38 protein-coding genes and 1 tRNA gene are annotated in these 45,326 nt (G+C 69.9%); 23 read left to right on the top strand and 16 right to left on the bottom strand.

Annotated elements, in window-relative coordinates:
- Positions 1-527 precede the first annotated feature (527 nt).
- Both ACIBH4_RS34275 and ACIBH4_RS34270 read right to left on the bottom strand, forming a co-directional pair.
- Complete coding sequence (locus ACIBH4_RS34275) at positions 528-1,514, bottom strand: hypothetical protein (RefSeq protein WP_362769229.1); 987 nt, start codon at positions 1,512-1,514, stop codon at positions 528-530.
- A 207-nt stretch (positions 1,515-1,721) separates the two neighbouring features.
- The gene (locus ACIBH4_RS34270; protein WP_362769232.1) at positions 1,722-2,564 is read right to left on the bottom strand and encodes a GntR family transcriptional regulator; all 843 of its coding nucleotides are present in this window, start codon (positions 2,562-2,564) and stop codon (positions 1,722-1,724) included.
- Positions 2,565-2,689: 125 nt separating this feature from the next.
- On the opposite strand from ACIBH4_RS34270, the gene ACIBH4_RS34265 reads away from it, so the two are divergent.
- Genes ACIBH4_RS34265 through xerC form a run of 3 tightly spaced genes read left to right on the top strand, consistent with a single transcriptional unit; the run spans position 2,690 to position 5,534 of the window.
- Complete coding sequence (locus ACIBH4_RS34265) at positions 2,690-4,171, top strand: replication initiator (RefSeq protein ID WP_362769235.1); 1,482 nt, start codon at positions 2,690-2,692, stop codon at positions 4,169-4,171.
- A complete protein-coding gene (locus tag ACIBH4_RS34260; RefSeq protein WP_030926264.1) occupies positions 4,168-4,374 on the top strand; it encodes a helix-turn-helix domain-containing protein in 207 nt (68 codons plus the stop codon). Before ACIBH4_RS34265 ends, ACIBH4_RS34260 begins: the two co-directional genes overlap by 4 nt.
- Positions 4,371-5,534 (top strand): site-specific integrase, encoded by a 1,164-nt coding sequence (xerC, locus tag ACIBH4_RS34255; RefSeq protein ID WP_362769239.1) that lies wholly within the window; start codon positions 4,371-4,373, stop codon positions 5,532-5,534. Before ACIBH4_RS34260 ends, xerC begins: the two co-directional genes overlap by 4 nt.
- 56 nt (positions 5,535-5,590) lie before the next feature.
- Here xerC and ACIBH4_RS34250 read toward each other — a convergent pair.
- The 6 genes from ACIBH4_RS34250 to ACIBH4_RS34225 all read right to left on the bottom strand — a co-directional run bounded on the left by ACIBH4_RS34250 (position 5,591) and on the right by ACIBH4_RS34225 (position 8,827).
- Positions 5,591-5,665 (bottom strand) — tRNA-Val (locus ACIBH4_RS34250).
- A gap of 32 nt (positions 5,666-5,697) precedes the next feature.
- Positions 5,698-6,774 (bottom strand): ROK family protein, encoded by a 1,077-nt coding sequence (locus tag ACIBH4_RS34245; RefSeq protein ID WP_362516519.1) that lies wholly within the window; start codon positions 6,772-6,774, stop codon positions 5,698-5,700.
- 170 nt (positions 6,775-6,944) lie between these two features.
- Positions 6,945-7,295: a hypothetical protein gene (locus ACIBH4_RS34240; protein WP_362516521.1), complete on the bottom strand. Its 351-nt coding sequence runs from the start codon at positions 7,293-7,295 to the stop codon at positions 6,945-6,947.
- Positions 7,296-7,325: 30 nt separating this feature from the next.
- A complete protein-coding gene (locus ACIBH4_RS34235; RefSeq protein ID WP_362769242.1) occupies positions 7,326-7,784 on the bottom strand; it encodes a peroxiredoxin in 459 nt (152 codons plus the stop codon).
- A gap of 83 nt (positions 7,785-7,867) precedes the next feature.
- Positions 7,868-8,296: a DUF3052 domain-containing protein gene (locus ACIBH4_RS34230; protein ID WP_329084203.1), complete on the bottom strand. Its 429-nt coding sequence runs from the start codon at positions 8,294-8,296 to the stop codon at positions 7,868-7,870.
- A 123-nt stretch (positions 8,297-8,419) separates the two neighbouring features.
- On the bottom strand, positions 8,420-8,827 hold the full coding sequence (locus tag ACIBH4_RS34225; RefSeq protein ID WP_350945987.1) for a secondary thiamine-phosphate synthase enzyme YjbQ: 408 nt from the start codon (positions 8,825-8,827) through the stop codon (positions 8,420-8,422).
- Between the two features lie 852 nt (positions 8,828-9,679).
- Between ACIBH4_RS34225 and aceE the strand changes: the two genes are divergently transcribed.
- Both aceE and ACIBH4_RS34215 read left to right on the top strand, forming a co-directional pair.
- A complete protein-coding gene (gene aceE / locus ACIBH4_RS34220; protein ID WP_362516530.1) occupies positions 9,680-12,427 on the top strand; it encodes a pyruvate dehydrogenase (acetyl-transferring), homodimeric type in 2,748 nt (915 codons plus the stop codon).
- A 94-nt stretch (positions 12,428-12,521) separates the two neighbouring features.
- The gene (locus ACIBH4_RS34215; protein WP_362769244.1) at positions 12,522-14,093 is read left to right on the top strand and encodes an alpha/beta hydrolase; all 1,572 of its coding nucleotides are present in this window, start codon (positions 12,522-12,524) and stop codon (positions 14,091-14,093) included.
- A gap of 164 nt (positions 14,094-14,257) precedes the next feature.
- On the opposite strand, the gene ACIBH4_RS34210 is transcribed toward ACIBH4_RS34215, so the two are convergent.
- The gene (locus ACIBH4_RS34210; RefSeq protein ID WP_362516537.1) at positions 14,258-16,078 is read right to left on the bottom strand and encodes a serine/threonine-protein kinase; all 1,821 of its coding nucleotides are present in this window, start codon (positions 16,076-16,078) and stop codon (positions 14,258-14,260) included.
- 318 nt (positions 16,079-16,396) lie between these two features.
- On the opposite strand from ACIBH4_RS34210, the gene ACIBH4_RS34205 reads away from it, so the two are divergent.
- From ACIBH4_RS34205 to ACIBH4_RS34165, 9 genes are all read left to right on the top strand, one after another.
- Complete coding sequence (locus ACIBH4_RS34205) at positions 16,397-16,702, top strand: hypothetical protein (protein ID WP_362516539.1); 306 nt, start codon at positions 16,397-16,399, stop codon at positions 16,700-16,702.
- Between the two features lie 55 nt (positions 16,703-16,757).
- A complete protein-coding gene (locus ACIBH4_RS34200) occupies positions 16,758-17,918 on the top strand; it encodes a glutathionylspermidine synthase family protein (RefSeq protein ID WP_362769247.1) in 1,161 nt (386 codons plus the stop codon).
- 22 nt (positions 17,919-17,940) lie between these two features.
- Complete coding sequence (locus tag ACIBH4_RS34195) at positions 17,941-18,423, top strand: DUF350 domain-containing protein (RefSeq protein ID WP_362769250.1); 483 nt, start codon at positions 17,941-17,943, stop codon at positions 18,421-18,423.
- A 302-nt stretch (positions 18,424-18,725) separates the two neighbouring features.
- Positions 18,726-19,835 carry a helix-turn-helix domain-containing protein gene (locus ACIBH4_RS34190; RefSeq protein ID WP_362516594.1) on the top strand — a complete coding sequence of 370 codons (1,110 nt, stop codon included), beginning with the start codon at positions 18,726-18,728 and terminating at the stop codon, positions 19,833-19,835.
- A 117-nt stretch (positions 19,836-19,952) separates the two neighbouring features.
- Entirely contained in the window at positions 19,953-20,864 is a 912-nt protein-coding gene (locus ACIBH4_RS34185; protein WP_362516548.1) for an ACP S-malonyltransferase, read from the top strand.
- Positions 20,865-20,871: 7 nt separating this feature from the next.
- Complete coding sequence (locus ACIBH4_RS34180; RefSeq protein ID WP_362516550.1) at positions 20,872-21,828, top strand: beta-ketoacyl-ACP synthase III; 957 nt, start codon at positions 20,872-20,874, stop codon at positions 21,826-21,828.
- Between the two features lie 65 nt (positions 21,829-21,893).
- Complete coding sequence (locus ACIBH4_RS34175) at positions 21,894-22,133, top strand: acyl carrier protein (protein WP_362516552.1); 240 nt, start codon at positions 21,894-21,896, stop codon at positions 22,131-22,133.
- 57 nt (positions 22,134-22,190) lie between these two features.
- Positions 22,191-23,423: a beta-ketoacyl-ACP synthase II gene (gene fabF / locus ACIBH4_RS34170; protein ID WP_362516555.1), complete on the top strand. Its 1,233-nt coding sequence runs from the start codon at positions 22,191-22,193 to the stop codon at positions 23,421-23,423.
- Between the two features lie 12 nt (positions 23,424-23,435).
- On the top strand, positions 23,436-24,866 hold the full coding sequence (locus ACIBH4_RS34165; protein ID WP_362516557.1) for a carboxyl transferase domain-containing protein: 1,431 nt from the start codon (positions 23,436-23,438) through the stop codon (positions 24,864-24,866).
- A gap of 163 nt (positions 24,867-25,029) precedes the next feature.
- Here ACIBH4_RS34165 and ACIBH4_RS34160 read toward each other — a convergent pair whose 3' ends face one another.
- Positions 25,030-25,524: a DUF3145 domain-containing protein gene (locus ACIBH4_RS34160; RefSeq protein ID WP_344918407.1), complete on the bottom strand. Its 495-nt coding sequence runs from the start codon at positions 25,522-25,524 to the stop codon at positions 25,030-25,032.
- A gap of 205 nt (positions 25,525-25,729) precedes the next feature.
- On the opposite strand from ACIBH4_RS34160, the gene ACIBH4_RS34155 reads away from it, so the two are divergent.
- From ACIBH4_RS34155 to ACIBH4_RS34140, 4 genes are read left to right on the top strand one after another with little or no spacing between them, the layout of a single operon-like run.
- Complete coding sequence (locus ACIBH4_RS34155) at positions 25,730-26,797, top strand: S8/S53 family peptidase (protein WP_362516560.1); 1,068 nt, start codon at positions 25,730-25,732, stop codon at positions 26,795-26,797.
- Between the two features lie 60 nt (positions 26,798-26,857).
- Positions 26,858-27,424: a sigma-70 family RNA polymerase sigma factor gene (locus ACIBH4_RS34150; RefSeq protein ID WP_362516562.1), complete on the top strand. Its 567-nt coding sequence runs from the start codon at positions 26,858-26,860 to the stop codon at positions 27,422-27,424.
- A complete protein-coding gene (locus tag ACIBH4_RS34145; RefSeq protein WP_362516565.1) occupies positions 27,421-27,885 on the top strand; it encodes a hypothetical protein in 465 nt (154 codons plus the stop codon). The genes ACIBH4_RS34150 and ACIBH4_RS34145 overlap by 4 nt, the downstream gene beginning before the upstream one ends.
- Complete coding sequence (locus ACIBH4_RS34140; protein WP_362516567.1) at positions 27,886-30,492, top strand: CHAT domain-containing protein; 2,607 nt, start codon at positions 27,886-27,888, stop codon at positions 30,490-30,492.
- Positions 30,493-30,495: 3 nt separating this feature from the next.
- Here the strand turns inward: ACIBH4_RS34140 and ACIBH4_RS34135 are convergent, their stop codons facing one another.
- From ACIBH4_RS34135 to ACIBH4_RS34125, 3 genes are read right to left on the bottom strand one after another with little or no spacing between them, the layout of a single operon-like run.
- Positions 30,496-31,332, bottom strand: a complete 837-nt coding sequence (locus ACIBH4_RS34135; protein ID WP_362516569.1) for a sulfurtransferase — start codon at positions 31,330-31,332, stop codon at positions 30,496-30,498.
- 49 nt (positions 31,333-31,381) lie between these two features.
- Positions 31,382-32,497 (bottom strand): nucleotide pyrophosphatase/phosphodiesterase family protein, encoded by a 1,116-nt coding sequence (locus tag ACIBH4_RS34130; RefSeq protein ID WP_362516571.1) that lies wholly within the window; start codon positions 32,495-32,497, stop codon positions 31,382-31,384.
- Complete coding sequence (locus tag ACIBH4_RS34125; RefSeq protein ID WP_350945965.1) at positions 32,494-33,084, bottom strand: DUF5998 family protein; 591 nt, start codon at positions 33,082-33,084, stop codon at positions 32,494-32,496. The genes ACIBH4_RS34130 and ACIBH4_RS34125 overlap by 4 nt, the downstream gene beginning before the upstream one ends.
- 504 nt (positions 33,085-33,588) lie before the next feature.
- Between ACIBH4_RS34125 and ACIBH4_RS34120 the strand changes: the two genes are divergently transcribed.
- A complete protein-coding gene (locus tag ACIBH4_RS34120) occupies positions 33,589-34,116 on the top strand; it encodes a hypothetical protein (RefSeq protein ID WP_362516574.1) in 528 nt (175 codons plus the stop codon).
- Between the two features lie 87 nt (positions 34,117-34,203).
- Here the strand turns inward: ACIBH4_RS34120 and ACIBH4_RS34115 are convergent, their stop codons facing one another.
- Positions 34,204-36,822 (bottom strand): bifunctional GNAT family N-acetyltransferase/acetate--CoA ligase family protein, encoded by a 2,619-nt coding sequence (locus ACIBH4_RS34115; RefSeq protein WP_362516576.1) that lies wholly within the window; start codon positions 36,820-36,822, stop codon positions 34,204-34,206.
- Between the two features lie 211 nt (positions 36,823-37,033).
- Between ACIBH4_RS34115 and ACIBH4_RS34110 the strand changes: the two genes are divergently transcribed.
- Both ACIBH4_RS34110 and ACIBH4_RS34105 read left to right on the top strand, forming a co-directional pair.
- Positions 37,034-37,927 (top strand): sugar kinase, encoded by an 894-nt coding sequence (locus ACIBH4_RS34110; RefSeq protein ID WP_362516578.1) that lies wholly within the window; start codon positions 37,034-37,036, stop codon positions 37,925-37,927.
- Positions 37,928-38,195: 268 nt separating this feature from the next.
- A complete protein-coding gene (locus tag ACIBH4_RS34105) occupies positions 38,196-39,026 on the top strand; it encodes a formate/nitrite transporter family protein (protein ID WP_362516580.1) in 831 nt (276 codons plus the stop codon).
- A gap of 39 nt (positions 39,027-39,065) precedes the next feature.
- On the opposite strand, the gene ACIBH4_RS34100 is transcribed toward ACIBH4_RS34105, so the two are convergent.
- Positions 39,066-41,135, bottom strand: coding sequence for a RecQ family ATP-dependent DNA helicase (locus ACIBH4_RS34100; RefSeq protein WP_362516596.1), 2,070 nt, complete (start codon positions 41,133-41,135; stop codon positions 39,066-39,068).
- Between the two features lie 135 nt (positions 41,136-41,270).
- On the opposite strand from ACIBH4_RS34100, the gene ACIBH4_RS34095 reads away from it, so the two are divergent.
- Both ACIBH4_RS34095 and ACIBH4_RS34090 read left to right on the top strand, forming a co-directional pair.
- A complete protein-coding gene (locus ACIBH4_RS34095) occupies positions 41,271-41,915 on the top strand; it encodes a GNAT family N-acetyltransferase (protein ID WP_362516582.1) in 645 nt (214 codons plus the stop codon).
- Positions 41,916-42,130: 215 nt separating this feature from the next.
- Positions 42,131-44,623, top strand: coding sequence for a DNA topoisomerase IV subunit A (locus tag ACIBH4_RS34090; RefSeq protein ID WP_362516584.1), 2,493 nt, complete (start codon positions 42,131-42,133; stop codon positions 44,621-44,623).
- A 159-nt stretch (positions 44,624-44,782) separates the two neighbouring features.
- On the opposite strand, the gene ACIBH4_RS34085 is transcribed toward ACIBH4_RS34090, so the two are convergent.
- Positions 44,783-45,148 (bottom strand): VOC family protein, encoded by a 366-nt coding sequence (locus ACIBH4_RS34085; RefSeq protein WP_362516586.1) that lies wholly within the window; start codon positions 45,146-45,148, stop codon positions 44,783-44,785.
- Positions 45,149-45,326: the final 178 nt, after the last annotated feature.

Genomic DNA, 45,326 nt, shown 5'->3' with positions numbered 1-45,326 from the left:
ACCTCTGTCTGGCGGGGCTGGTGGGGGGGGGGGGGGGGGGTGGCGGGGGGGGTGGGGGGGGGGGGGGGGGGGGGGCGGGCGCCCCCCCCCCCCCCCCCACGCCTCACGAAAGCGGCAAAGCGGCCAGAAAAGTCAAAGCCGAAATATTCAAAAGGGAAATCGAAAATCGTTATAACTATCCACTTTTCAGGCGGACCGGCCACCTCAGCGCTAATGGGCAGGGGCGAGGTCAACGGCAGTGCCCGGCTCCCGTTATGTACTTCATGGAGAGCACCATTGTCGTCAACTCTCGCGCGACCTCAACCATGGCCATCCGGTGGCAAAGCCTGACGAAGGAGGGCTGCGGCAGCCAATCATCCTAATCCCTGAGCGAGCACCGAAGTCAACGATCGTTACGACCTTACGCAAGGCGACCACTTAAGCTCACTCGACACCATGTCGAGCTTCGCCCTTTGGGGGAAATTTAACTGTCGGCGTACATTGGAGCAAACATCGACAACACAAGCTGCCCAATACTCAGCTTCGCATTAAAAGGACCACGATATAATTTCCTCAATTCCCATAACTGTCGGGAATCGGGACATCGATTTGTGTAGCTCTACGGACACACGAAGCGGCCTACTCGAACCAGCAACCGGCAGGCTGAGCGTCAGATTCGCCTTGCCGTAATCCTCGATGCCAAAATCTTCGAGAGGGTCAAGTTTCGCTTGCACCCTTAACTGCAACTCTCCTGCGCCAACTAGAAATGCAGCGTCATTATAGTAGAGGACCCCATAGCGAGGCTGGTTACTTCGCTCTTCTTTCGACATCCCGTGATAGTAGGGAGCGACTTCTATGATACGCACTGCACTGCTCTTATCTGAAAGCTCAATCTCTCCACGCATCAAATGCTTAGGGAAGACAGTCGCCCCATCACCCGGACTGTACAAGAAAAGCGAAATTGCAAATCCTATCTCTAACCTTTCGTGCGCAGTGGCTCCCCCCTCAAACCGCCGAACATTCCCGGATGCATGGACGACACTTACTTCAGGTAACCGCATGACCGGCGTAAGCATCCTGATAAGATCACTGCGATTAGCGGAGCGCGTTGCGGTACCTTTTCTAACTGGTACGTCTCGCTCGACGTTACCAGTTAATGCTTTAACCACGTATGGCGCACGGTCAGTCTCAAAAGCGAGAGCCAATACAGACGTACCTTCTCCTACCGGAACAACAAGAGACTGCACCATGTTTGGAGCAATACCTTCATCGAATCGTGCACGAATTTTGTCCCACCAAATCGCAAGGTCAATACCAGGGTCTCGACTAGACACCCGATGCGCCTTTTCATCAAGCCCAATGATCCATATTATTGGTTCACCTTGGGAACTGTTCGCATGTCCGGCTAGCTGACGAGCTTTCTCCTCTCCCGGCCAGTCAGCTTTGCACTCGACAAGAGAGTCCTCTACAGAAGAGCCGCCAAGGACCTTTTCAACCAGCGCTAGGACCCTAGCTTCCAGAGCTTGTGCGCGCATCTCTGCCCTTCATCGAGTTCTCCTTTGGCCAATAACCTAGTCCCCAGAATCCAGCCGCATCAGGAAGTTTCCCAAGAGAGCTAACTGCGCGTGGGCGGCGCTGGCCGCGACCGGCCGGAGAGCCGCAGCGCGGCCAGCGACCGCCCGACGCGCGGCGAGACGCCGCAGGCGGATCGCCTTTAAACCAGTAAAGAAAGTCTGAGCCCACTACACCCTGAGTGAGACCTGTCCGTCTGATCCGGCCTGGTCATGCTCACTGGCTGCTGCGGCTTCGAAGCGGTCGCCGGGGGCTTCGATCTCGGTGAACTCCAGGGGGCGGCCGTCCTTGCTGAGCATCAGCCGGCGGACTAACAACAGGGGTGTGCCGATGGGCTCCATGTTGAGGTCTTCGTAGGTCTCGCCGTAGGGCATCTGGGTGTGGACCGAGGTGATCCAGCGCAGTGGCCCGTGGGTGCGCTCCAGGTGGGCGTAGTAGTCCTCGGGCTCGATCTCAGAGTTGATCTCCATACCTCCACCCTCGCCGGTAATCACAGCGACCTGGTCGGCCAGGAGGTAGGAGCACAGGTGGATGCGGGCGCGGGTCTTGGTGTGCTGCCAGTAGGCGTAGCGGTAGACGCCCATGCGGCCTCGGCGCACCCCCAAGACGTCCGCTTTGCTGCCCTCGATGGTCATGAACAGTGCCGAGTTGGGAGTGACACCGCCCGCGGTGCGTTCGGCCTCGCTGGCGACGGTGACGTGTTCCCATCCCTGCTTGGCGGGGTCGTACGTGGGGCTGAGCAGGTCTTCGCGCTCTGAGCCGCCCATGAGGATGAGGCGGCGGTCAGGGGTGGGGCGAACAAAGGTGCCCCGGCCGTGGGCGACGGTGAGTAGTCCTTCGCCGACGAGCTGGGCGATGGCCTTGCGGATCGTCGGGCGTGAGGTGGCGTACTCGTTGGCGAGGAACGCTTCGCCGGGAAGTGCCTGTCCTGGCTGGTAGTGGTCTTGCACCACATCTGAGCGCAGGAGGTCGGCGATGATTCGCCACCGGGCGGCGCCCTTGTCATCGGTCATGCCGAGTTCTCCTTCTTTCACGTTTGCTCTTTACAAGAGGTAGCACGTGTTGTTTACCATGTCCACATGGGCCAAGAGGTAGCACGTGTTGGAGTACCTGTCGGGAGCGAGCGAAGGAGGACGTCATGAACAGCAAGGGGGAGCCACAGCACAGCACCGCCGACCAGCAGCCGGAATGGTTGGTCGATCTCGCACGGGTGATCAACGATCCGGGCTACGACCGGTGGCGCTCGATGGTCGCCGCGACCGGAGGGTGTGCCCACCCGGTGCACCTGGCGGGCGAGTCGTTGATCGTCAACGCGACCAGCGGTGAGGTGCTGCACAGCTACCGCACGACGGACGAGCCTTCCGGGCATCTACTGGTGGCCTGCGGAAACCGGCGGGCCTCGGTGTGTCCGGCCTGCTCGGAGGTCTACCGGACCGACACCTTCCAGTTGATCCGGGCGGGCCTGTCCGGCGGCAAGGGTGTCCCGCAGGAGGTGAGTGGGCATCCTCGGGCGTTCGTCACGCTCACCGCTCCCTCATTCGGGCCGGTGCACACCCGGCGGGAGAAGAACGGGACGGTACGGGCCTGCCGTCCCCGTAAGCGCGACAAGGTATGTGAGCACGGGCATCCGGTCGGCTGCCATGCTCGCCACGAGCCGGGAGACGAACGGCTCGGGCAACCCATCTGCGGCCGGTGTTACGACTACGTGGGCGCGGTGCTCTGGCAGGCGCACGCGGGCGCTCTCTGGCATCGCTTCACCCTGGAAGTGCGGCGCACCCTCGCCAGCGAGGCGGGGCTGAGCCGTCGTGAGTTCGCCAAGCGGGTCCGGGTGTCGTTCGCCAAGGTCGCCGAGTACCAGCGGCGCGGCCTGGTGCACTTCCACGCCATCGTCAGGCTCGACGGTCCTGGCGGCGGGAGCGAGGTCCCTCCGGACTGGGCTGATCACGGCCTGCTCAGCCGGGCGATCCCTCCGGCGGTCCAGCGGGTCACGGTCGCCTCTCCCCCGAGTGATCTCGGCCGATGGGATCTGGTCTGGGGTGATCAGCTCGACATCCGGCCCATCCTGCTCGACCAGGCAGCGGACGGGCTCAGTGAGCGAGCGGTGGCCGGCTACATCGCCAAGTACGCCACCAAGGGCGCCGAAGCTTCCGGCACCGTCGACCACCGGCTGTCGTGTCCGGCCTGCGGCGGTCGAGGGCGGTTGAGCCTGATGGCGTCCTGCGGTCGCTGCCATGGGACGGGTCTGAAGCCGGGGCTGCACCTGGACACGCTCCCGGTCAGCGAGCATGCCCGGCGGATGATCCGCACCTGCTGGGAGCTGGGTGCACGTCCTGAATACAAGGCTCTCCGGCTGCGGCCTTGGGCGCACATGCTGGGCTTCCGGGGCCACTTCTCCACCAAGTCGCGCCGCTACTCCACCACCCTCGGCGATCTCCGGCAGGTACGCACCACGCACAGGGCCACCGAAGCACGCGAACGGCACGGGCTCCCGGCCCTTGGTGACGCGACGACTCTCGTTCTTGGTCACTGGCGGTTCGCCGGATCGGGCTACTCCCCCGGTGAGGCGATCATGGCCGAGCACATCCGCCAGAAGGTCGCCACCGAACGGGAGAGCGGGTGACAGCACCCGGACCGCCCGGCGAACGGCGGCTCTACCGCATATGCGACGCCATGCACCTGCTCAGCATGAGTCGCAGCGTGATCTACGAGCAGATCAGGGCGGGCCGACTGCGCTCCGTCACCCAGGGTCGTACCCGGCTCATCCCGGCTTCGGCCATCTCCGACTACATCGCTCTACTCGAACGGGAAGCGAGGGCATCATGACCGCACGACGCAGCCGGGGAGACGGCGGCCTGCACTGGGACGAGCAGCGAGAGCGCTGGATCGCCTCGGTGACGGTCGGCTACACCCCCGCCGGGAAGCGCATCGTCAAGAAGGCCAGCGGCAGGAGCAAGACGGAGGCCAAGGACAAGCTCAAAGAGATCATCCGCGACTATGACGACGGCCTGGCCATCGCTCCGGCGAACTACACGGTGGCCGACGCCGTGAAGTACTGGTTGCAGCACGGCCTGGGCGGGCGATCCGCGACCACGGTGAAGATGTACACCACCTACGCCGACAAGCACGTGATCCCCGCGGTGGGAGCGCGCAAGCTACGTGACCTGTCGGTGGAGGACGTCGACCGGTGGCTTGCGAGCAAGACGAGTGAGCTGAGCACCCGTTCTCTCAAGCTGATCCACGGCATTCTCAACCGGTCGGTGAAGGGCGCCATGCGCCGCGACAAGGTGAAGCGGAACGTGGTCGATCTCTGCGAGATCCCGGAGGGACGCGAGGGCCGTACCTCCAAGGCGCTCACGCTCGCGCAAGCCAGTTCCATCATCGCCCTGGCGGAGCAGGCCAACCCGCGCATGCGGGCGTACGTGGTGCTCTCGCTGCTGATCGGTGCCCGTACGGAGGAGTTGCGTGCGCTTCTCTGGTCGCATGTGGTCACCTTCGACGAAAGCCGCAACCTGTGGGCACCTGTCACCGAGACCGGCTGGGAGCACGAGCAGTTCGCGATCTACGTGTGGCGGTCCGTGCGGCAGAAGGGAGACACCAAGACCGTCAAGTCACGTCGTTCCCTCAAGCTCCCTCGGCGGTGCGTGGACGCGCTGCGGACGCTCCGGGAAGAGCAGGAGAAGGCGGGGACAGAAGCGGATCTTGTCTTCTCCACATCGAAGGGCACGGCCATGAGCGCGGGCAACGTGCGCCGCGACGTGCGGAAGATCATTGAGAAGGCGGGGCTCCGTGGCACCGACTGGACTCCTCGCGAGATGCGGCACAGCTTCGTCTCACTGCTCTCGGACTCCGGCGTCCCAATCGAGGACATCTCCAGGCTCGTCGGCCATCGGAACACGGTGGTCACGGAGACCGTATATAGGAAGCAGATCCGGCCGGTGCTCATGCAGGGCGCGGAGGCTATGGACGACATCTTCGGGAGTTAGTCACCCAGTTAGTCACTCACGCCCCGTTCCGAAGATCAGGAACGGGGCGTTTTGGCTGGTGGGCACTACTGGGTTCGAACCAGTGACATCTCGCTTGTAAGGCGAGCGCTCTACCGCTGAGCTAAGCGCCCGGGAAATCCCGTCGGACAGACGGGACAACACTTTACGCCACGTGGGGGGACTTCAGCACATCGAGAGACCACGTGGTTCCCGCGTCGGTGAAGCCGGCGGCGCGCCAGCCGAGGAGGGCCGCGCCGAGCATGCCGGCGGACATGCCCAGGGCGGCATGACGCAGGGGCGGGGCATCGCGGAAGGCGAGGCGTTTGCCGAGCCGTTCGGCCAGGGGGTCGGAGAGGAGGGGGCCCGCTTCCGCGAGACCTCCGCCGAGGACGATGGCGGAGGGGTCGAGGAGAAGCGTGTAGGTGGCCAGGGCTAGAGAGAGTGCCTCGACCGCGTCGTCCCAGATCTCCACGGCGAGAGGGTCACCGGAGGCGACCAGGGCGGCGACTCGCTCGGCGCTGACCGAGACGGGCGGGACGACGGTGGCGGATGAGGTGGACGGCGGAGAGGAGGGAGGAAGGGACGAGGCAGGGGCGGAGGAAGGCTCCAGGGCGGAAGTGGAGGAGGAGGGAGAGGTGGGGGCGGAAGGCGGGGGTGCGGCGGCGCGGGTGGAGTAGCGGCGGGCCACGGCGGAGGCGGAGGCGTAGGTCTCCAGGCAGCCGATCTGACCGCAGGCGCACGGTTCCCCCTCGGGGTGGACCGGTGTGTGGCCGATCTCGCCGGCCCAGCCACCGCTTCCGCCGTACGGCTCGCCACTCAGGATCGTGGCGCCCGCGATGCCGGTGCCGATGGGCAGGAACAGGAAGTCGGAGAGCTCACGGCCGGCTCCGAGCACGCTCTCGGCCAGACCGCCCGTGCGGACGTCGTGCCCGAGCATGACGGGGATGTCCAGCGGGACGAGGTCCCTCGCCGGGACGTCGCGCCAGCCGATGTTGGCGGAGTACAGGGCCGCCTCGGCGGTGACCAGGCCCGGTACGGCGAGTCCGACCCCCTCGGGGGTGCCACCCCCCGCGGCGGCGAGGTCGTCGATGAAGGACCGGATCGTCGCGATGACCGCCGCCGGGCCCCTGTCGCGCGGGGTGGCGCGGCGGTCGGTACGGATGATCTCGCCGGAACGGGTGACGAGGCCGCCCTTCATCGACGTTCCACCGACGTCAAGGGCAACAACGAAGGAGCTCATGCACCCATCCAGCGGGTCGAAGGGGCGGGACCGAGCCCGACCTTAGCGCACGCCGGGCGCGCCGGAATGGAGGGATCTCTCCCATACGGCCGGGCGCGTTGCTCGGAGAAACATCCCTGTGTGATCGGGAAACGCCCGGTCCCATGGCCCCTGGAATGGCCGGGGTGTTCTCAGGGGACCCGGCGCAGGACCCTGGCCAGGGCGGCCTCCACCTCGTCGGCCAGGCCGGGCGCGCAGGCGTGGGAGGCGGTCGGCCTGTTATCGCCCCGCGCGAGCCGTACCGCGCCGCAGGATCGGCACTCCACCTCGCCCAACCGGCAGATGAGCGCGACGGAGCCGCACGAGAGGCACGTGTCGAGGTCGACTTCGTGGGTGCGCCGGCAGTCCGGGCAGATCAGCACCTGCGTCTCGTGGCGCACTCCGCGCGTCCACGGGCTGGAGCCACGGATCGGGTCGGTCTGCCTGGCCCCGCAGGAGAAGCAGGGCATGATCGCCTCCGAGAGGTCGGACCGGCGGGGCACCTTGTGAGCGGGTGACCGCCGGATCGCCGCTTAAGGAAGGTCGGCGAGCGCCTTGCGGTACTCGGCGATGTCGCGGGCCCGCGAGATCGGGTTCACGACGCGCCAGCGAACCACGCCCTCGCCGTCGATGATGAAGGTCCCGCGCTCCGCGCAGCCCTTCTCGTTGTCGAATACACCGTACGCCCGCGCGACCTGCCCATGTGGCCAAAAGTCGGAGAGCAGCGAGAAGGTGTAGCCCTTCTGATCCGCCCACGCGCGGTGGGCGAAGGTCGAGTCAACCGAGACGGTGAGAATTTTAACGTCCTCGGGCATGTCGGCGATGAGCTCGTCGCGGATGGCGTCGAGTTCGTTGCCGCAGACACCGGTGAACGCCAGAGGGTAGAAGATCAGCACGATCTTTTTGCCCCGGTGTCCGGAAAGCTTGACCGGGGTGCCGTGCTGGTCCCTCAACTCGAAGTCGGGAGCCTGGTCACCCACCTCGATCGTCATGATCGGGGTTCCTTTCCTCGGCTGACGGCAGGCGTCATCATCCTGCCGTACGGCCCGCGCGAGCCGTACGGCAGGGCGGACCCTTAGCGGCGCGCCTTGGGCGTCGCCAGACGCGTCCCCGACCAGTCGGGAGCGGCACTGATGCTGCTGGTCTGCGAGAGACCCGCAGTGGTGGCGTCTTCCCCGATGTCGCTCGGCTCCACGTGCCCGTCCCGGCCGGCTTTGGGAGTGAGCAGCCAGATCTGGCCACCGTCGGTGAGGTTGGTCACCACGCTGCTCAGGGCGTCGAACAGATCACCGTCGCCGTCACGCCACCACAGCAGCACGACGTCGACGACGTCCTCGAAGTCTTCATCGACCAGCTCGTTACCGGTCAGCTCCTCGATGGAGTCGCGCAGATCGTCGTCGGTGTCCTCATCCCATCCGACCTCCTGCACCACCTGACCCGGCTTGAGGCCGAGCCGTTCGGCCAGGCCGCGTTCGCCTTGCGCCTGACCCGCGGTCGCGCTCACGTTTGTCCCTCCTGCTTGAATGGCCCCGCAATCACACGGTGCTCAGAGTGCTTCGGCACAGTCCACACGCTGTGACCCTCAGTCGTCAACGGTCGCCACGGCAACGACTGGGCTACGTATGAATTAGTCCGACAAAAATGACAAACGGACCTGGCGTTCCAGATTGTCGACGTTGAGATCCACGATGGCGATGGACTGCCAGGTTCCCAGCGCGAGCCGTCCCGCGAGAACCGGGACGGTGGCGTACGGCGGAATGAGGGCAGGCATGACATGCGACCGTCCATGCCCTCGTGATCCGTGCGCATGCCTCCATCTGTCATCGGCCGGAAGCAGATTCTCCAGGGCCGCGAGCAGATCGTCGTCACTGCCCGAGCCCAGCTCCAGCAGCGCGACCCCCGCGGTCGCGTGGGGCACGAAGACGTGCAACAGGCCGTCGCCCCCACATGACCGGACGAAGCTCTCGCACTCGGAGGTGATGTCGTGCACCCGCTCTCGGGAACCCGTTATCACCTCGATCGTCTGAGATCTCACATACCGATCCTACGATCCATCGTGAGCTGCGATGACGACCGCACCCGGTCCGGAAGACCCCGGGTGGCCCTCGCCGCCGCCCGATCTTCGTCGGGGCAGGGACGGGGGGTGGTGTGTCCGGTTCCGGGAATGTCCTCGTCTGGACCGTTCCCTACCGGGAGGAGCCGGGCAGGGCGGGGGGCGGAACAAGAGCGGAGCCTTGGGATACGCCTGCCGGATGCGGCGTTTCCGGGCAGTGACGGCGGCCGTAGCGCCGCTCACGGTTGGCGCGCGAATCGTTACCACTTCGGCACGGAGCCTCACGGGCCGCGTCCTGTTCTCCCACGCGAGAGGGGCGCATGACAGGCCTCCGCAGCGGAGCCGATGCGAAAGATGGTGGGAAAAAGAGCGAAAGACGATACGCGAGGCGTCCGTTAGGGCACCTTCAGGGGGGATCATGCGTTGTATACGGTGAGGGTCCCGATCACGACGCCCGGGCACATCGCGCGGCGGCGGGGAGGGCACCCTCCCCTTCCGGGGTCCCTCGAAGACCCTCGGGGGTCTTCGACGGTCCCCCGAAGACGGTCGAAGGGCCCCGGCGAAAGGGGCTCGGAAGGCTCCGGCAGGGGGCGCGAAGGCAGGCCAGACAGCGGGTCCCAGATTCCCAGGGAGGGAACCTGTAAAAAAGGGGCAACCCCGATGTAACCTTTGGTGGCAATTCGTCCTACCATCGGTGGTCTAGGCCACTTTCGTATCACTGCCAGCAGGGATCTCCTGGTTACCGGGAAGTAGAGATGCACTTTCCGGGGTAAGCGACCAGGATGGAAGACGACCTACTCCAGACAAAAGTCCATCCTCGGAAGGCGAGACCCAGTGGCTTCCGGACGCCAGCGTTTCTCGATCATCAGCGACGGCCTACCCAGCCAGCTTCCTGATGTCGACCCCAGCGAGACCCAGGAGTGGCTCGAGTCGCTCGACAACGTCATCAAGACGGAAGGTCGCACTCGGGCCCGCTATCTGATGCTCCGGCTCTTGGAGCGCGCCCGTGAACACCAGGTCGGGGTGCCCGGCCTGCGTAGCACCGACTACATCAACACCATCCCGCCGGAGCGCGAGCCCTGGTTCCCCGGCGACGAGTACGTCGAGCGCCGGATCCGCGCCTACACGCGCTGGAACGCGGCCGTGATGGTGACCCGGGCCAACGCCCGCACCAACGTCGGCGGGCACATCGCCACCTACGCCTCCGCCGCGTCGCTCTACGAGGTGGGCTTCAACCACTTCTTCCGCGGCAAGGACCACGGCGAGTCCGGAGACCAGGTCTTCTTCCAGGGCCACGCCGCGCCGGGCATCTACGCCCGCGCCTTCCTGGAGGGCCGCCTCAACGAGGCACAGCTCGACGCCTTCCGTCAGGAGCTCTCGCACGGGTTCAGGGGTCTGCCCTCCTATCCTCACCCCCGCCTGATGCCCGACTTCTGGGAGTTCCCCACGGTCTCCATGGGTCTCGGCCCGATCGGGGCGATCTACCAGGCCCGGTTCAACCGCTACCTGCTGAACCGGAAGATCAAGGACACCAGCCGGAGTCACGTCTGGTGTTACCTCGGCGACGGCGAGATGGACGAGCCCGAGTCGCTCGGCGCGATCGGCGTGGCGGCCCGTGAGGAGCTCGACAACCTCACCTTCGTCATCAACTGCAACCTGCAGCGCCTCGACGGCCCGGTGCGCGGCAACGGCAAGATCATCCAGGAGCTGGAGTCCTACTTCAGGGGCGCCGGCTGGAACGTCATCAAGGTCGTCTGGGGTCGCGACTGGGACCCGCTGCTCGCGGCCGACGTCGACGGTGTGCTGGTCAACAAGATGAACACCGTCCCCGACGGCCAGTTCCAGACATACTCCGTCGAGACCGGCGGATACATCAGGGAAAACTTCTTCGGCGACGACCCGCGCCTGCGCAAGATGGTCGAGCACCTGTCGGACGAGGACATCCGTAAGCTGTCGCGCGGCGGCCACGACTACCGCAAGGTGTACGCGGCCTACAAGGCGGCTCGTGAGCACGTCGGCCAGCCGACGGTCATCCTCGCCCAGACCATCAAGGGCTGGACTCTCGGCAAGGACTTCGAGGCGCGCAACGCGACGCACCAGATGAAGAAGATGTCCAAGAGCGACCTGAAGGAGTTCCGCGACCGGCTCTACCTGCCGATCCCCGACTCCGCTCTTGAGGGCGACCTCCCGCCGTACTTCCACCCGGGCGAGAACGACCCCGAGATCCAGTACATGAAGGAGCGCCGCGCGGCCCTGGGCGGTTTCCTGCCCAAGCGCGTGGTGCGTGCCAAGCCGGTCACGCTTCCCGGCGACGCCGCGTACGCGCAGCTGAAGAAGGGCTCCGGCAAGCAGAACGTCGCCACCACCATGGCGTTCGTCCGCCTGCTCAAGGACCTGATGCGCGACAAGGAGATCGGCAACAGGTTCGTGCCGATCATCCCGGACGAGGCGCGCACCTTCGGTCTTGACGCGATCTTCCCGACGGCGAAGATCTACTCACCGCACGGCCAGACGTACGAGGCGGTCGACCGCGATCTGCTGCTGTCCTACAAGGAGTCGACCGAGGGTCAGATCCTGCACGAGGGCATCAGCGAGTCGGGCTCGATGGCCTCCACGATCGCGGTCGGCTCGTCGTACGCCACGCACGGCGAGCACATGATCCCGATCTACATCTTCTACTCGATGTTCGGCTGGCAGCGCACCGCCGACCAGATGTGGCAGCTCGCCGACCAGATGGGCCGGGGCTTCCTGCTCGGCGCCACCGCCGGCCGCACCACGCTGAACGGCGAGGGCCTGCAGCACGAGGACGGCCACACCCCGCTGATCGCCTCGACGAACCCGGCCGCGGTCTCGTACGACCCTTCGTGGGGATTCGAGGTGGCCCACATCGTCCAGGACGGCCTTCGGAGGATGTACGGCGAGGAACCGGAGAACGTCTTCTACTACCTCACCGTCTACAACGAGCCCTACCCCCAGCCCGCCGAGCCCTCGGACCTGGACGTGACGGGCCTGCTCAAGGGTCTGTACAGGTTCGCCCCGGCTCCGGCCGTGTCCGGGCCGAAGGCCAACATCCTCGCGTCCGGCGTGGCCGGGCCGTGGGCGATGGAGGCCCAGCGGATGCTGGCCGAGGACTGGGGCGTGGCGGCCGAGGTCTGGTCGGCCACCTCCTGGGCGGAGCTGCGCCGCGACGCGCTCGCCGCCGAGGAGCACAACCTGCTCAACCCCGACTCCGACAAGCGCGTGCCGTACGTCACGCAGGCGCTGTCGTCGGCGCAGGGGCCGTTCGTGGGCGTGAGCGACTACATGCGGGCGGTCCAGGACCAGATCGCCCAGTGGGTTCCCGGTGACTGGAGCTCGCTCGGCACCGACGGCTTCGGCCTGTCGGACACCCGGTCGGCGCTGCGCCGCCACTTCCACGTGGACGCGGCCTCGATCACCCTGGCCGTGCTCACCCAGCTGGTCAACAGGGGTGAGCTCGACCAGGAGGTGCTGGGCGACGCCATCTCCATGTATCACCTGAAGAACGGCGTGACCGAGGCCGCGGGCGCCGAGAGCAACGACACCCAGTCCATGGGAGTCTGATCGTTCCCGGGCGGGTTCTCCTTTTCCATGGAGGGCCCGCCCGGTTAGTGTTAGTCGCTCCCCCCCGGCGAACGATTCCAGGGGAGAGCGTTTCATGGCAACAATCCTTAGGGCCGCCGCGACGGTCACGGCCCTGTCAACCGTGCTCTCCGCCTGCGGTGGCGGACCCGGCGGGGACGGTTCCCTCCCGGGCGGGCTCGTCGGAGGCGACGTCGTCTCGGGCACGACCGCTCCGACCGCCACCTCCACCGTCCCTGCGGAGGCGATCACCTGGGGTCCGTGTACCGAGGTCAGGCGGCCCGGCGGTGAGACCCCCCAGCCCAACTCCGCGCAGCAGTGCGGGAAGCTCAGGGTCCCGCTCGACTACGCCAACCCGGACGGCGACTCCATCGAGATGGCCGTCATCCGCGTCAAGGCCACCGACCCCGGCAGGCGGATCGGCTCGCTGGTCTTCAACTTCGGCGGCCCCGGCGCCTCGGGCGTCGAGACAATGGCCCAGGCCGCCAAGGCGTTCACCACCCTGAACAGCCGCTTCGACCTGGTCAGCTTCGACCCGCGCGGGGTCGGCGAAAGCTCGGGTGTCCGGTGCGGTGACAGCGCGGTGATGGACAGGTTCACCTCGATGGACACCCTGCCCGCCAACGAGGACGAGCGCGCCAGGAGCAGGGAGATCACCAAGGAGTTCGTGACGGCCTGTCAGCAGACCTCTGGCAGGCTGCTGCCCTACATCGGCACGGTGAACGCCGCCGCGGACATGGACCGCCTCCGCGCGTCCCTGGGCGAGAAGCGGCTGGACTACTTCGGCATCTCGTACGGCACGCAACTCGGCGCGGTCTACGCGACGAAGTTCCCGCAGAACGTGGGCCGGTTCGTGCTGGACGCCCCGCTGGATCCGAGCGTCTCCATGGCGACGCGCACGATGGTCCAGGCGAAGGGGTTCCAGCACGCCTATGACGCCTTCCTGAAGGACTGTGTGAAGCAGCCCCGCGAGTGTGAGATCGGCAGCGACGCGACCATCGCGAACAAGAACGTGATGAAGCTCATGGACGAGCTGAACGACAAACCGCTCAAGGTCGGCAAACGTCTCCTGACCCAGGGGCTGGCGGGCGTCGGCATCGCCGCCGCGCTGTACTCGAAGCTGACCTGGCCGCTGCTGGACCAGGCGCTGGGCCAGGCGATGAAGGGTGACGGGCGGATCCTGCTGGCCCTGGCCGACAGCTACAACGGCCGTCAGCCCGACGGGAGCTACACAACGCTCATGAGCAGCTTCCCCGCGATCAGCTGCGTGGACACCGCCGAACGTCCCACCCCCGAGCAGCTGAACGCGCTGGAGGACGAGACGATGAAGGTTTCCCCGCTGTTCGGCGGCGCGGGGATGGGCCTGATCTGCTCGATGTGGCCGGTTCCCGGCAACGACGAGGCGAGGCGGATCAACGCCACGGGCTCGGCGCCGATCCTGGTGATCGGCGGCACCGGCGACCCCGCCACACCGTACGAGTGGGCTCCGAAGCTGACGGGGGAGCTTCGGACGGGGGTGCTGGTGACCTACAGGGGCGAGGGGCACGGCGCCTACCTGTCCGGTGACACCTGCGTCAAGAAGCTGACCGACGCCTACCTCATCGACGGGAAGGTCCCTGCCAGGGGGACCGTCTGCGACGGCTCGTGACGCGGCGGGCCCGCGGGTGGGTCCGCGCGGTCACGCCTTCCCGCGCGTCGCTCGCCCTCGCGGGAGACGTCGCTCGCCCCCGCGGGAGACAGGGCGGCGGTGAGGAGCGCGGCCGGAGGCGGACGGGCACAGCGCGGAGAAGACCGCGGTCGAAGGCGGACGGCTCAGCAGGTCTCCGGGCGGGGCCGCGCGGTCTCGAAGCGAAAACCGACCCGGCCCAGGTGCTTTTCGAGCAGGCGCTTCATCGTCCCGTCCTCGTACATCGACGCGATCACTTCGTTGATCTTCCGGCAGGCCACCGGGTCTCCGCGCCTGAGCGCGACGCCGTACCTCTCCGAGGTGAGCCTGATCCCGGCGATCTCGACCTTGACGTCGCGCAGGCGGGCACCGAAGCCGGCGATCAGCAGGTCGTCCCCGACCATGGCGTCGGCGCGGCCGTCGGCCACCTGGGACGCGCACTGCGAGAGGTCCTCCGCCCGTACGTCGACGAAGTCGACGCCCCTGTCGCGGATCATCGTGCCCGTGGTCTGGCCAGGTGACAGACAGATCCTCCTGCCGCGCAGGTCCTTGAGACTGTCGATCCTCGCGCCGGTACGCACCAGCGCGTCGCGGTGGGCGAGGTAGTACGGCCCCGCGAAGGCGACGCGGCGGCGATCGGCGGTGTCGATCGAGAAGTTGGCGATCACGAGGTCGGCCCTGCCCTTCTCCACCGCCTCCTCGCGACCGTCGTACCCCACCACGGACACGAACCTGAGTCCGCCGTCGGGCACCTTCAGCTCTTTCGCGATGTGGGCGGCCACGTCGGCCTCGAATCCCCGGGGCGGCCTGCCCAGCGAGATGCCCGGCAGGCCCTCCCTGAACCCCACGCGGAGCCTGCCGGTCTCCCCGATCCGGTCGAGCAGGGGCGAGCCGGTGGAGACCCGCGGGGTCGCCGTCGCAGGGCCGGACGTCGGTGGGCGGGAGGGTTCGGCCTGGCCGCGCGGCGTGCTCCCGAACGGGAGGCCCAGCAGGGCGCCCACCACGCCGAGGACGACCCCGGCGGCGATCGCGGCGAGGACCGCGGGGCGGCGCCGCGTGGGCGCGGCGGGCTCTTCCGGCCGCGTCAGGTCCCCGGTGGCGGCCTGCGCGCCCTCGGCCAGCTCCTCCTCCGATGCCTCCGGGGTCTCCGCCTCGTCCACCGGGTGGCCGAGCAGGCGCTTCAGCAGCACGTCCGAGGTGGGCCTGAGCCTCTGGTCCTTGTTCAGGCAGGCCGCGACGACGTCACGCAGCCTGTCGGGCAGGCCGTTCAGGTCGGCCTCGTGGTTGATGACCCGGTTGAGCGTCGCCACGATCGTGTCGCTCCCGAAGGGAGCCTTTCCGGTGGCGGTGAAGACGATGGTCGAGCCCCAGGCGAACACGTCGGCGGGAAAACCCACCCGCTCACCGGCGATCTGCTCGGGAGCCATGTAGGCGGGGGTGCCGACCGCGCGGGTGGTGATCGTCCCGCTCTCGTCGATGATCTTCGCGATGCCGAAGTCGACGACCCTGGGGCCGTCGGTGGCGAGCATGACGTTGTCGGGCTTGAAATCGCGGTGCGCGATGCCCGCGTGGTGGATCGCGGTCAGCGCGGTGGCGGTGCCGATCGCGAGGCGTTCGAGGGCCTCCCCGGTCAGCGGTCCCTCGCGTTCGACCACCTGGCGCAGCGAGGGCCCCTCGATCAGCTCGCTCGCGATGTAGGGCGTCTCACCGTCGAGGTCGGCGGCGAGCACCTGGGCGGTACAGAAGGCGGCCACCCGGCCGGCCGCCGCCAGCTCTCGGGCGAAACGGGAGCGCGCGTGGGCCTCCTCGGTGAAGCGCACGTGCAACAGCTTGACGGCCACCCGCTCACCGTCCTCGGACTCGCCGAGATAGACGACCCCCTGCCCGCCCTCCCCCAGTCTGCCCTTGAGCTCGTACTTGCCCAGTCGCGGCGGATCCCCCGGCCGCAACGGTCTGATCTCCGGCACCGCGCACCCCTCGCTCACTGCGCTTTGCCAGAACATTACACACCCGGACGGGTGATGATCGGCTGTCTTCTCAGGGCCGGTGCGGTTCACCTCGCCCCCGCGCGGGCGTCGGCGATTCTCCCGAAAGATCCAGAGATCGGTTGAACAGACAAAAGCGCATCGATACCCTGTGGCGACGTATCTCATTGGAGCTCGATGGCCGCGCGACCACAACACCCACGGGCCACACCGCCAGGTCCCCATGGCAAGACGCCTTCCAAGCCCCCGGGCTTCAAGGCTTCCAGAGCGATCGCCATCACCGGAATCGGTGTCGTCTCGATGCTTCTCGTCTCCTCCTGCTCCACGCCGGACTACGAGGAGGTGGGCGCCGAGTGCGTCGACCTCAACAACCGCCAGCCGGACGGCAGCTACGCGATCGTGGACGAGGACCTCTGCGACGACGACAGTCGCTACCACGGATCGCGGGGCGCCTACGGCTGGTACTACGGAGGCGTCAGGTCCGGCTCCCACATCCGGCAGGGCACCACCGTGCGTCCCTCGGACGTCCAGATCACCAGCCGCAAGGGCACGGTGATCCAGCGGGGTGGCTTCGGCGGCCGAAGCGGATCGGGTGGCGGGAGCTGATCCGGCGCCGATGAGCAAGCCGACGGACCACAGGTGAGCGACAGGTGAGCAGGAGATGAGACGCGAGACCTCACTCCCTCGCGACGACTGGGAGAGCGTCATCGAGGGCCACGGCCTGGCCTACCACCGCTCGGCCCATCCCGAGGGCCTTGACCGCCCGTACTGGGACGAGACCGTCCAGTACGTCTTCTCCATGGACGAGGTCCTCGACCTGGAGAACCAGGTCGAGGAACTGCACCGGATGTGCCTGAACGCCGTGGAGCACGTCATCGCCAAGGGCCGCTACGCCGACTTCGCGATCCCGCCGTGGGTGGCCTCCGAGATCGCCGCCTCCTGGGAGCGTAACGACCCGCACCTGTTCGGCCGCTTCGACCTGCGCTACGACGGGACCGGCCCCGCCAAGCTGCTGGAGTACAACGCCGACACCCCCACCAGCCTCCTGGAGAGTTCGGTGGTGCAGTGGTTCTGGCTGCGCGACCGCTACCCGAACGACGACCAGTGGAACTCCATCCACGAGCGGCTGATCGCCAGGTGGCAGCAGATCTCGACCGGCCTGCCCACCGGGCCCACACACTTCGCCTGGACCAACATGGACACCTCCGGCGAGGAGGTGATGACGCTCGCCTACCTGCAGGAGACCGCCGACCAGGCCGGGCTCAAGACCGTCGCGGTCGCGATGGAGGACATCGGCTGGGACGACCTCAACCTCCGCTTCGTCGACATGGAGCGCAGGGTGATCCGCTCGCTCTGCAAGCTGTACCCGTGGGAGTGGGCCGTCGCCGACCCGTTCGGGACGCGGGCGGTGCGCCAGCAGGTCTCGACGACCTGGATCGAGCCGCTGTGGAAGATGCTGCTGTCCAACAAGGCGCTGCTCGCGGTGCTCTGGGAGCTGTACCCGGGGCACCCGAACCTGCTGCCCGCCTACCTCGACGGCCCCCGCGGCATGTCCTCCTACATCGTCAAGCCGCTGCTCGGCCGCGAGGGCGCCAACATGCGGATCGTCACCCCCTGCGAGCACGTCGAGACCCTCGGCGGCTACGGCGCCGAGGGATACGTCTACCAGGAGTTCCAGGCGCTGCCCGTCTTCGAGGGCTGGCGTCCCGTCCTCGGCGCCTGGGTCGTCCACGACGAGGCGGCGGGTGCCGGCATCCGCGAGACCTCGGGGTTCATCACCGACGACACATCGTCATTCGTCCCGCACCGCATCGAACTCTGAGTCCCGGAAAGAGAAACAACACATGAGTTTCACCCCCGTGCCGCCCGTCCCAGTCGTGCCCGGTGCCGAGGCGCTCTCGCTCGCCGAGGTCCTCGGGCTCGGCGCGCTCGCGATCGTCTCGTACGCCGCGCTCGGCGTGATCCTGCTCATCGTCGGTTTCTACGTGATCGACATGGTCACCCCCGGCAGGCTCGGCAAGCTCATCAAGGAGGGGCGCAACCCCAATGCCACCCTGCTCGCCGGCTCGGGGCTGGCGGCCGTCGGGCTGATCGTGGCGGCCTCCATCTGGTCCTCGGGCGGCGCCCTGCAGGAGGGCCTGCTCGCGACGCTGGTCTTCGGCCTGGTCGGCATCGCCGTACAGACCGTGGCGATGCTCGCGTTCGACAAGGTGGCGGGCATCTCGGTGCGCGAGCTGGTCACCGAGCCGGAGCTTCAGCCGGGCGCCCGGCTGCTCGCGGTCACCCACCTCGCCATCGGCCTGATCACCGCCGTCGCGGTCGTCTGAGCCCTCGCCCGACACGCCCCACCCTCCGTACGTTCACATCCCGGTGGACGTACGGGACATGGGCCCCGGAACGGGATCGCGGCGTACGCGCGCGCCCTGGTCGTGCGGGACGTACAAGATCGGGGAGCGTACGCTGTCCGGAGCCGCGGCTGGCGCATCTCCCGCGACCTGGCACTCTTAGTGGCGTGAGGGAGCGGAGCGAGCGAACGTTCAGGCACAGCGACGTCGTGATCGGGGAGGACGGGAGGGATCCCGACTCCGACCGGATCCGGGAGGACACCACGCGTCGGCTGGAGCGGGCCATGGGCACGCTGGGCACGGCCGCCATGTCCCGCATGGACGACCGGCTGATGTGGTTTCGTGCCCTGTCGGCTGAGGACAGGTCCTGGGTCGGGCTGGTGGCCCAGGCCGGGATCGCCGCGTTCGTGGAGTGGTTCCAGCACGCCGGGGAGGGCCGCCCGACGCCCAGCATCGAGTTCTTCGGCACCGCGCCCAGGGAGCTGAAGCGGTCCATCTCGCTGCAGCAGACCGTCGACATCGTGCGGGTCGTGGTCGAGGTGGTCGAGGCGCAGACCGGGGATCTGGCGGCGCCCGGTGGGGAGCACCAGCTCCAGCAGGCGATGCTCCGCTACACCCGCGACGTCGCCTTCGCCGCCGCGCAGGTGTACGCGCGCGAGGCCGAGGCTCGCGGGGCCTGGGACGCACGGCTGGAGGCGCTGATCGTGGACGCCCTGGTCAGGGGCGAGGTCGACGACGGCCTGCACTCGTGGGCCGCCGCGCTCGGCTGGACCTCCGCCCCCGTCGTGGTGCTGGCCGGGCAGACCCCCGACGACGACCCGCAGGCGGTCATCGACGCGCTGCGCGACCGGGGCCGCAGGTCGGGCCTGGACATGCTGGCCGGGGTGCAGGGCGACCGGTTGATCGTGATCGTGGGCGGGGCGGACAGCGTCGCCGCGGCGGCCAGGCACGTGGTGCCGCGCTTCGGCGCCGGTCCGATCGTGATCGGGCCCGAGGTGGCCGACCTGCACTCGGCCGCGAGCTCGGCACGGGCGGCGATGGCCGGGCTGCGAGCCGCCGCGGGATGGCCGGACGCGCCCAGGCCGGTTCACGCCGAGGACCTGCTGGCCGAACGGGCCATCGACGGCGACGGCGACGCCAGGGCACAGCTGATCGAGAACGTCTATCTGCCGTTGATCGGCACACCGCTCCTCGACACCCTCGCGACCTACCTGGAACAGGGCACGTCCCTGGAAGCGACGGCCCGCCTGCTTTTCGTCCATCCGAACACGGTGCGCTACCGTCTGCGTAAGATCACGGAATTGACCGGCTATCAGCCGACCGAGGGGCGATCCGCCTTCACCCTCCAGGTGGGGCTGATTCTCGGGCGCCTGTCGGAAACGCCGGTAACCTAACATCCTTTACTTAACCTCCGCGAAACTCCCGCTGTAGGTTCCCTACAAAGAAGTGGGGACAAAGTTCGTCTGGATCTCCATCCATGTATTGAACCTCTACAGGGCAGGCTGGATTTTGTGCTCGTCATCGTCGCTCCGGGCCAGGGTGCCCAGACTCCAGGCTTTCTCGGTCCATGGCTCGAACTACCGGGCGTGGCCGATCGGCTGACCGCTTGGTCGGAGCTGGCCGGCCTCGATTTGATCGCCTACGGGACCACCGCGGACGCGGACGAGATCCGTGACACCGCCGTCGCGCAACCACTCCTCGTAGCCGCCGGGCTCGCCGTCGCCGAGGTGCTGGGGGCCTCCCCCGACATCGTCGCCGGGCACAGCGTGGGAGAGTTCACCGCCGCCGCACTGGCCGGGGTGATCACCCCCGAGCAGGCCGTCGGCCTCGTCCGTGAGCGCGGCCAGGCCATGGCGAAGGCCGCGACGATCACCGAGACCGGCATGTCCGCCGTCCTCGGCGGCGTCGAGGAGGAGGTCCTCGCCGCCATCGCCGACAAGGGACTCACCCCCGCCAACATCAACGGCGCCGGGCAGATCGTGATCGGCGGCACGCTGGAGCAGCTGGCGGCATTCAAGGCGGAGCCGCCCGCGCGGGCGAGAGTGAGGGAACTCTCGGTCGCCGGAGCGTTCCACACCGTCCACATGGCCTCCGCGGTCGGCCGCCTGCGCGAGGCCGCCGCGGACGTCACACCGGCCGATCCCGCCGTCACGCTGCTGTCCAACAGCGACGGGTCGGCGGTCACGAGCGGCGCCGAGTTCATGGAGCGCCTGGTCACCCAGGTCGCCAACCCGGTGCGCTGGGACGCCTGCATGGCCACGATGGCCGAGCTCGGCGTCACCACGATGATCGAGCTCGTCCCCGGCGGCACGCTCACCGGCCTGGCCAAGCGTGCTCTGCGCGGGGTGACGACCGTCGCCCTGAAGACCCCCGACGACCTGGAGGCCGCGCGAGCCGCCCTTGAGTCGAACAAGGAGCGGTGACCGAGGAATGAAGACCTCACAGGGCGCGCCCGGCGCGAAGATCCTCGCCTTTGGCCACTACCAGCCTTCCAACGTGGTGACCAACGACGACCTGTCGGCGACCATGGAGACCAACGACGCCTGGATCCAGAGCCGCGTCGGCATCAAGGAGCGCCGGATCGCCCCGGACAACGAGTCCGAGATCGACCTGGCCGTGCAGGCGGGCGGCAAGGCCCTCGCCGCGAGCGGCCTGGCGGCCTCCGACATCGACCTGGTGATCGTCGCCACCTGCACGCTGGAGACGCAGATCCCCAACGCCGCCGGCCGGGTGGCCACCCGGCTGGGCATCGACGCCCCCGGCGCCTTTGACGTCAACACCGCCTGCTCGGGCTTCTGCTACGCGCTCGCGGTCGCCAACGACGCGATCCGCGCGGGCTCGGCGACCCACGTGCTCGTCGTCGGCACCGAGAAGCTCTCCCAGTGGATCGACTGGACCGACCGGGCCACCGCGGTGATCTTCGCCGACGGCGCGGGCGCCGCGGTCGTCGGCCCCTCCGACACCCCGGGCATCGGCCCCGTGGTGTGGGGCAGCGCCGGCGACAAGTTCGACGCGATCATCATCAAGGACCGCGACTCCTTCCTGCACCAGGAGGGCCAGACCGTGTTCCGCTGGGCGACCACCGCACTTCACCCCGTCGCCAAGGAGATCTGCGAGCGTTCCGGGGTGGACCCGGCCGACCTCGCGGCCTTCGTACCCCATCAGGCCAACCTCCGCATCATCGAGGCGATCGCCCGCAAGCTCGGCGCGGACAACGCCGTCATCGCCAAGGACATCGTTCTGGCGGGCAACACCTCCGCCGCCTCGATCCCGCTCGCCCTGTCCCGGATGATCGAGCGCGGCGAGGTCCAGGCGGGCGGGCTCGCCCTGCTGCTCGGCTTCGGCGCGGGCCTGACCTACGCGGGCCAGATCATCGAGATCCCCTAGAGCTTCCGCGCGGCCCCGCCGCACGGGAAACCAGAAGAACCACGATTCCAAGGAGAACACGCGACATGGCTCTGACCGAGCAGGAGATCCTCGCCGGCATCGGCAAGATCATCAACGAGATCACCGGGATCCCGGCCGCCGAGGTCACCCCGGAGAAGAGCTTCGTCGACGACCTCGACATCGACTCGCTGTCCATGGTCGAGATCGCCGTCGCCGCTCAGGACGAGTTCGGCGTCGAGATCCCGGACGACCAGCTCAAGCACCTCAAGACCGTCAAGGACGTCATCAACTTCATCCAGAACTGAGACGTTCCCGCTTATCCCCCAGCCCAGATTGACCAGCGATTCACAAGGAGCGCAGCAGTGAGTACAGACCAGGTACGTGTCGTCGTCACCGGGCTCGGCGCGACCACGCCCCTCGGTGGAGACGTCGCCTCGACCTGGTCGGCGCTCCTCGCCGGTCAGTCGGGGGTCAGTGATATCACCGCCGACTGGGTGGACTCCGTCCCGGTGAAGTTCGCCGCCTTCTCCGCCGTCGACCCGACCGAGGTTCTGCCCCGGCCGGAGTCGAGGCGGCTGGACCGGGCCGAGCAGTTCGCGCTCGTCGCGGCCCGCGAGGCGTGGGCGCACGCCGCGATCGACAAGGTCGACCCCGAGCGGCTCGGCGTCGTCGTGGGCAGCGGCATCGGGGGCATCACCACGATCCTCGCCGCCTACGACACCTTCAAGGAGAAGGGCTGGAAGCGGCTCTCACCGTTCACCGTTCCCATGCTGATGCCGAACGGCTCGGCGGGCTGGATCGGCATCGAGGTCGGCGCGCGCGCCGGCGTCCACGCCACGGTGAGCGCCTGCGCCACCGGCGCCGAGTCGATCGGGTACGCCATCGAGATGATCCGCTCCGGCCGGGCCGACGTGGTCGTGGCCGGCGGCACCGAGGCCGCCATCCACCCGCTGAACATCGGGTCCTTCGCGGCCATGCGCGCCATGTCCACCCGCAACGACGAGCCGCAGCGCGCCTCCAGGCCGTGGGACAAGGGCCGCGACGGCTTCGTCCTCGGCGAGGGCGCCGGCATTCTCGTCCTGGAGTCCGAGGAGCACGCCCTCGCCCGCGGCGCCACGATCTACGCCGTGGCCGCCGGTGTCGGCTACTCGGCCGACGCCCACCACATCGCGCAGCCGGAGCCGACCGGCGCCGGGGTCATGCTGGCCATGCGCCGCGTCCTGGAGGACGCCGGTCTCACCGGCGCCGACATCAAGCACGTGAACGCGCACGCCACCTCCACCCCCGCGGGTGACGTGGTGGAGACGATGGCCATCAAGGAGGTCATCGGCGAGCACCCGCTGGTCAGCGGCACCAAGTCGATGACCGGTCACCTGCTCGGCGGCGCCGGCGGTATCGAGTCCGTTTTCACCGTCCTCGCGCTGCACGAGCGGCGCGCGCCCGGAACCATCAACGTGGACGACCTCGACGACGGCATCGAGGTCGACATCGTGCGCGGAGAGCCGCGCGCCCTGCCGGACGGTCAGATCGCCGCGATCAACAACTCCTTCGGGTTCGGCGGGCACGACGTCGCCGTGGCCTTCACCAGCGTCTGACAGGGGCTCGCGATGACTGTGCTCGACAAAGGGCTGGTGAGCGAGGACAGCGAGGATTCAGCACGGGAGCCTCTCGATCCCCGTGACCCCCAGGTGCGTCTCTCCGCTCTGCTCGACGAGGGCTCGATCCGGCTGATCTCGCCGGTCGACCGCAGCGGCGTGCTCGCCGCGACGGGCCGCGTGGAGGGTGTGCCGGTCGTCGCGTTCGTCAGTGACGCCCGCGTCCAGGGCGGCGCGATGGGCAGCGAGGGGTGCGAGCACATCGTGCACGCATACGACGTCGCGGTCCGCGAGCGGGTTCCCGTCATCGGCGTCTGGCATTCCGGCGGCGCCCGCCTCGCCGAGGGCGTGGAGTCGCTGCACGCGGTCGGCCGCGTCTTCGCCGCGATGACCCGCGCCTCCGGCGTGGTCCCGCAGCTGTCCGTGGTCGTCGGTCCCGCGGCGGGCGGCGCCGCGTACGGCCCGGCGCTGACCGACATCGTGATCCTGGCCGACGAGGGCCGCATCTTCGTCACCGGTCCCGACGTGGTCCGCAGCGTCACCGGCGAGCAGATCGACATGGCCGCCCTCGGCGGCCCCGAGCCGCACAGCAAGCGCAGCGGCGTCGTCCACGTGGTCACCAAGACCGAGACCGACGCCTACCTGCGGGCCCGCCGCCTGGCGGTGCTGCTCGGCCACCAGGGCCGGGTGCGCACCGGGGTCGAGGAGGTCGACTTCTCCGGCCTGCTGCCCGACAACGTGCGCCGCGCCTACGACGTGAAGCCGCTCGTCACGGGCCTGCTGGATGAGCCCGGCGTGGAACTGCACGCCAAGTGGGCACCCAACATCGTCACCACCCTGGGCCGCCTCGGGGGCCGGACCGTGGGCGTGGTGGCCAACAATCCGATGCGCCTGGCCGGCTGCCTCGACTCCGCCTCCGCGGAGAAGGCGGCCCGGTTCGTCCGGATGTGTGATGCCTTCGGGGTGCCGCTGATCGTCCTGGTGGATGTTCCTGGCTATCTGCCCGGCGTCGGGCAGGAGCACGACGGCGTGGTCCGCCGCGGTGCCAAGCTCCTGCACGCCTTCGCCGAGGCATCCGTGCCGCGGATCACCCTGGTGACCAGGAAGGCCTACGGCGGCGCCTACATCGCGATGAACTCCCGCTCGCTGGGCGCGACCAAGGTGTTCGGCTGGCCGACGGCCCAGATCGCGGTCATGGGCGCGGTCGCCGCGGTCCGCGTCCTCAAGCGCCGCGAGCTCGCCGCCGCCCCCGAGGAGGAGCGTGCCGCCCTGGAGGTCAGGCTCGCCGAGGAGCACGAGATCCTCGCGGGCGGCCTGGACCGGGCCATCGAGCTCGGCGTGATCGACGAGGTGATCAAGCCCGAGGAGACCAGGGGCGCCATCGCCAGGGTCCTGGCCCAGGTGACCCCCGCCAGGGGCGCCCACGGCAACATCCCCCTCTGACGGTCGTTCGACGAGCCCTCGCCGGTCCCTGCCGGTGGGGGCTCGCCCGTCTTCCCTGCGCCCTTCCCCGCGCAGGGAAGAGGCGCAGGGCACGTTCCAAACCCATGGCCGGGACGGTCGTCCGCCACAAGGGACGCGGACGTGCCCCCTGGGGCATGCCCGATCAGACGGCGGCGTGCAGCCAGCGGACCGGAGCGCCCTCGCCCGCGTAGCGGAACGACTCAAGCTCGGCGTCCCACTGCTTGCCCAGCAGGCGATCGAGCTCCTCCTCCAGCACCACGCGGCCCTGACGGGCCATCAGCATGGCGGAGCGCAGCCGGTCCTCCGGGATCAGGATGTCGCCGTTCGCCCCGACCACGGCCGTGAAGGCGCCGAGGGAGGGGGTGTAGGCGTGCCGGGTCCCGTCGGCGCCCGGTGAGGCGTCCTCGGTGATCTCGAAGCGGATCCGCTGCCAGCCCATCAGCGACGAGGTGATGGCCGCCGCGGTACCGACACGGGCCTCCCACTCGGCCTGCGCGCGCACATGACCGGGCGCGGCGGGCTGCGGAGTCCAGGTCAGGTCTACGGGCACGCCAAGGACACCTGCGACCGCCCATTCAATATGAGGGCACAGCGCAGGCTGAGCCGAGTGGACGTAAAGCACGCCACGAGCAGACACCGGACCTCCCGTTTCGTACGAGGTGCGCCTTCCCCAACGGCCTCATACCAGGATGATCACAAGTGACTGAAGGAGAGACTACCGTCGGTCGTGACGTCGCACCAGAGGGGGGTCATACCGAGATGTTGTGCCGTGGGCACTTGGCCAGGGCGTCCTCGGGAATGAAGAAAACCCCGTCACCTGGTGATCGCCCCCGGAGGACCAGATGAATACCGGCATAGAACGGGTCGAACCCATCCCCGGTTCGCCCGCCCTGATCAGAAAAGGTCAGCTGCTGACCGACGCCGCGGGCCTCGCGGCCACTGCCCGCTGGGCCGACGCCGTCACCGAGATCGGGGGAATCCACCGGGTGCGTCTGTCTCCGGGCGTGGACGTCTGCGACCTGGTGGCGTCGGTACGGGCGCGGGGCGTGCGCGCCTCCGCCAACCACATCCTGACGGGCCAGCCGCTCTACTTCGGGGGCCCCGCCTCCCGCCCCTTCCCCAGCGCCGCCCTCCCGGCGCCCGAGCCCGCCCCCACCGGGCGCGCGGCGGGCGCCGTGACGGTGGTACTCGCCGACACCGGCCTGGCGGAGCACCCGTGGTGGCAGGGAAGCCCGTGGTTCCTGGAGCGGGGCCGGGAGGCCGACGAGGTGCCCGACTCCGACGGCGACGGCGAACTGGACCTCCAGGCGGGGCACGGCACGTTCATCGCCGGGCTGATCCTGCGGTCGGCCCCGTCGGCGCGGCTGCGGCCGATCCGGGTGCTGGACGGCCACGGCGTCGGGGACGAGGCCGGGCTGCTGCACCTCCTGGAGCGGCTGCGGGCCGACCCGCCGCAGGTGCTCAACCTGTCCTTCGGCGGGCACACCTTCGACGACCGCCCCTCCCCGCTCGTGGAGGCCGCCCTGGAAGCACTGGCCGGTACGGTCACGGTGGCCTGCGCGGGCAACACCGCCTCCGACCGCCCTTTCTGGCCCGCCGCGTCACCCGGGGTGATCGCCGTCGGGGCACTGGATCCGAACGGCGGGGCAAGGGCCCCGTTCTCGGCGTACGGAGCGTGGGTGGACGCGTGTGCCCGCGGTGAGTGGCTGTCCAGCACCTTCCTCGAACACGGGGCGTTCAACGGCTACGCGCGCTGGAGCGGGACCTCCTTCGCCACCGCCCTGGTGAGCGGGGCGATCGCCGCCGCGTGCGTGGACCGGCCCCAGCAGGAGGCCGTGAAGCACGTCCTCGATCCGGCGAGGACCAGGCGGATCCCCGATTTGGGAGTCGCGGTGCCCACGCCGGGCTAAAGTCTCACCCAGAGCATTCACTCGAACACGTAAAGTGTTCTCCGTGATTCCGGAGGTGCGGTGAGCGACCAGCGCGAGATCGACGCCGTGCCGGTGGACGACCAGGTGGCCTGGGACGCGCTGGTCACCCGTTTCACGGGGCTGCTGTGGTCGGCCGTGCGTGCCTACGACCTGAGCCCGGCGGACGCCGCCGACGCGGTGCAGGGCACCTGGCTGCGGCTGCTGGAGAGCCTGCACACCATCCGCGACCCCGACAGGATCGGCTCCTGGCTGTTCACCACGGCCAAGCGTGAGGCGTCCCTCCTGAGCCGTCGGCACCGGGGCGAGCGGCTGGTCGCCGACCTCTCCGACGGCGAGCACGCGTGGCTCGCCCCGGCGGGCGCAGCCCACGCCGATCCCGTGCTCGCCGTGCTGAGCGCCGACGAGGGCCGCCGTCTGTGGCAGGCCGTCGACGAGATGCACGAGCCGTGCCGGTCGCTGTTCCGGCTGATGGCGACTGCCCCCGACGCGGGTGTCCACCAGCTGGCCGGGCGCCTGGGCATGCCCAGCGGCAGCTACGGCCCCACCAGGGGCCGCTGCCTGAGCCGGCTCCGCACCATGCTCATCGCCCGGGAGGCGACATCGTGACGCGACATCCGGCGGCGATCGACGACGAGTCCCTGATAGCCGCGCTGCGCCTGGCCTCGGGAAGTGACCCGGTGCCCGCGCGGGTGACGGCCGCCGCCCACGCGGCCTTCGGCCTGCGGCTACCCGACGCCGTTCAGGCCCGCTCCGTGGTCACGTCCGTGCCGCGAGGCGTCCGGTCCACCGAGGGGGCACGGCTGCTGAGGTTCACCGTGGCCGAACTCACGGTGGAGTTGGAGGTCACCTCCCTGGACGGCCTGGTCGACCTCGCGGGCCAGATCTCCCCCTGCCCAGAGGCGGGCACGCTGGTCGATATCCGCACCCTGCACCTCACGGAGTCGCGTGTGCTGTCCTCGACTGGCCAGTTCGCCGTCACCGGTCTGCCACCGGGCTGGTTCAGCGTGGTGTGCCACCGCCCCGGGTGCTCCCCCGTGGTCACCACCTGGACCCGGATCCGCCCGTAGGTGACCTTCCAGGAGGCGCTCACCGACGCCGAGCACGCGCTCGACCTCTCGGGCAGCGACCCGGCCCGCGCCCTCGCTCTCGCCCGCAGTGTGCTCGCCTCGCTTCCCGCGTCCTGCCGGGCGGATGCCCCGGTCGGCGACGCGACGGAGAGCAGCACGACGAGGAGCGATGCGACAGAGGGCAGCGCGACGAGGAGCGGAGAGCCGAAGATCGGCGCGTCGGAGGACGAGGGGCCGGAGGGCGGAGGGCCTGCCGAGCGCCTCGCGGGGTGCGGGCACTGCGAGACGGAGGCGGTGGCGCACAGGGCGGTGGCGGTGGCGGCGCGCGAGCTGGGCGACCTGCCGTTCGCCGAGGAGCACCTGCGCCGGGCGGTGCGGATAGCGCTCTCGGCGGGGCTGCCGCACCGGGCGGCCCAGGCGCGGCTGTCACTGGTCCACGTCCGTACGGAGCTGGGTCATCCGGAGCAGGCGCTCGCCCTCGCCTCCGACGCCGAGCCCGGCCTCACCCCGGCGGAGGTGGGCAAGCTCGGCGTGCACCGGGCCGTGGCCCTGGCACGGCTCGGCCGCTACCGCGAGGCCGTCGACCACTGCGACCGGGCCGTGCGGGTCCTCGGCGGCGATGTCAGGTTCCTGGCCGGGGCGATGCTGAACCGCGGGCTCGCCCGGGTGTTCCTCGGAGAGTTGGGGGCGGCGGAGGCCGACCTGAGCCGGTGCGCGGAGCTGGCGAGGGGCGCGGGCCTGGAACACGTTCTCGCGCTCGCCGAGGGCAACCTGCCGTTCCTGGCCGCACGGCGCGGCGACCTGCCCGCCGCGTTCAGCGCCTACCGGCGCGCGGAGAGCGTCCTGGTCGGCTACCCGGAGCGGCTGGCGACGGTGCGCTGCGACCTGGCCGAGGCCCTGATCGCCGCCCATCTGCCCGGCGAGGCACGGGTCCTGCTGGAGGCGGCGGTTCCCGAGCTGGCCGCGGCGGGCGCCGGGACGGCACTGGCCGAGGCCCTCCTGCTGCTCGCCAGGGTCGAGTTGCGCACCGGTGATCCGCGCCGCGCAAGGGAGAGCGCGGACCTGGCCGCCCGCGAACTGGCCGCGCAGGGGCGGACGATCCTGGTGCCGGTCGCCGAGGAGATCCTCCTGCGGGCCCGGCTCGCGCTGGAGTCGCCCACGGCGGAGCTGGCGGCGACGATGCTCTCGTGCGCCGACGTCCTCGGCGCCGCCGGGCACCAGGACACCTCGGAGGCGCTCAGGCTCACCGTCGCCGAGGTCTCCCTCGGACTGGGCGATCGGCCCTCCGCCGAGCACCAGCTCGACCTGCTCTCCCGTTCGGGCCACGGGGTGGTCGCCCTGCACGCGACGGCACTACTGCGTTCCCTGGCGGGAGACCGGCGGGGAGCGTTCGCCGCGGTGCTGGCCGGTCTGGCGGAGGTGGGCGCCGAGACGAGGACGTTCGAGGATCCGGTGGTACGCGCGCACGCCGCCAGGGCGGGTGAGCCGCTGGCCCGCTTCGGGCTCGCCCTCGCCGTGCGGACCGGGCGGGGCCACGCGGTCCTGGCCTGGGCCGAGCGGTGGCGGGCGGTCACCGGGGGCGCCGGCCGGCCGCTCGCGCCCCGCCCGGCCGCGCTGCGGGCGGCACTCGGGGAGTCGGTCCTGGTGGAGTTCGTCCGCCACGAGAGCGACCTGGCCGCCGTCGTGGTCACCCGGGACCGGATGACGCTGCGCCGCCTCTGCCCGTTTCCCGCCGTCGCCGAGGCCACCGTCCGCCTCCGGTACGGGCTGCGCAGGACACACCTGCTCGACGGAAGGGCCCCCGAGCCCGGTGCGGAGGCCACGGAGTTGGAACGGCTCCTCTTCGGCCCGCTGCGTGATCGGCTGGCCGACCGGCCACTGGTGATCGTGCCGACGGGGATGCTGCACACCCTGCCCTGGCCACTGCTGCCGATGAACGCCGATCGGCCGGTGACCGTGGCGGCCAGCGCCGCCGCCTGGCTGGCAGGGCGGCGTGTGCCGTCCGTACGGGACGGGAGGGAGGAGGCGGTGCCGATGGCGGTGGCCGGACCGGGACTGCGGTACGCGGAGGCCGAGGCCCGCATGGTCGGCGAGTGCCATCGAGGCACGGAGCGGGTGGCGGCGCGGCGGGCGGAGGTGCTGGCGGCACTGGAGCGGGCCGACGTGGCCCACCTGGCCGCGCACGGGATGTTCTCCCCGCGCAGCCCGCTGCTGTCGAGCATCGACCTCGACGACGGCCCGCTGATGGCGTACGACCTGCTGCGGCTGCGCACCCCGCCCGCTCTGGTGGTGCTGTCGGCGTGTGACGCGGGAATGGCGCACGCCCCCGCGGACGGGGCGCCCCTGGGGCTCGCGGGCACGTTTCTGTCGCTGGGGACGCGGTGCGTGGTGGCGAGCCTGGTGCCGGTGCGCGACGAGGAGACGCTCGCGCTGATGACCGCCTTCCACGAGGCCCTCGCCGCCGGTGACCCGCCCGCGCGGGCGCTGGCCGTCGCGAGCGGGAGGACCGGCGTAGCGGGCTTCGTCTGCTTCGGCCGCGGGGATGAGCCGCCTTGGCCGACCGGGAAGGACCGGCCACCTGAGGCGACCGGCGAGGAGGGAGCGTGACGGTCAGCCGGCGGCGACCGGCCGGGAGGGGTCGCTCACCCAGTCCGACCACGACCCGACGTAGAGCGCGGCCGGGACGCCGGCCACCTCCAGGGCCAGCACCTCGTGCGCCGCCGTCACGCCGGACCCGCAGTAGGCGCCGACCGCGACCCCGGGGACCGCGCCCAGGGTGTTGAAGCGTTCGCGCAGAAATTCTGGCAGGTGGAAGCGTCCGGAGGCGTCGACGTTCTCACCGGTGGGGGCGCTGACCGCGCCCGGGATGTGCCCGGCGACCGGGTCGATCGGCTCGACCTCGCCCCGGTAGCGCTCGGCGGCGCGGGCGTCGAGCAGCACCCCGTCGGCGGCGAGTTCGCCGGCCCCCGCGGCGTCGAGCAGCGGCATCCCGCCCGGCCGCGCCTCGAAGTCGCCTGGCTCGGGGCTGCTCTCCTCGGTTGAGACCGGCAGGCCCTCGGAGATCCAGGCGCGCAGACCGCCGTCGAGGACCCGCACGTCGGAGTGGCCGAAGTAGCGCAGGAGCCACCAGGCGCGGGCGGCGGCCGCGGTGGAGTCGGCCCCGTCGTAGACGACGACGGTCCGGGAGCCGGACACGCCGAGCCGGCGCATCGCCTCCTGGAAAGCCTCGGCGGAGGGCAGCGGATGGCGGCCTCCGCGGCCCCCCTGCCCGGCATGGGCCGTCAGGTCGGTCTCCAGGTCGCAGAAGACGGCGCCGGGGATGTGCCCCTCACGGTAGGAGTCGATCCCGGCCGGCCCGGTGGGCGAGACGGCGAGCTTCCAGCGCACGTCGAGGACGCTCACCTCGGCCAGGTCGGCCAGTTCGGCGGTGGTGATCAGCGGATTCATCGAAAATGCCTCCAGCGTGCGGACCCCGAATTCAGCCGCGGGGCGCATGTCAGCGGGTGCTCGTCTCCAGAAGGGGAACATACTGCTCGGCGGGGGTCAGCGAGCCGTGACAGCCGAGGAAGCTCGCCTCGTGCGGCTCCGCGACCGAGGCGACGATGGCGCAGTCGGTGTAGGGAACGGCGAGGACGTCACCTATCCTGGGCAGCCATTCGCGGCGGACGTCGGGCCCGAACCAGCCGGACTCGACCGCCTCCTGCCGGGACGCCACCCACGCCTTTCCCGCGAGGACCTCGCGCCAGGTGTCGAGGACCGCCGCCGAGGCGCCGGGGGCGGTGTAGAGATGGCGAGCCCTGCTCTCCCCTCCGAGCATGGCGACGCCCTCGCGCAGCGCGGGAAAGGTGTCGACGTCGACGCGATCGGCGACGTTGATCATGCCGTGGTCGGCGGTGACGTACATCGCCGAGCCGGGCGGGAGCGTTTCCGCCAGCCGCTCGGCCATCCGGTCGACCCGGGCGAGCTGGTCGAGCCAGGCCGGGGAGCCCCAGCCGGCGACGTGGCCGATGGAGTCAAGATCACCGTAGTAGACCGAGACGTGGGCCCGGGGCTCGGCCAGCGCGTGGCGGACCCCGGCGATCCGGTCGTCGACCTCGTCGGCCCCGACGAAGCGCACGCCCCGATAGACGGCCCTGTTGAAACCGGTGGTCTCGAACCTGGCCGGGCCGACGTAGCTGACCCGGACGCCGGCCGCCGCCGCGCGCTCGTACACGGTGGGGGCCGGCTGCCACGCGCCGGGCTCGACGGGGGGACCGGGGGCGGTCCAGCGCAGGCAGTTGAGCAGGTAACCGGCGCCGGGCACGGCGAGCTGGTAGCCGAGCATGCCGTGCCCGCCCGGCGGCAGGCCGGTGCCGAGGGTGCTCAGACTGGTCACGGTGGTGGCGGGGAAGCCCGCGGTGAGCACCCCACCGGACATGGACGACAGGAACGGCGCGACGCCGGGATGGGCGCGGAGCAGCTCGGCGCCCATCCCGTCGACGAGGAACAGCAGGACCCGCTCGGCGGGGGCGAGATCCAGCGGGTTGTCGCCGCCCACCCCGACCGCGGCGAGCAGTGAGGCGGACAGGTCCGCGAGCGAGGCCGTCCCGTACGCGGGGACCAGGGGGTTCACGAGGCGGTGCGGGCGGTGGCCTCCGACAGTGCCTTGGCGAAGGCCAGCACGTGGGAGACGGCCTCCGGCCCGTCCGCCGCCTCGCTCACCCGCAGGGAGAGATCGTCGGCCGTGATGGCGCCGGTGTATCCGTGGTCGGACTCGCAGTTCTCGTCGCCGCAGGTGGCCGGCTCCAGATCGACGTGGGAGATGGCTCCCCAGCCGATGGTGAGCGTGACCTCCGTGGGCGGCACCCCCGGCACGTAGGAGGCGGGGTCGGGGACGACCCGGGTGACCGCGACCGACTGGATTCGGCTGAGGCGCACGGCCTCGGTGGTCGTGGAGGCGTGGGAGGCCGAGACTCCCTCCACCGCGGGGTGCTCGTCGGTGTGGCAGACGAGCAGCCGGGTGGGCGAGAGCACCAGCACGGTGACGTGCCTGCGCACCTCCATGGCCGGGTCGAAGGTGGCCTCGTGGTGCACGACGTAGGCGCCCACCTGCTCCTTGCCGAGCGCGGACTCGACCGCGTCGGCGACCAGGTCGGGATAGTAGCCACTGCGGTCGATGGCGTCGCGCAGGCCGGCGGACGAGAGTCGGGTTTCCCTCATGGGTCCATCCTGCCCTGTCCGGGGCGGCGCTTTCACCGGGAGTACGTGAGCTTCGGCCCGCGGTGCAAATCGTGATGCGGTCCGCCCTCGCCTTTTTCCGGCCGTGAAAGCGTCATCGGGGGGTGATCCCGGTGCCGCCGGGCCTCCGTTGCCGGCCGCGAATTTCCCCTCCACCCGGTTTGACGCGACCCTTTCCGGGTTACCGGGAGCGGTAACGGGCGGGGGTGTGCGGCGCCCTGAGCAGCAACAACGGGCGATTTTATTTATTTTCCGTCTTGTTCACATATCTGGGATTTTTTCATCACTCCGGAATGGGAAGCGGTGAATCCCTACCGGAATAGGGGGCGAGAGAACATGGCCGGAGAAGGTCGGGATTCAGCAGGACGGCCTGTCCCAGCGCCGCCCGACCCGCCGAGCCGGACCCGGCCGTGTCTGCCGACCTCGCGGGGCCGGACCCGGCCGGCGTGGCGTACCGGCCTCTCGCGCCTCGCGGCGGCCGTCCCGGTGACCGTCGTGACGGCCGCCATGACGACCGCGGCGGCGACCGCCGTCGGCCCGTCCCTCTCCGGGGCGGGCTTCCCCGGCGACCTGATCCTCACCACGGTCCACGACGGCCCGTTCGAGGCGGGTGACAGCGGCACCTTCTCCATCGATGTCACCGCGAGACCCGACTCCGCCGGGATCACCCGGCCGACCAGGGTCACCTACTACTTCCCCACGGGCCTGACCCCGGTGCGCGCCTCGGGCACGGGCTGGAGATGCCGGATCACGGCGGGAATCGTCGACTGCGACACGCGCGACCTGGTGGCGCCCGGATTCCAGCTCCCCCGGATCACGGTCGGCGTGGCCGTGTCGCGGAACGCCTCGGGAACGCTCACCGCGTCCGGCAGAGCCGCCCATGCCGCCCATGCCGTCCAGGACGGCATGGACATGGTCGATCCCGGCACGGGCGACGCCATGGAGACCGGTCCCGCGCCCGCCACCGTCGCCAGCACGGTCCAGATCATCCCCGCGACCCGGCGGACGGGTTAGCCCCGCGTTCCGTACGTGCCCCACAGTGCCCTGGCCCTCGCGGCGGATCGGATGTGGCCGCTGAGCGGTGACGAAGCGGCATGTGCGCTAGCCGAGGCGCCGGGGACCGCCGTCCGGGCGCGGGCCCTCGTGACTGCGGAGCACGGCGCGGGCACCCAGCACGATCACCCCCGACTCCCCCACCAGCACCGGGTCGAGGGTGAGCCGCGCCACCTCGGGAAGGTCGTCCGCCAGCCGCCCGAGCCGGACCAGCAGGTCCTCCAGTGCCTCGACGGCGACCGGCGGGTAGCCGTACTCGCCGAGCAGAAGGGGTGCGGCGCGCGGCGACCTCACCAGCGCCGCGGCGTCCTCCCTGGTCAGCGGGGCCAGACGGTACGCCTCGTCGCGCAGCAGCCGCGCGGTGATCTCGCCGAGCCCGAAGGAGACCACCGCGCCGAAGGCGGGGTCGTCCATCACACCGGCCACGGTCGGCACCGCGGGCTGCGGGGCCATGCGCTGCACCGCGAGCACGGCACCGGGTTCGAGCTGGCGCTTCAGGTCGGCGTAGGCGTCACGCACCCCGTCGGGACCGGACAGCCCGAGACGTACGGTCCCGGCACGCTTGGCCGCCTCGGGATCCGCGGCCTTCAGCACGACCGGCCAGCCGAGCTTCGACGCCACCTTGACCGCCTCCCGCGGCGACCCCACCGTCTGCGACGGCCAGACCTCCACCCCGTAGTGGGCGAGCAGTTCCGACGCGTCGATCTCGGCCGGGGTGTCCGCGAGCGTCGCGAGCACGAGGTCCCGCGCGGCGCCGAAGTCGATGCCCTCGACCTCCTCGGGCAGTCCGGCCGGCTGCTCCAGCCAGCGCGCGTGCCGCACGACGTGGGCGAGCGCGCGGACCGCCTCCTCCGGTGCGGCGTACGAGGGGATGGAGCCCCTGCCGGGTACGGTGCCGACCCGCAGCTCGTCGAGCATGCCGATCTTGCCTTCGAAGGTGGCGAGCACCGGTTTGCCGCAGTCGCGGGAGGCGCGCAGCAACTCGGCGGCGACCTCCGCCCCGTCGCCGGGGATGGGCGGCATGTAGATCGCGACCACGGCGTCCACGTCCGGGATCACCGAGGCGAGCGCCGTACCGAACTCCTCCGCGCAGGCCCGCGCGCCGAGGTTGACCGGCGGGCGGGGCTCCAGGCCCATCCGCACGCAGGCGTCGGCCGCGAGGAGCGCCATCGCGTCGGAGTTGCTGACCAGTCCCACCCTGGGCCCGGCGGGCAGCGGCTGGTAGGCGAGCAGCTGCGCCACGTCGAACTGCTGGATCAGGTCGTCGACCCTGATCACCCCCGCCTGCTCGAACAGCGCACTGAGCGCGGTGTCCGGCAGGCCGAGCACGGGTGCGGCGTGGCCGGTGGGCACGTTCTGGGTGGTGCCACCGCTTTTGACGACCACGATCGGCTTGCGGCGCGAGATGCGCCGCGCGAGGCGGGCGAACTTGCGAGGATTTCCCAGCGACTCCAGATAGAGCAGGATCACGTCGGTCCGCGGGTCCTCCTCCCAGTACTGCAGCAGGTCGTTGCCCGACACGTCGGCGCGGTTGCCCGCCGAGACGAACGAGGAGATGCCCATGCCGCGCTGGGCCACCCGCTGCAGCAGCGCGGTGCCCAGGGCTCCCGACTGGCTGAAGAACCCGACCCGTCCGAGGCCGGGGAGGGTGGCGGCGAGCGTGGCGTTCAGCCGTATCGCGGGGTCGGTGTTGGCGATGCCGAGGCAGTTGGGACCGACGACCCGCAGGCCGTACGCGCGGGCGATGCGCGCCAGCTCGTCCTGCCTTGCCCGGCCTTCCTGACCGGTCTCCCCGAATCCGGAGGAGACCACGATCAGCCCGCGTACGCCCTTCTCCGCGCACTCCTTGACCACGTCGATCACCCCGTCGGCGGGCACCGCGAGCACCGCGAGGTCCACCTCGCCGTCGATGGCCGTCACGCTCGGATAGGCCCGCACCCCCGCGACGGCCCGCGCCTCTCGGTGCACTGGGTAGACCGGGCCGGTGAAGTCGGCGCCGAGCAGGTTGCGCAGCACGGTCTGGCCGACGCCGCCCGGTTCTCGGCCCGCTCCCACGACCGCCACCGAACCGGGTGAGAGCAACCGCTCGATGGAACGGGACTCGGCACGGTGCTCGCGGGAGGCGGTCACCTCCTGGGCGGTCTCGGTCGGGGTGAGGTCGAGGGTCATCCTCACCACGCCGTCGGCGAAACGGCTCTGCGCGGTGTAGCCGACCTGCTTGAGCACCGCCATCATCTTCTGGTTGGCGGGCAGCACGTCGGCGACGAAGCGGGCGATCCCCTTCTCCCTCGCGGTGGCGGCCAGGTGTTCCAGGAGTACGGAGGCGACTCCTCGGCCCTGGTGGGCGTCCTCGACGAGGAAGGCGACCTCCGCCTCACCGGGCTCGATCCGGTCGTAGCGGATGACCGCCACCATCTCGGTGCCGATCGTGGCGATCAACGCCACCCGGCTGTCGTAGTCGACGTTGGTGAACCAGGTGATCTCCCGCTCCGACAACCGCGGCCGGGGGCCGAAGAAGCGGAAGTAGATCGACTCGTCGGACAACCGACCGTAGAAGGAACGCAACCGGTCGGCGTCGGCGGGCCGAATCGGGCGTACGTGGGCGGTTCCACCGTCCGACAGAACGACGTCCGCCTCCCAGTGAGCGGGATACTGAGCAGCCTCCACAGTCCCGAGAGTAGACGTGAATCTCACATAACAGACCACTCGGGCGAATTCACGCAACGCTTGTGCATCGACTGTGGTGCGGTGTCCGGTCAAGGCCCCATACGCTGGCCGGAAGCTGTTAAGTTTTTCGCGGTTACAGGCACGGCCAGAGGTATGGCTTGAAGCATGTCTAGAGGCAGGTCGGCATCGAAGGCAGCAAGGTGGTGACATCATGACGCGGGTGGTCGTGGTGGGCGATCTCATGACCGACGCGGTCGCGCGTGCTCGCTACCCGTTGGCCCGGGCCAGTGACACACCGGCGATCGTCACCATGCACGGCGGTGGTTCGGGCGCCAACATCGCCTCCTGGCTCGCCGTCGAGGGCACCGAGGTCGCCTTCATCGGGCGACGTGGCGCCGACATCACGGGCCGTAACCGCGACATGGAGCTGATGGGGTACGGCGTCGACGCCCGTCTCGTCATGGATCCCGAGCGCCCGACCGGCACCTGCGTGGTGCTCGTCACCCACAAGGGCGAGCGCACCATGCTGTCCGACCCCGGCGCGAACGCGGCGCTGTCGCCCGAGGACCTGCCCCGCGACCTCTTCTCCCAGGGCGGGCACCTGCACCTGTCCGGCTACACCCTGATCAACGAGGGCTCCCGCGACGCCGGCAGGGCCGCCCTGGAGATGGCCCGCCGTGCGGGGATGTCCGTCTCGGTCGACTGCTCATCCTCCGCTCCCCTGGAGCGCACCGGCGCCGAGCCCTTCCTGGAGTGGACGCAGAGCGCCAAGCTGCTGTTCGCCAACGCCGACCAGGCGAAGGTCCTGACCGGCCGCGACGACCCCTCCGCGGCCGCCAAGGTCCTCACCGCCTGGTTCCCGCAGGTCGTCGTCAAACTTCGCGACGAGGGCGCGCTCTGGTACGCCAACAACCGCCCCGAACCGATCAAAGTCCCCGCCGAGACCATCGAACGCGTGGTCGACGGCACCGGCGCCGGTGACGCCTTCACCGCGGGCTTCCTCCCGGCGTGGCTGGGCGGCAAGCCCCCGGCCGAGGCCCTCGCCTCCGGCTGCCACCTCGCCTCCCGGGCCATCTCGCACCTCGGCGCCCGCCCCCGCCTCTGACCCGTCCCTCGCGGGTTCACCGATCTTGAACGTGCGGCAGACCTGGTCCCGCGTTCCGCACGTGCCCCCGGCTCCCCCTGAGGCGATTACCCGCCGCACCGATCGGACATCGCCGCCGAATCGCGACGACGCGGAACGCGCTCATCACGGATCAGAACGTCGGATTCGAAAAACCCCTTGACCAGGCTCAAAACCGCCTGCCGTTATTGGCTGTTCCATTGTTTCCCGAGGTCGGAGTAGCGACTGCCGCAAGGGGCATGCCGTCTCGGTGAGTGAGTCTTCGGAGTCCGGTCATCGTCATGATGACGGGCTCGCGCAGCCCCCGGTGGAGCCGGAGCCCGAGCTTGAGGACGCCTTCGACCGTCTGGTCAGCGAGGGTTCTGCGCGGTTGGCGCGGCCGTGGCCGACGTTGGTGGTGACCGGCCTGCTGGGTGGGATCGACGTCGGCACCGGGGTGCTGGCGTACCTGCTGGTCAAGGAGGCGACCGGGTCGGCGATTCTGGCCGGGCTGGCGTTCAGCATCGGTTTCGTCGCGCTGTTGCTGGCCCGTAGCGAGCTGTTCACCGAAAACTTCCTGGTACCGGTGGCCGCGGTCGCGGCCCGCCGTGGATCCGTGGGTGAACTGGCCAGGTTGTGGGCGGTGTCGCTGGTGGCCAACCTGGCCGGCGGGTGGGGAGTCGCCTGGTTGATCATGCAGGCTTTTCCCCGGCTGCATCGGACGGCTGTGGAGGCCGGCAACCACTTCGCGGATCTGGGGACGAACCTGCATTCGTTCTCTCTCGCGGTGCTGGCCGGCATGGTGATCACGTTGATGACCCGGATGCAGCACGCCACCGACGATCTCGGGGTCCGGTTGGTGCCCGCCGTGTTGTTCGGCGCTCTGCTGGCCGGTGGTCAGCTGTTCCACAGCGTGCTGGACTCGATCCTGATGTTCACCGCCCTGATCACCGGCCAGGCTCCGTTCGGTTACCTCGACTGGTTGGCGGCGTTGGGCTGGGCCGTCATGGGCAACCTCGTCGGCGGTGTCGGTCTGGTGACCTTCCTGCGGCTGGCGCGGGTGCCACACCGCCTCGCCGAGGAACGCGCCCACCACGACTGACAACGTGACACGGCCGTCCACCGGACCAGACTTACTCGTCTAGCTGGTGACCGCGAGGGCGAGAGGCAGCACGGCGGGGGCTCCGGCGTGACGGAGCAGCGCGGCTCCCAGCGTCATCGTCCATCCGGTGTCGACCAGGTCGTCGACGAGCAGGATCGGGCCTCCGGCCCCGGCGACGGCCGCCCCCAGGGCGGCGGGCATGGCGAGGGTGCCCCGGATCGCCTGGACGCGCTGCGCGCTGTTGAACTGCCGTCCGGGCGAGCCCGACCGATAACCGAGGTCGCCCAGGTAGGACAGGCGCCCCACCTGGGCGAGCCGCTCGGCCAGGCTACGGACGAGTTGGGGACGGCTTCCCGAGGGCACCGCGACGACGCCGACCGGTCGCCGGCCCCACTCCCAGGACGAGAGCACCTTGATCACGGCGGCGAAGACGTCGTCGGGGACCGGCCCGTCGGAGGCGCCGTCGGCGAGGAGGCCCCGCAGGCGGTTGCCCCAGCCGATGTCGGTGAGCCTGCCCAGCACCCTCCCCGGCTCGGCACCCAGCTCCGGCTTGATCCTGCCCTTGAGGTCGGCCAGCCCGGTCGGCCACTGCCTGCGGGCCTCGATGTCCACTCCGGGCCGCTGGAGCCGGTCGGCGGCCGACCGTACGGCCCGCTCGTCCACCTCGGGCGAGCGGTGGCCGCCGGTGCAGTTGTCGCAGCGCCCGCAGGGTGAGGCGGTGTCGTCGTCAAGACGGCGGCGCAGGAACTCCTCACGGCAGCCGGTGGTGTCGAGGTAGTCGAGCATGGCCCGCTGCTCGGCCTCCCGCTCGGCGGCGACCCTGGCGTAGCGGGGGGCGTCGTACGCCCAGGGCTCGCCGGTGGACTCCCAGCCGCCCTTGACCCGGCGCACCGCGCCGTCGACGTCGAGGACCTTCAGCATCGTCTCCAGGCGGCTCCTGCTGAGGTCCACCCGGTTCTCCAGGGCGGCCGTGGACATCACGCCGCCCTCCTCAAGCGCAGCCAGCACGGCGCGCACCACGGGCTCGGGAGGGAAGGCCAGCGAGGCGAAGTAGGCCCAGATGTCGCGGTCCTCCGCGCCGGGCAGCAGGATCACCTCGGCACGCTCGACCCCTCGGCCCGCACGGCCGACCTGCTGGTAGTAGGCCACCGGGGACTGGGGTGCGCCGACGTGCACGACGAAGCCGAGGTCGGGCTTGTCGTAGCCCATACCGAGCGCGGAGGTCGCGACCAGCGCCTTGATCTTGTTGTCCAGCAGCGCCTGCTCGGCGGCGAGCCGCTCGGCCTGCTCGGTCTGCCCCGAATAGGCGATCACCTCATGGCCCTGCTCACGCAGGTAGGCGGCGATCTCCTGGGCGGCGGCCACGGTGAGCGTGTAGACGATGCCGGAACCCGGGAGCTCGTGCAGCGTCTGGGCGAGCCAGGCCAGACGCTGCTCGGCGCCGCGCAGGCGCACGACCCCGAGGTGGAGGCTGTCGCGCTCCAGCGCGCCGCGCAGCACGAGCGTCTCCTCGCCCATCTGCTCCGCGACGTCGCGGGTGACCCTGGCGTTGGCCGTGGCGGTGGTCGCGAGGATCGGCACGCCCTCGGTGAGCTCCTCGAACAGCGTGCGCAACCGCCGGTAGTCGGGGCGGAAGTCGTGACCCCAGTCGGAGATGCAGTGGGCCTCGTCGACCACGATCAGGCCCGCGCTCTCGGCCAGCTCGGGCAGCACGTGGTCGCGGAAGTCGGGGTTGTTGAGCCGCTCGGGGCTGACGAGCAGCACGTCGACCGCGCCCTCGGCGACCTGGTTGTAGACCTGCTCCCACTCCTCGGGGTTGGCGGAGTTGACCGTGACCGCGGTGATCCCGGCGCGTTCGGCGGCGGCGATCTGGTTGCGCATCAGGGCCAGCAGCGGTGACACGATGACGGTCGGCCCCTCGCCCAGCTCGCGCAGGAGCGCGGTGGCGATGAAGTAAACCGCCGACTTGCCCCAGCCGGTGCGCTGCACCACGAGCACCCGGCGCCGGTCCATCACCAGTGCCTTGATCGCCGCCCACTGGTCCTCGCGCAGCCGGGCGTGCTCCCCGGCGAGCGCCCGCAGCCGCTCCTCGGCCTCTTCGCGCAGCATCAGCTCTTCGCTCACCCGGTCATTGGTACCAGGTCTCGCCGACTGTTTTCCCCCGGTACGGCACACGCGTGCCTCCGCGCGGTGTCGGGAGCTGGGGACCTGACGGGCTCCGCGCCGTGATTTGATGCATCCACTATGGACGTCACCACCTGGTATCTCGAACAGACCTCCCGCTCGGACCTGCTGCCCGCCAAACCTCCGTCGGTCGAGGTCGACATCGTCCGCGCCGAGCTGCCCTCGCCGGAGTTCAGCCGGTTCCTCACCACGGCCGTCGGCGGAGACTGGCACTGGACCAACAAGCTTCCGTGGACCTGGGACGAGTGGGCCGACTGGCTCGCCGGGGGCGTGGAGACCTGGGTGGCCTACCATCGCGGCACCCCCGCGGGCTTCGTCGAACTCGCCCCCCAGGACGACGCGACGGTCGAGATCACCTCCTTCGGCCTCCTGGCGTGGGCGATCGGCCAGGGCATCGGCGGTCACCTGCTGGAGGTCGGCACGGCCAGGGCCTGGGACCTGGCCGACCGGCAGCCGGAGCGGGAGCCGACCCGGCGGGTGTGGCTGCACACCTGCTCACTTGACAGCCCGGTGGCTCTCGCGAACTATCGGGCACGCGGTTTCAGGGTCTACGACACCAGGGTGAACGTGCCCGGCGACGAACACGAGGGCGAGACCCCCGGCCCCTGGCCGGGAGCGGGTCCTCGGACCCGCGTTCTTCCCGCCCTCGGCACCCCGCCAGGACGGCCCCAGCACCCACGGGCGGACCGGCAGGAACGGCTCTGACACCCGCGGGCAGGCCGTAAGGCCCGGAAGTGTCGGACGGGCTGGGTATCGTATCCAGTCCCGGTACGATACCCGGTCGCCCCCGTCACCGGCCTCCCGCCGGACATCCCGGTCAAGGCTCCCCGGGGAGCCGGCGCCAACGGTTGGACCACGAAGACAGAAGGAGGATGCGCCTCCCCCCGCCTGACGGCCGGGGCACGCGCGCAGGAAATCAGATGGCTCGACGGACGACCACACCCCCGACAGACGAGGGCTTCGAGGAGCGGATCGTCGACATCGACGTTTCCACCGAGATGCGCACCAGCTTCCTCGAATACGCATACTCGGTCATCTACCAGCGTGCGCTGCCGGACGCCAGAGACGGCCTCAAGCCGGTCCAGCGCCGGATCCTCTACTCGATGAGCGAGATGGGCCTGCGGCCCGACAGGGGCCACGTCAAGTCCTCGCGCGTCGTCGGCGACGTGATGGGCAAGCTGCACCCGCACGGCGACACCGCCATCTACGACGCGCTGGTCCGCATGGCCCAGCCGTTCTCGATGCGTCTGCCGCTCATCGACGGGCACGGCAACTTCGGCTCCCCCGACGACCTGCCCGCCGCGATGCGCTACACCGAGGCCCGGCTCGCCTCGGCGGCGATGGCCGTGGTCCAGTCGATCGACGAGGACACGGTCGATTTCAAGCCCAACTACGACGGCCAGGAGACCGAGCCCACGGTCATGCCGTCGGCCTTCCCCAACCTGCTGGTCAACGGTGCCACCGGCATCGCGGTCGGCATGGCCACCAACATGGCGCCGCACAACCTCGTGGAGGTCGTCGCCGCCGCCCGCCACCTGATCAAGAAGCCGGACGCGACGCTCGACGACCTGATGCGGTTCGTCCCCGGCCCCGACCTGCCCACCGGCGGCACGATCATCGGTCTCGACGGCATCCGCGACGCGTACGCCAAGGGCAGGGGCACCTTCCGGATGCGCGCCAAGTGCGCCATCGAGCAGGTCAGCCCTCGCCGCAAGGGCATCGTCGTCACCGAGCTGCCCTTCAACGTCGGCCCCGAGCGGGTGGTCACCAAGATCAGGGAGCTGGTCACCGCCAAGAAGCTCCAGGGCATCTCCGACCTCAAGGACCTCAGCGACCGGCACAAGGGCCTCAGCCTGGTCATCGAGATCAAGAACGGCTTCATCCCCGAGGCCGTGCTGGAGGAGCTCTACCGGCTCACGCCGATGGAGGAGACCTTCGGCATCAACAACGTCGCCCTCGTCGACGGCGAGCCGCGCACGCTGGGCCTGCGCGAGCTGCTCCAGGTCTACGTCGACCACCGCATCGACGTGGTCCGCCGACGCTCGCTCTACCGCCGGCGCAAGCGCGAGGAGCGCCTGCACCTCGTCGAGGGCCTCATCGTCGCCCTGCTCAACATCGACGAGGTCATCCAGGTCATCCGCTCCTCCGACAACTCCGCCCAGGCCCGCGAGCGCCTGATGGAGATCTTCGAGCTGTCGGAGATCCAGGCCAACTACATCCTCGACACCCCGCTGCGCCGCCTGACCCGCTACGACAAGCTGGAGCTCGACCGCGAGAGCCAGACCCTGCGCGACGAGATCGCCGAGCTGACCGCGATCCTGTCCTCCGACGACAGGCTCCGCAAGGTCGTCTCCGACGAGCTCGCCCAGGTCTCCAAGACCTTCGGCACCCCGCGCCGCACGGTGCTGCTGGAGTCCTCAGGGGTCGCGAGAAACGTCTCGGTCCCCCTGGAGGTGGCCGACGACCCCTGCCTGGTGCTGTTCTCCTCCACCGGCCTGCTGGCCCGCACGTTCGACGCCTCGCCGCTGGCCGGCGACGGCGAACGCTCGGCCCACGACGTGCTGGTCTCCGTCGTGCGGAGCACGGTCAGGGGTGAGGTGGGCGTGGTCACCAACCAGGGGCGGATGATCCGGGTCCAGGTCGTCGACCTGCCCACGCTGCCCCGTTCGAACAACCCGCCGTCGCTGTCGGGAGGCCACCCGGTCGCGGAGTACGTCACCTTCAACCCGGGCGAGACGGTCGTCGGCATCGGCTCGCTCGATCCCGAGGGGCCCGGCCTCGCGCTGGGCACGGCGCAGGGGGTGGTCAAGCGGGTCGTCCCCGACTACCCGGCCAACCGCGACGACTTCGAGGTGATCACCCTCAAGGAGGGTGACACCGTGGTGGGCGCTGTGGAGCTGGAGAACGAGAACCACGATCTCGTCTTCATCACCTCCGAGGCCCAGCTGCTGCGCTACTCCGCCTCCATCGTCCGCCCGCAGGGCCGCCCCGCGGGCGGCATGGCCGGTGTACGGCTGGACGGCGACGCCGTGGTGATCTGGTTCGGCGCGGTCGATCCCGCCCGCGAGTCACAGGTCGTGACGATCGCCGGTTCCTCCACGGCGCTGCCGGGCACCCAGATCGGCGGCGCCAAGATCTCCGACTTCGCCGAATACCCGCCGAAGGGCAGGGGCACCGGCGGGGTCCGCGTCCAGCGCTTCCTCAAGGGCGAAGACATCCTGCTGCTCGCCTGGGCCGGTCCCGGCCCGGCCCGCGCGGTCTCGGCCGTCGGCAAGCCCGTGCCTCTCCCCGAGGAGCTGGGCCGCCGTGACGGCTCCGGCGTACGGCTCACCCACACCGTGTCGGCCGTGGGCGGCGCCCTCGGCTCCGAAGGCGGCGAGGAGGGCTCCGAGGCGGCTCCCCCGCAGGAGTGACCCCCGCCCGCGAGAAGGGCCCCGGGGATTCCGCGTGATCCCATGAGGCGGTCGGCGAGGTTTCCCGCGGAAGGCCCCCGCGTCACGCGGCAGCAGTGGCGCGGCGGCCTTCCGCGGGAGACGCCATCGGTGCGGAGGCCCTGAGATCGCTCAGGACGGTCAGTCGACGCACAGGCAGAACGGGTGCCCGGCAGGGTCGAGAAAGACCCGGAAACCCTCATCCTCGCCCGGCTGGTAGGGGTGTTTGGACGCGCCGAGCGCCAGCACCTCCTTTTCCGCCTCATCGAAGTCCTCGACCGTCACATCGATGTGAAACTGCTGGGGCCGTTCGGCGGTGGGCCACTCCGGTGGCCGATGGTCGGGAACCCGTTGGAAGCAGAGCCGCCCTGGCCCATCCCCGGTGACCACCACCCAGTCGTCCTCGACTCCGGCGATCTTCCAGCCCAGAAGGGCACTGTAGAAGTCGGCCAGTCGCCTGGGATCTGGACAGTCGAGGACGATCGACCTCAGCTGCGCGATTCCCATGTTTCCTCCTGATCTTGACACCGGTGAAGATCTCATGGCGGTCTCGCCGGAAGCCTCAGGTGCGTTCCGTGCCGACCGGGCCCGAGGCGCGGGGGGGGGCGGGGGGGGGGGGCCCCCCCCCCGGGCCCCGCGCCGGCTTAGGGCCCCCCCGGGGCCGCAGCCCCGCCCGCCCCAGATC

The organism is Streptosporangium sp. NPDC050284 (genome assembly GCF_044459525.1).
GTDB lineage: Bacteria > Actinomycetota > Actinomycetes > Streptosporangiales > Streptosporangiaceae > Streptosporangium.
This window is presented reverse-complemented; position numbering and strand designations above follow the sequence as displayed.

What these genes read in the sequence shown, in the direction of transcription:
- ACIBH4_RS34205 (WP_362516539.1), top strand. Translation starts at nt 16,397, where the DNA reads ATGCTTCTCGTCTCCTCCTGCTCCACGCCGGACTACGAGGAGGTGGGC.
- ACIBH4_RS34235 (WP_362769242.1), bottom strand. Translation starts at nt 7,784, where the DNA reads ATGACGATCGAGGTGGGTGACCAGGCTCCCGACTTCGAGTTGAGGGAC.
- ACIBH4_RS34155 (WP_362516560.1), top strand. Translation starts at nt 25,730, where the DNA reads ATGAATACCGGCATAGAACGGGTCGAACCCATCCCCGGTTCGCCCGCC.
- ACIBH4_RS34275 (WP_362769229.1), bottom strand. Translation starts at nt 1,514, where the DNA reads ATGCGCGCACAAGCTCTGGAAGCTAGGGTCCTAGCGCTGGTTGAAAAG.
- ACIBH4_RS34125 (WP_350945965.1), bottom strand. Translation starts at nt 33,084, where the DNA reads ATGAGGGAAACCCGACTCTCGTCCGCCGGCCTGCGCGACGCCATCGAC.
- ACIBH4_RS34245 (WP_362516519.1), bottom strand. Translation starts at nt 6,774, where the DNA reads ATGAGCTCCTTCGTTGTTGCCCTTGACGTCGGTGGAACGTCGATGAAG.
- ACIBH4_RS34265 (WP_362769235.1), top strand. Translation starts at nt 2,690, where the DNA reads ATGAACAGCAAGGGGGAGCCACAGCACAGCACCGCCGACCAGCAGCCG.
- ACIBH4_RS34085 (WP_362516586.1), bottom strand. Translation starts at nt 45,148, where the DNA reads ATGGGAATCGCGCAGCTGAGGTCGATCGTCCTCGACTGTCCAGATCCC.
- ACIBH4_RS34165 (WP_362516557.1), top strand. Translation starts at nt 23,436, where the DNA reads ATGACTGTGCTCGACAAAGGGCTGGTGAGCGAGGACAGCGAGGATTCA.
- ACIBH4_RS34200 (WP_362769247.1), top strand. Translation starts at nt 16,758, where the DNA reads ATGAGACGCGAGACCTCACTCCCTCGCGACGACTGGGAGAGCGTCATC.
- ACIBH4_RS34190 (WP_362516594.1), top strand. Translation starts at nt 18,726, where the DNA reads ATGGGCACGCTGGGCACGGCCGCCATGTCCCGCATGGACGACCGGCTG.
- ACIBH4_RS34195 (WP_362769250.1), top strand. Translation starts at nt 17,941, where the DNA reads ATGAGTTTCACCCCCGTGCCGCCCGTCCCAGTCGTGCCCGGTGCCGAG.
- ACIBH4_RS34215 (WP_362769244.1), top strand. Translation starts at nt 12,522, where the DNA reads ATGGCAACAATCCTTAGGGCCGCCGCGACGGTCACGGCCCTGTCAACC.
- ACIBH4_RS34135 (WP_362516569.1), bottom strand. Translation starts at nt 31,332, where the DNA reads ATGAATCCGCTGATCACCACCGCCGAACTGGCCGACCTGGCCGAGGTG.
- ACIBH4_RS34175 (WP_362516552.1), top strand. Translation starts at nt 21,894, where the DNA reads ATGGCTCTGACCGAGCAGGAGATCCTCGCCGGCATCGGCAAGATCATC.
- xerC (WP_362769239.1), top strand. Translation starts at nt 4,371, where the DNA reads ATGACCGCACGACGCAGCCGGGGAGACGGCGGCCTGCACTGGGACGAG.
- ACIBH4_RS34270 (WP_362769232.1), bottom strand. Translation starts at nt 2,564, where the DNA reads ATGACCGATGACAAGGGCGCCGCCCGGTGGCGAATCATCGCCGACCTC.
- ACIBH4_RS34100 (WP_362516596.1), bottom strand. Translation starts at nt 41,135, where the DNA reads ATGCTGCGCGAAGAGGCCGAGGAGCGGCTGCGGGCGCTCGCCGGGGAG.
- ACIBH4_RS34090 (WP_362516584.1), top strand. Translation starts at nt 42,131, where the DNA reads ATGGCTCGACGGACGACCACACCCCCGACAGACGAGGGCTTCGAGGAG.
- ACIBH4_RS34095 (WP_362516582.1), top strand. Translation starts at nt 41,271, where the DNA reads ATGGACGTCACCACCTGGTATCTCGAACAGACCTCCCGCTCGGACCTG.
- ACIBH4_RS34110 (WP_362516578.1), top strand. Translation starts at nt 37,034, where the DNA reads ATGACGCGGGTGGTCGTGGTGGGCGATCTCATGACCGACGCGGTCGCG.
- ACIBH4_RS34180 (WP_362516550.1), top strand. Translation starts at nt 20,872, where the DNA reads ATGAAGACCTCACAGGGCGCGCCCGGCGCGAAGATCCTCGCCTTTGGC.